Source organism: Kiritimatiellia bacterium, assembly GCA_018001225.1.
In the GTDB taxonomy this organism is placed as follows: domain Bacteria; phylum Verrucomicrobiota; class Kiritimatiellia; order CAIQIC01; family JAGNIJ01; genus JAGNIJ01.
This window is the reverse complement of record JAGNIJ010000026.1, coordinates 1-56,846: the sequence shown is the minus strand read 5'-3', so window position 1 is coordinate 56,846 and position 56,846 is coordinate 1. Positions and strand designations below refer to the sequence as shown.

The following is a 56,846-nucleotide window of genomic DNA, read 5'->3' as shown; positions in this document are numbered from 1 at the left end:
CGATCCGGCGGGCGGCCAGCTTGGTTCGCGGCGCAGGGTTCGCTCCCATCAGCGAGCACATCGAGGCGACCCCGCCGGAGAACACCTACCTGGATTCCATGGTGGGGACCAACGGCCAGGTGTTCTTCTACCGGATTGACGTGGAATAATCCGGTTGCACGCGGACCCCAAGAGAGGCCCCGAGGGGCCTCTCTTCTTTCCACTGCGCGGTCGAAACGCGGGTTACTCGACGATTTCGCCGGCACGAACGGTGTAGCACTGCCCGAAGTTGTCGTCCCAATACTCCTCGCCGGTGTCCTGATCCATGTAGCGGACCTTCAACGTGACCGGGAGCGTCGGCTTGGCGACGCGGCTCTGGACGCGATGTTCAAACAGGTAGAGCCGCGCCAGTTCGCTCCCGCAGCCACCGCTGATGTCCAGGTTGCCGTAGACCAGGTCGGCGTCAGTGGACGTCCGCCAGTCATTCGTCGTCAGGCGGACCCCGGTGACGTGCCGGCGCGAGGTCGCCTGCACCACGAAAGCCCCGCAGACATACTGATCAAAAAGGGCCAGGCGCGACGGGACCCGGGCGCGCTCCACGAGGACCGCTTCACTGCGGGCGTTGATGAACCCTACATAGCCGCCCACGGCGCCGGCCGTCCCGTCCCCGTGCGGCTCCACGTAGTAGTGCGCGCCGTCATTGTTGTCCTGGTACACCCGGGTCACGAGCAGACCGTTGATCTTGCCGGTCCACGTCGCCCGGATGAAGAAACGCAAGGGGGCGCGCGGAATGCGGACGTCGTACATGGAATGTGTGCCGTGATGGCCCCACCGCGACATGGTCGCCGTGGCCCAGGGCAGGGAGGGGCTGGTCTCGTAGTGTACGGCCACTTTCCACGTCCCCCCGGCATGGCGGGAGGTTTTCACATGCGCGCGGAGGTGCGTGTACAGGGGGTCCCCCACGGCGCCCTCCAGGCTGCTGACGTCATAGGGTGTCGCGTAAACCAGCCGGACGGTGGACGCTGCCGACGCCGATGTCGCACCGGCGACCATCACGGCTAGAATTAGTGTTTTCAGCAACCGGTTCATCGTGTTCTCCTGTTTACTAGTTCCCTGTCCCGCGGTGTGGTCGTGGCATGCCGCCGGCTTGTCTCGTGGAATCGAAAAATAGCAGGATGAGATAAAGCATGCGGAAAGGCCGACGCTTACCGTGAAAGCGCGTGGGACGGCATGTAATATGCTGTGGAAAGGCATGCCTATGCGAATCAAGCGTTGCACATTCTGGATGGCGGCCGCCGCCACGCTCTTTCGGGCGCTGGCGGTCTGGGGGCAGGCTGACCTGGAGATCACCAACTTCGGGGTCGTGAGTTCAGGACTGGTCCGGCTAGACGGCCGGGCGCCGGTCGGCGAACGGTGCATCGTCCAGTACACCGCGGACCCGCGCCAGCCGTTCGCGGACATCGCCGACAGCACCCGGACGGCCCGCGTGGATGGCGCCGTCGGCTGGACCGTGGACGCGGGCGCGATGCCGCGCGCGTTCTTCCGGATGAGGCGATCGAGGAGCCTGCTCACCTGGGCGGACCTGGAGGCCGGGTTCGCCGGAACTTTCGGCGTTCCCCTGGCGGAATCGGGCGACTACCGGTTCAGTTATTCCTCCGGCGTGCATGCCCAGTTGACCAACGGCAACCTGCTGGTCGTCGGCCACCCGTACTATGACCGTCAGGCCCAGGTGCAACTGCCGGCCATTCTCGACGGGCGCGAGGGGACGCTCGTCGGCGGATGGACCGACATCACGGGCGGACTGGTGCCCGACGGTTGGGGGGGCGGCGAATTGGGCGATCTTCAGGTGGGGGGGCTGCTGCCGCTCGAAGGGCGGATTCGCTTCACCAAGTACCAGTGGTACAACGCCGCGTCCGTGGACTGGCAGACGCAGGGCTATTACGAGGGCGTGGTGGGCGGGAGCGGGACGGCTTCCGGCCTGTGGAGCGTCAGCAACGAGTACGCGCATCATTCCTGCGTGGGAGGCTACTTGAGCGAGGCGCCGCAGGCCCTGCGGGATGCGGGCTATGCCTACCTTTCCGGCCTGGAGGGCATCTCGTCGGGCGGCGCGCTGGGCCGCTGGGGCCCGAACCTGTTCGCGATCAATTCCGCGGTCACGAACGGACGGGTTCGGGCCGCGACGCTGATCTACCATCCGGACGAGGCGCGCCAGGGGCCGACCGTGCGCTGCTCGAACGCGACGAGCGCCTGGTGGGTGGCCAACCGCCCGGCCAACGAGACCTGGTGGGTCGGGAACAAGGCCACCGACATGAAGTGGATCGAGACGGAAACCCGCCATGGCGTGCTCTGTTTCGTGTACCGGGGGCTCGGCCAGACCTGGTACGGCCTGGGCAACGCCGGGCCGGGCTATCCCGATCCGTACTGGCAAGGAAACTCCTACCACGCCGAGGGCTACGCGCTGCAGGCATTTATCTATGACCCGGACGAGGTGATGGAGGTCTACCGCGGCGAGCGCGACCCCTGGAACCTGGTCCCCGCCGAAGCCGTGCTGCTGACCGAGCGCCTGCCGGGTTCGGCAACGGAAACGCACTATAGCTTTTTCACCGGCCTGCCGATTGCCGAGGTCAAGGCCAGCGTGCGAGGGAACCGGCTCGTCCTTTTGCAGGCGGACACCCATTACATCAACGAGTGGGAAAGCACGCCCAAGGGGTACGTGCTTTCTCTGCCGTGAAGACGGCGGGCGCCGGCGAGCGGCGCCCCTACGAGAAGTTTCCAATCATTGGAAAAAACGGCGCGAATTTTTCCAAACATCGGAAAACCATGCTACTCTGTGCGTCGTGCATGCCGAGGGATCATTCCATGCCTCGCGCTATTCGCGGGGCCACGAGCTGGCGAACAGCCTGACGCACGGGATCAGCGCGGCGCTGGCCGTGGCGGGGCTGGCGGTGCTGGTGTCGTTCGCGGCGCTCCGGGGCAACGCGTGGCACGTGACGAGCTGCAGCGTCTACGGGGCGACGCTGATCCTTCTTTTCCTGGCCTCGACGCTCTACCACAGCTTCTCGAATCCCCGGGTGAAGCGCGTCTTCCGGGTGCTGGACCACGCCTCGATCTACCTGCTGATCGCGGGCTCGTACACGCCGTTCATGCTGGTCAACCTGCGCGGACCGTGGGGCTGGAGCCTGTTCGGCGTGGTCTGGGGCCTGGCGCTGGTTGGCATCATCCTGAAGCTCTTTTTCACCGGCCGGTTCCACTACGCCTCCACGGCGATTTACGTGGCGATGGGGTGGATGATCGTGATCGCCATCCGCCCGCTGGCCCGCGCTTTGCCGTCCGGCGGCATGATCCTGCTGGCTTCCGGCGGGCTGCTCTATACCGGCGGGGCGGTGCTGTACCTGTTCAAGCGCATCCCGTACCACCACGCCATCTGGCACTTGTTCGTGCTCGCCGCCTCGATGGCGCAGTACTTCGCTGTGATGTTTTACGTTGTGCCCCGGTAGCCAGCCCTCTATCCTGTGGGCCGTAGCGCGTAGGGGAACCCGTGAAGACCCGGAAGTTCAACGACGAGGTGCTGTACCCGGCCGAGCGGCCGGTGGTGCTGGACCGCGCCTTCGTGGAGGATCTCAAGCGGCAGGCGGACCTCAACCCGCGCCGCCGGATCCGGATCTGCGCGCACGAGGATCCCGGCGAGCCGATCCACGAGATGCTTATTGTGCACGCGCACATGACCTACGTGCGGCCGCACAAGCACCTGACGCGGATCGAATCGTTCCACGTCATCGAGGGCGAGGCGGACATGGTGATGTTCGACGAGCGGGGCGGGACCGCGCGGGTGATCCGGATGGGGCCGTATGGGTCGGGCCTGCCGTTTTACTATCGCCTGGCGGAGCCGGTCTATCACACCCTGTTGATCTACACGCCGCACCTGGTTTTCAAGGAAGTCACCAACGGCCCGTTCAACCGGTGCGACACGGCGTTTCCGGCCTGGGCGCCGGAGGATGGGCAGGGGGCTGCGGTCGAGGACTACCTGAAGGATCTGCAGGAGCGCGTGCGCCGGGAGACGAGGTAACCCATGGAAACAACGGAGAAGAAGGACAAGATCGACGTCACGGTCATGGTGACCTGTTTCAACGAGCGGGACCTCGTGACCCAGGCCCTGGACACGATCCGCACGACCATGGCGCTGTTCCCGCACACGTACGAGGTGCTGATCTACGACGACGCCTCGAAGGATGACTCCGTCCAGGTCATCCGCGACTACATCGAGAAGAACGGGCTTCAGGGCCAGTTCGAGCTGGTGGCCAACGAGAAGAACCAGGGCATCGGGGTGAACTACTTCCGCGGCGCGGAGAAGGGGCGGGGCGACTACTACCTGATCGTCCACGGCGACAACGCCGTGCCGAAGGACCAGATCAAGCACGTCATGAAGCTGCTGGGCCTGGCGGACATCATCGTGCCGTACTACGGGACGCGGCTGTTCAGCCGGAAATTCAACTGCGACCACCGGAACTTCGCGCGGCGGTTTCTCTCCGTCTGCTTCGCGAAGCTCGTCCGGCTGTTGAGCGGGCACGAACTGCGCTACTTTAACGGGCTGGTCCTGCACCGCACGGCCAACGTGGTGAAGTATCGCGTGCCGACCTACGGCCTGGGGTACCAGGCGGAACTGCTCTGCCGCGTGCTGAACAACCCCGAGGTGACGTACCTGGAAGTCAAGATTCACAACTTCGACCGCGCCTCGGGCCCGACGTCCGCGTTCAAGCCCAAGAACATCGCCTCGGTACTGGGCTCGCTGCTCCGGATTTTCAAGGGGCGGTTCGTGTAATCGCGCCGGGTCATGAAAGAGAGCGAATCCCCGTTCTGGCGCCGCGAGGAGGTTTTCGCCCTGCTGCTGACGGTGCTGTACGCCTGGCTGGTGCTGGGGACGATCCGGGTCCACGAGCCGTGGCGCGACGAGGCACAGACGTGGCTGATCAACCGGGACGCCTCATTGGTCGAGATGGGGTCCCAGTTGAATTACCAGGGACACCCCGGCTTGTGGTACCTGATGATCCGGCCGCTGGCACGGCTGGGATTGCCGTATTCCACCATGGGGCTTCTGCACGGCGTGATCGCCATCGCCAGCGCGTTCCTGGTCCTGCGCTTCGCGCCGTTCCCCCGGCTCACGCGCGGCCTTCTGGTCTTTTCCTTCTGGATGGTCTGGATGTACGCGATCGAAAGCCGTATCTATGCCGCGGGCCTTCTCCTGCTGTTCCTGATTGCGTGGCGGTATCCCGAACGGCATGCCCGGCCCTGGCTGCACGGCGCGCTGATCGCCCTGATGTTCAGCAGCAATCTTTTCATGGTGCCCCTGGCGGGGGCGCTGTCCGCGGCCTTCGCCTGGGAAACATGGCGCGGGCGCCGGGGGGACGCCGGGCACGTGCTGGCGCTGGCGCTCATGGCCGCGGGCGCACTGGCGCTGGCGTGGCAGTTCGACTGGTTCCGCGCGCCGGCGGACAACCTGCATGCCGGTTCGCTGGCGTGGGCCAGCCAACCGGCCGAGATCCTGACGGGCATCCTGACCGCGTTTTTCCCTGGAGGGCAGGCTTTCCGAGCCATACTGACCCCGGTTGCCCTGGCGATTGTGCTGCTGCTTTTCTTTGCGCTGTTGACCCGGCCGATGGGCTTGTGGCTGGCGGCCGTACACCTGGTCGGGATGTGCCTCCTGATCTGGCGGACCACCGCGGCTTCGCGGCATGCCGGCCTGTTTATCCTGGGATGGGTGTTTGTCCTGTGGGTGGCGGAATCGTACGAGGAGGCCAGGCGCTGGCGCATTCCGCGCCTGCCGGATTTCAAGCGCCGTTCGAAACTTTTTCTTTGGGCCCTGAATGCGGGCCTGGCGTTCTCCCTGTGGCAGGCGTGGAAGATGCACGCCATGGACCGGACGTATGACTTTTCCGGGACGCGGCGCATGGCGGAATACATCATCCGGGAGGGCCTGGCCGGGTATCCGATCGCGGTCCATCGTTACGGGAACTTGAGTTCCATCGCGCCCTACTTCCCGGGAAAGAAATTCTGGTACATCGGGATCGGCGAGTGGGCGACCTACGTGCGGCAGGACACCCGGCATGTCAAGGCCCACGCCATGACCCATGAGGAGGCCCTGCAAATGCTGTCGCGGCAGGACATCGCGCAAACCCCGCTGTTGTTGCTGACCGATCTCCCTTTCCGATTTCCCCCGCCCAATATCCGGCCGGTCTTCCGGGTGTACGAAACGGTCCGGGGGTCGGATGAGATTTGCTTTCTTTATTTGTGGGAACCCGAATCCCGATGAGTCGCGACGCACTTCACCGGTCATGGCGGAGCGAAAAGCTCTTCGCCCTTCTTTTGACGGGGCTATTTGCCGTGCTGTTGTTCGGCACCCTGCGCCAGCACGAGCCGTGGCGGGACGAGGCGCAGACGTGGCTGATCGGGCGGGACGCGTCGCTGCGCGAGACGTTTGAGCTGCTGCGGTACCAGGCCCACCCGGCGCTGTGGTACCTGATGGTCCGGCCGCTGGTCCGGCTGGACCTGCCGTATTCGAGCATGGGCCTGCTGCACGGCCTGATCGCCGTCGCCAACGCGTTCCTTGTGCTCCGCTTCGCGCCGCTGCCGCGGCTGACGCGGGCGCTGCTGGTGTTTTCGTTCTGGATGTTCTGGATGTACGCGGTCGAGAGCCGGGTCTACGCGATCGGGATCCTGCTGCTGTTCCTGATCGCGTGGCGCTATCCCGAGCGGCACGCCCGGCCGTGGTTGCACGGCGCGCTGGTCGCGCTGCTGTTCAACAGCAACCTGCACATGTTCTTCCTCGCCGCCGCGCTGGCCGCGGCGTTCGCCTGGGAAACCCTGCGCGGGCGGAGATGGGACCGGGGCCACGTTCTCTCCCTGGGGCTGATGGCGGCAGGCGCGCTGGCCCTGGCGTGGCAGTTCGATTGGTTCCGCCCGCCGGCGGACAACATGCACGGGGGGGCCTACGCATGGAACAGTAATTCGGCGGTGATCCTGCGGGGAATCGCCACGGCTATTTTCCCAGGCGCGGGAGACACCTACGCGTATTGGATCCCGCCGGCGCTGGCCCTGCTGTTGCTTTGCTTCTATGCCCTGCTGACCCGGCCGGCGCCTTTGGGGATCCTGCTCGTTCACGTGACGGGCATGAGCCTGCTCCTGTGGTGGACCACCGCGCAGTTGCGGCATAGCGGCTTATTCCTGCTGGGGGCCGTCTTCGCCATGTGGATCTCGCGGGACCACGGGGATTCATTCGTCCCGCGTTTTCTGCCCGAATTCGGACGCCGGTGGACGTGGGCTGTCGTGGCGCTGAATGTAGGCCTTATTCTTTCGCTGCATGAAGGATGGAAAATGCACGTCATGGACCGGAGTATGGAGTATTCCGGGACGCGGCGGATGGCCGAGTACATCCGGCTCGAGGGCCTGGCCGCCCATCCGGTGGCCGCGCATCGCTATGCCCACTTGAGCGCCATCGCCGCGTATTTCCCCGGAAAGAAGTTCTGGTACATTGGGATCGGCGAGTGGGCGACGTACGTGCGCCAGGATCGCCGCCATCAGCGCGCCCATGCCCTGTCCCATGACGAAGCCCTCCGGATACTGGCGGAGCAGGATCTTGCACGAGAGCCGCTGTTGCTGCTGACGGATGTCCCTTTTGCGGTCCTTCCTCCCGGGTTTCGCGCACTCCATAAAGTGGACGACCGGGTATGGCGCGCGGATGAAGTTTGCTACCTGTATTTCCGGGAGCCGACGCCGCGCGGGGAGGGGCCGTGAGAGGGTGGGGATCGCTCTCCCGCCTTTGGGGAAAGGAGACCGTCTTTGCGCTGGCCCTGACGGCGCTGTTTGCCTGGCTGGTGCTGGGGACGATCCGCGCCCACGAGCCATGGCGGGACGAGGCGCAGACGTGGCTGATCGGGCGGGACGCGTCGCTGCGCGAGACGTTTGAGCTGCTGCGGTACCAGGCCCACCCGGCGCTGTGGTACCTGATGGTCCGGCCGCTGGTCCGGCTGGACCTGCCGTATTCGAGCATGGGCCTGCTGCACGGCCTGATCGCCGTCGCCAACGCGTTCCTTGTGCTCCGCTTCGCGCCGCTGCCGCGGCTGACGCGGGCGCTGCTGGTGTTTTCGTTCTGGATGTTCTGGATGTACGCGGTCGAGAGCCGGGTCTACGCGATCGGGATCCTGCTGCTGTTCCTGATCGCGTGGCGCTATCCCGAGCGGCACGCCCGGCCGTGGTTGCACGGCGCGCTGGTCGCGCTGCTGTTCAACAGCAACCTGCACATGTTCTTCCTCGCCGCCGCGCTGGCCGCGGCGTTCGCCTGGGAAACCCTGCGCGGGCGGAGATGGGACCGGGGCCACGTTCTCTCCCTGGGGCTGATGGCGGCAGGCGCGCTGGCCCTGGCGTGGCAGTTCGATTGGTTCCGCCCGCCGGCGGACAACATGCACGGGGGGGCCTTCATGTGGAGCAACCCGCCGACCGTGATGCTGCGGGGGCTGACCTCGGCGCTGTTGCCGGGCGTGCAGAACGTCTACGAATATTTCCTGCCGCCCGCGCTGGCGGTATGGCTGTTCCTTTTCTGGACGTTGTCGACCCGGCCCCGGTCCCTGTTTTACTTCACCGCGCACGCCGTCGGGATGTGCCTTCTGCTCTGGCTTACCAGCGCGCTCTCGCGCCACTACGGGTTGTTTCTCCTGGGCGGGGTCTTCGCTCTCTGGACCGCGCAGGAGGAGGCCGAGTGGGCCCGGTTCCCGTGCCGCACGGATTTCGGACGACGCCGGCATATCCTGCTGTGGTCGCTGAACCTGTGCCTGGTCTTTTCGCTCCACAGCAGTTGGAAGCTGCACGTCATGGATCGCGCGAACGATTTTTCCGGGACCCGGCGCATGGCGGATATGATCAGTCAGGAGGGGCTGGCGGGCTACCCGGTGGCGGCGCATCGGTATGCCCACGTGAGTTCCATCGCGCCCTATTTCCCGGGCAAGAAATTCTGGTACATCGGGATCGGCGAGTGGGTGACCTACGTGCGGCAGGACGCCCTGCATCGGCGCGCGAACGATTTGTCCCACGAGGAAGCGGTCGGCCTGCTGGAGCAGCAAGTCCCCGCCGGCCACCCCCTGCTGTTGCTGACCGACAAGCCGCTGAAAAACGTCCCCCCCGGATACCGGCCCGTCTTCAAGGTGGACGACACGGTCCGCGGGACGGACGAGCTGTGCTATTTGTACTTTCGGGATCGGGAACCCTGAACCCGGCCCCGCGGCCCGGCGGATTCATAGGCGCTCGCTCTGGGTCTTGGATCGGAACAGCCACGAGGAGGCTCCCATGATGACCGCGATGATCGCGCCCCGCGCCCGGTCGTGCCAGCGGCCCTCGCGCTTCTCGATGAACCGGTTCTGTTCGAGATCCGCGAGGCGGCGGGTGATCATGTCGTCCAGCGAGTAATCCTGCTGCACGTCGGCGGGATGCGCGGTGTGCCGGGGCGCCTTCAGCATCATCACGAGAAACCGCAGCGTCACCGAGCGCTCCACGTGGTAGAAGAACTCGACGAACAGGAAGAACAGGAGCAGGTGGAGCAGGTAGGCGTGAAACAAACCGAGGCCGAACCAGCCGTCGCCGACGGACAGCGCGTCCGCGGGCAAGGGGAGCCAGCGGTAGACGGCGAACACGAAGGGGAGGCTCGCGAGCCAGGCGGCCAGCATCGCGTAGAACCGGTTGCGCGCCGGGCGTACGTGCATGGCCGCCAGGTGGAGGACCATCCAGGCCAGCGAAACCACGATAGCCGTCAGCAGGCCGCGGGTGAACATCAGCCGCCCATCCCGAGGTTGAGGATTTTCTTGCCGACCCACGCGATCCGCGCCGCCCAGACGCCCTTGGGCGTCAGGCGGCAGTCGCCGGAGGCCGGGTCCACGGCGATGTACCCGGTTTCCGCGAGGCGCGGCAGGCGCCAGGCGTAGATCTTGTCCGCCCCGTCGGGCGTTTGGAACTTGGCGATGATCTCTTCCGTGGAAAGCCCCTTTTTCCCGGAGCGGAGGATCTCGAGCAGCAGGCAGGTGGAGAACCCGCCGTTGACCCCGAAGAAGAAGTCCATAACGTTATGCATGTTCAACCCGAACACCACGAACCCGAAGGCCGCGTCCAGCTTCCAGGGGACCCGGCTCCAGGACTCGGGCAGGACCCAGACGTGGTCCGGCGTGGCGAAGTAGGCGAGGAAGTAGAGCGGCGTCCAGGCGGCGAACAGGGAAAAGAAGAGCTTGGAGTAGCGCTCCACGCGGACGAGGTGCGCGGTGATCCATACCGAGACCACGTACCCGGCCAGCACGAACGCTGAAATCAACAATCCTTTCATCCTGTTTCCCGCCGTCCCGCCCCGGCGGACGGACAGACTGTAGCAGCCTCTCGCCGCGCGCACAAGGTGGACAAACCCGCGGGGCCCGTGTACTATCCGCGCCCGTCACGAAGTGGGAATCCAAGCATGGCCCAAGGCGACATCCAAGCAACCGAGTGCTGCCTGTGCGCGCGCCCCGCCGTGCGGGAACTCGCGGATTTCGGCCCGCAACCGATCTGCAACCGCTACCTGGCCAGCCCCGACGGCGGGGAATTCAAGCATCCCATGGTCCTCGGGCAATGCGGCGCGTGCGGCCTGCTCCAGTTGCTGAACCCTGTGCCGGCCGAGGAGATCGTGCCGCCGTATGACTGGATCGTGTACAACGAACCCGAGGGCCACCTGGACCGCCTGGCGGACATCCTGTCCGGGCTCCCGGGGCTGCTCAAGCGGGGCGTGATCGCGGGGGTGAGTTACAAGGACGACTCGCTCCTCCGGCGGCTGCGCGAGCGCGGGCACCGCTACACGTGGCGGCTCGACGCCCACCGCGACCTGGCCATGGAGAGCACGGGGGCCAGCGTGGAACTGCTCCAGGGCCGCATTTCGCCGGCCGGTGCGATCCACATCACCCACGGCCGCGGCCGCTCGGACATGGTGATCGGGCGCCAGGTCCTCGAGCACTCGCACCGCATGCGCGATTTCCTGGCCGGCCTGAAGTGCCTTCTTTACCCCGGCGGGTTCGTCGTGGTCGAGGTACCGGACTGCACCCGCGCCCTCGACAACGTCGACGCGGCCATCCTCTGGGAGGAGCATATCGTCTACTTCACGCCCGAGACCTTCAAGCGCAACCTGGCCATCGCGGGCTTCAAGCTGGTGCACTACGAATGCTTCCCGTACCCGTTCGAGAACTCGCTGGTCGCCGTCGTCCAGGTGGACGAACGCCCCGGGGGCGAGGACGCGTTTCCGGACCCCGCCACGCTGGAGCAGGAGCGGGCGAAGGCCCGCCGGTTCGTCGACGGGCTGAACGGGCAGAAGCGGAAGATTCGCGAGCTTTTCGGCCGGTATCGTGCGGGCGGCGGGAAGATCGCCCTGTTCGGGGCCGGGCACCTCGCGTGCACGTACATCAACATCCTGGACCTCGCGGATGTCATTGATTTTGTCGTGGACGATCATCCGAAGAAGAAAGGGCTTTTCATGCCGGGGTCGCGGCTGCCGATCCGGGGCTCGGAGGCGCTGCTTTCGGAGGACGTGAAATTGTGCCTCATGAGCTTGAGCCCGGAGGCGGAGGACAAGGTCATCGCCCGGAACCGGGCGTTTACGGAGCGCGGCGGGACCTTCTCGTCCATCAATCCGTCGAGCCGGCACGCGCTGAAAATCTGAACCATGGGCGCATCGCATCCAGTTGTGCTGGTCGTCGGGGCCTCGGGATTCGTCGGCGGGCACGCCCTGCGCCACCTGCGGGGCCTGGGCTGGAAGGTCGTCGGCACGCGCATGCGCGGGCGGGACGACGGCCTGCAGGGTTTCGACATCGTCCGGGACCGCCTGTCGGACCGGGTGGACGAGATCATGGGCGGCGCCGGCCGGCCTACGCACGTGGTCAATTGCGCGGCCATGGCGCAGCCGGACCGCTGCTTCCTCGATCGGGAGTTGAGCTACCAGATCAACGTGATCGGCACCATCCGGCTGATCGAGGACGCCTTCGCGATGGGCGCCCGGCCGATCTGCATGACCTCGGGATTCGCCTATGACGGCGTCTCGGGCTATTACGCGGACGACGAGCCCCACGCCCCGATCAACGAGTACGGACGCCACAAGGCGGAGGTCGAGGAATACTGCGCCGCCCATCGTCCCGAAACGCTCCACTACCGCCTGGACAAGGTGATCGGCGATGATCCCGCCGAGTACCAGATGTTCACCGAGTGGTACCAGTGGCATCTCCAGGGCAAGCCGATCATGTGCATTGCCAACCAGTTGTTTTCCCCGACCAACGTGCGGGACGTCGCCCGCGCCATCCAGGCCGGCTGCGAGCTGGGGTTGACCGGCGTCTACAACATCGCGAACCCGGAGTACTTCACGCGCGAGGAACTGGCCCGGCAGTTCTTCCGGATGCTCGGCCAGCGGGCCCGGATCGTGTGCAAGACCCAGGAGGAGCTGAAGTTCATCGACCTGCGGCCGGAAAAGACCTATCTCGACTCCACCCGTTTCCAGAAGGCGGCGAATTTCCGCTTCACCTCCGTGCGGGAGAGCATCCTGGCCTTCATGCAACGCCTCCCCCCGGTCTCATGACGCCATCGAACGGAGCCGCCATGACCGGCTCGATGGTCCGCCGGCGGCGGGGTCGCTTGACTCGCGTGCGGCCGGCTGATATCCAGAATGGAAACGGTGCGCACGAGGAAAGACCTGGCGCACGCGCCGGCGCCTGAAATGAAATGGCTCGAAAAATCGTCATAGCCGCGTGTGCCCTGGCCCTGGCCGTCCCGGGGCGGGCCCTCGCTTTCTCCAACCGCCGCACCCCCGTGGTCGAGGCGGTGGAAAGGGCCATGCCCGGGGTGGTGAACATCGGCACCGAGCAGCTCGTAACCGTCCGCCACACGGACCCCTTCCGGCGTTTCCGCGGGGACCTGTTCGACCAGTTCTACCAGGAGTTCTTCACGGGTCCGGCCACCCCGCGCGTGCGGCACTCCCTGGGCTCGGGCGTCATCATCGACCCGACCGGCTTCATCCTGACCAATTTTCACGTGGTGGAGCGGGCCTCGCGCATCCGGGTGACCCTGGCGGACGAAAGCACCTACGACGCCGTGTTCCTGGCGGGCGACGAGGTCAGCGACCTGGCCCTCCTGAAGATCGAGCCGGTCCGGCCCCTGGCCCCCGTCGAGTTCGCGCGGGAAGACGACCTGATGCTCGGCGAGACGGTCATCGCGCTCGGCAACCCGTTCGGCCTCGCGCAAACCGTCACCGTCGGCGTCCTCTCGGCCAAGAACCGCGAGGCGCGCTACAAGGGCGAGGTGCTCTACCGCGACATCCTCCAGACGGACGCCGCCGTGAACCCGGGGAGTTCGGGCGGGCCGCTGCTCAACGCCGACGGCGAGATGATCGGCATCAACGTCGCCATCTACCAGGAGGCGCAGAACATCGGGTTTGCCGTGCCCGTGCGCCGCGTGCGGGATCTGCTCGCGCGCTGGCTCGCCCCGCGGCTCCAGGGCAAGCGGTGGTTGGGATTCGAGGCCGACCAGACGAACGGCGCGCTGCGCGTGGTGCCCCCCGGGGCCCTGCCGGAACTGCCCGTTGACGAGCGCCTGCGCGCGGGAGATCTCATCCGGTCCGTCGCCGGTGAGCCGGTGCGCGACCTGTACGATTTTCACAAGGCCCTCCTGCCGTACGGCGTCGGCTCGACCGTCGACGTGGGCCTCGAGCGCGACGGGCGGGCGGAGACCGTGGCCGTGACCGTCGCCGCGCTGCCCAAGCCGGCCGGCGGGAAGCTGGCGCATCGCCGGTTGGGCCTGGACCTGGTCGAGCGGCCGTTCGGGCCGGAAAAGGGGCGCGCCCCGTTCGGGAACGGCGTAGCGATTTCGGAGATCGTGCCGGAGGGCGCCGCGCAGAAGGCCGGCCTTCGGCCCGGGCTGTACGTGGCCCGCATCAACGAGGCGCAGATCAACTCGCTGGAGGACGTCGGCCTGGCCCTCGAGTTCGTGCGCCCGGGCGACGCGACCCTCCTGACGGTGGTCCACCTGGAGGAAAGCGGCCCGTACCTGATCGCCCAGAGCTCCCAGGTCCGGATGAACGCGGAGTAAGCCATGATCCGGGTGTCGCATCTCACCAAGCGTTTCGCGGGCTGCATCGCGGTGGACGACGTCTCGTTCCGCATCGAGCGCGGCGAGGTCGTGGGCTTCCTGGGCGAAAACGGAGCGGGCAAGACAACGACCCTGCGCATCCTGTCCTGTTTCTTCCCGGCCACCGCGGGCTCGGTCGAGGTCGCGGGCTTCGACGTGTTCCGCGATTCCCTGGAAGTCCGCCGGCGGATCGGTTACCTGCCGGAAAACGCTCCGCTCTACGCCGAGATGCGCGTGGATGAGTACCTTCGGTTCCGTGCGCGGCTCAAGGGCGTGCCGCCCTCCGCCTGCCGGCGCCGCGTGCAGGACGTCAAGGAGCGCTGCGGCCTGAAGGACGCCGGGCGGCGCCTCATCGGGCAGCTCTCGCGCGGCTACCGGCAGCGCGTGGGCCTGGCCGACTGCCTGGTGCACGAGCCCGAGCTGCTGATCCTCGACGAGCCCACGCTGGGCCTGGATCCCGCGCAGGTGATCCAGGTGCGCGAGCTGATCAAGGACCTCGCCAAGCGGCATACGATCCTGCTCTCCACCCACGTTCTCTCCGAGGTCGAGGCGACCTGCCGGCGCGTGCTGATCATAAACCGGGGCCGGATCGTGGCCTCCGACTCGCCGGACCGGTTGCGGGAGCGGCTGCAGGCCGGCGCCCGCGTGGTGGTGGAAATGGCCGGCCCGCCGGACGAGGTGCAAGGCGCCCTGCAGGCGCTGCCCGACGTGCGCGGGGTCCGGCTCGACCTGGAGGACGGCGCGTGGCGGCGCTACCTGGTCGAGGGCGCGCACGGGACGGACGTGCGGCCGTCGGTGTTCGAACTGGCCGCGCGGAACCGCTGGCCGTTGCGCGAGCTCCGGCAGGACCGGAACACCCTGGAAGAGGTATTCGTCAGCCTGACCGGCACGGCGTCGGGGGAGGGCCGGTCGTGAAAACCTTCCTGACCCTCTGGCGAAAGGAGTTGGCGGCCTATTTCTTTTCCCCGCTGGCCTACGTCGTCATGATCTTCTTCCTGCTCGTGTTCGGGTTCAGCTTCTGGCTGCTGGTCCACGCCCTGGTCGAGGGGCCGGGCGGGACCTCGGTGATGCAGGAGCTGTTCGGTTCGCTCTTTTTCTGGATCGTTCTGCTGATCACAACCCCGGTGCTCACCATGCGGCTCTTCACGGAAGAGAAAACCGCGGGGACGCTCGAGACGCTCATGACGGCCCCGGTCTCGGATGCCGCGGTCGTCCTGGCCAAGTACTTCGGCGCCCTCGGCTTCTACCTGATCCTGTGGGTCCCGACGGCCGCCTACGCCGTGATCCTTCATGTCTTCAGCCCGCTGGCGGCCTCGGTGGACCTGGGCCCGATGATGGGCGGGTACCTCGGCGCGATGCTGGTCGGCGCGTTGTACCTGGCCGTGGGCGTGCTGTGCTCCGCGCTGGCCTCCAGCCAGATCATGGCGGCGATCGCGTGCTTCGCCGCGATCGGCCTCTCGTTCTTCGTCGGCTTCTTCGCCTACCTGGCGCGCACCGAGGCGGCGCGCGATGCGTTCGGCTACATCTCCTCCGTCTCGCACATGCTGGATTTTGCGCGGGGTGTCGTGGATACGCGGCCGATCGTACTGTACGCGACGCTCACGGCGCTGGTGCTGTTCGCGGCGGTCCGAACCCTTGAATCGAGGCGGTGGAAATAGATGGACACGCCCGCTACAACGCCGTCCGGGAGGACGTCGCCGGTATCACAGGGCGCTTTCCGCCGCGCGGTGCTGCGGCTCAATACCGCGCTGGCGCTGGCGCTCGCGGCCGTCCTGGTCCTGATGCTCAACTACCTGTCCTTCCGCCATTACGCCCGGGCGGATTGGAGCCGGTCGCGCTTCTACACGCTCTCCGAGAAGACCCGGAGCCTGCTGGGCGGGCTGACCGGCACCGTCGAGGTCGTCGTCTTCCTCCAGCCGGGCCAGGAGGTGTTCGAGGACGTGGTGCACCTGCTGACCGAGTACGAGGTGGCCTCGCCGTGGATTCGCGTCGAGCGGGTGGACCCCGACCGCGACCTGGCCCGGACCGAGGAGCTGATGCGGCGGTACGAGGTCAAGGAGGCCAACGTCATCGTCTTCGACCACGGCGGCCGGCGCAAGTACGTACGCACGGCCGAACTGGCCGATTACGACTACGATGCGGTCATGGGCGGGGAGCGCCCGCGCCGCCGGGCCTTCAAGGGGGAACAGGCCTTTTCGTCCGCGATCTACAGCATCAGCCAGGCCCGCCAGCCGGTCGTGTATTTCCTTCAGGGCCACGGCGAACGGGAGATCGACAGCTACGAGCGCGGCGTAGGCTATTCGAGCATCGCCGAACTCGTCCGCCGCGACCATGCCGAGGTCAAACCCCTCGTTCTCGGGCAGGTCCCGGCCATTCCCGAGGACGCCTCGGCCGTGGTGATCGCCGGACCGCAGAAGGCCCTGTCCCCGGCGGAACTGGACGTGCTGCGCGATTACCTGGAGCGGCAGGGCCGCCTGCTGTTGCTGCTGGACGCGGCGACCGTGACGGGGTTGGAACCCCTCTGCGAGAAATGGGGCGTACGGCTCGTCAGCGATGTCGTGCTGGACGCCACCCGGACGCTGACGGGCCGCGAACTGTTCATCACCGAGTACGAGCCCCATCCCATCACCCGGCCGCTGGGCGGATTGAGCACCGTCTTGTATCTGCCGCGGTCGGTCGAACCGCTCGACGGGGAGCCGGCGGGGGATCCGGCCGACCGGCCGTCCGTGGAACCGCTCGCCGCGTGCACGGAGTCCGGTTGGGCCGAGACGGACAGCGGCCAGAACCCGATGCGCTACGATCCCGAACGGGACCGGCCCGGGCCGGTGTCCGTGGCCGTGGCGGTGGAGAGGGGGCCCGTGCCCGGGATCGATGTCCAGATCCGCCCCACGCGCCTGGTCGTGATCGGCGATTCGGACTTCGCGGCCAACGGGGCGATGACCGGTGCGAACGAAGACTTTTTCCTCGGCGCCCTCAACTGGCTGCTCGAGCGCGGCGAATTGATGGCGATCGCCGCCAAGCCCGTCGAGGAGAGCCGGCTCTATATGACCCAGCGCCAGTTGCGCGGCTTGTTCTGGTTGGTTGTCGGGGTCATCCCCGCGATGCCCGCCGTGCTCGGCGTGCTGGCCTGGTGGCGGCGGAGGGCCTGACCGATGAAGTTCCGCACCACCTGGATCCTCCTGCTGGCCGTCCTCCTCGTGGGGACGCTCATCTACCGCTTCGAGCGCGAGTCCCGCTCCACGCGGGAGCGGGTCGAGGCCGCCCGCCGCGCCCTGGAATTCCGGGCCGAGGACATCTCGTTCATGGAACTCCAGTCCAGCAATCTCCTGGTCGAGTGCGTTCGGGAGGGCGGGCGGTGGATGCTGGCCCGGCCGTTCCGGGCGCGGGCCGATGCCGGAGCCGTGGAGCATATTCTCTATGGATTGCAGGGCCTGCGGCGGGGCGAGGTCATCACCGCCCGGGACCAGAAGAGCCGGGGAACGGGCGCGGCTGAATACGGCCTCGATCCCTTCCGCCATCGCCTGGTGCTGGGCAATGCCTACCACCGGCGGGCGATCCGGATCGGCCGCGAGGCGCCGCTGGGCGATGCCGTCTATATACAGGAAGAGGGCCGGGCGGACATCGTCGCGGTGGGCCGCGGGTTGCTGGATCTTCTGCCGGCGTCGGTTTCCGTGCTGCGCGACCGGGCCTTGCTGCCCGGCGCGCCGGAGCGGGTGCAGCGGCTGGAAATCCGGCGCGGCAGCGTCTTCATTCAGATCGCCCGCGGCGAACGCGGCCGCTGGGTCATCCAGCAGCCGGTGTCCGCCCGCGCGGCCCCGGCGGCGGTCCAGCGCTTCCTGGAACAGCTGTTCCTGTTGCGGGCGGCCGATTTTCTGCCGGACGGAACCCGGGAAGCGGCGGCCTACGGCTTCGACGAGCCCACGCTCCGGGTCGGCGTGACGCTGGACGGCGGGGGCGGGGAGGCGTCCGTCCTGGTGGGCGATCCGGTGGACCGCGGCGGCGCCCGGTTCTACACGTTGAGCCGGCCGGACGAATCGGCCGGCATGGTGGAGGCCGCCCAGCTGGACCCGCTGAAGGTCACCCTCGATGATCTGCGCGACCGGAAGCTGACCACGATGGAGGCCCGGGATATCCGCCGCGTGGTCATCGAAAGCGGGGAGCGCCGGCTGGAACTCCGGCAGGAACAGGGGGCGTGGCGGCTGACCGAACCCCGGCGCTGGAAAGCGGACGAGGAGCGCGTCCGGGAATTCCTCTCCGTGTGGACCGCGCCCGTCATCCGAAAGTTCCTGCCGCCGTCCGCCGGGGCGGCCGTGTCGCCGGCCCTGACCGTCCGGCTGGGCCGGCAGGCGGATCCCGCGGCCACGAAGGCGGGTCCGGCCGCCGCGGCGGAAGAGGACGAGACTGTTCTGAAAATCGGCCCCGAGGCCGCGGAAACCGGGTACCGGCAGGTCCTGGCCGAGCCGGATGGCGGAGCGGGCGAGATCCCTGAAAGCCTTCTGCTCTATGTCTCCGATGACCCGTTCTTCTACCGGGACCGCGAAGTGCTTCGCGTCAAAGCGGAGGACGTGGCGCGGATCGCGGTCAACCGGGCCGGCCGAACGCAGGCGGTTCGGCGGGGCTCCGCCGGCGAGTTCGAATCGGCGTCCGGGGAGGGAACGGTGGATGGCGAAGCCGTGCGGGATCTGCTGGCCGTGCTGCGCGAACTGCGGGCCGAACGTTTTGTCGGGGAACCGGAAGCCGCCCAGGCTGAATTCGGCTTCGGCGATTCCGCGGACCGGTTGGAACTGGGCCTGCAAGGGTCCGAGGGCCTGGGTCATGTGCTTTATTTCGGCGCCGCCGCGGGAACCTCGAACCGCTATGTGAAGATCCAGGGGCAGGAAGGAATCTTCGAACTGGGGTGGCGGGATTGCGATTTCCTGCTGCCTTCCTTGATCGTGCCGGCCTTGCCGCCCGGGGATGCCGACCATGGAACTGACGCCGCGCCCTGATCGGCCCGCACGCCCGAAACGGGCCGGGTTTGTTTCCCGGGGGGCGCGTTTCCTTTTTCGATGCCTGGCCGTTCTCTTCGGAACCGGCGTCCTGCTGGCCGCCGGCCTGTTGCTCTACCTGGGCGCGGCCGGCTTCCCCTCATGGCTGGTGGACCGCGCCCTGCGGCAATTGGAGGAACAGGGCATTCACGCGCGGGTGCGAAGGGCCCGCTTGAGCGTCAAGGACGGCGTCGTGCTCAAGGGGTTCCGACTCTACGACTCGCCGGAAGCGGCGAATCCGGTAGCCGAAGCGGACCGCGTGGCGCTGGGGCTGAATGTCCTGGAATGGCTTTCCCTCCGGCATGGCGTCGTGGGACTGCGCATCCGCGGCGCGCGGCTGCAATTGCACCTGCAGTCGAGCGGCCCCGACCGCCGGACCGAAGGGGCCGCTCTGGATAACGTGCGGACGACGATTCAGATCCGGCCCGGCCTCGTGGAGGTCCAGGGCTTTTCCGCCGAGGGATGGGGCATGCGCATTCAGGCGGCCGGCACGATCCGCCGGCGCATGCCCGAAAAGGAAACCGGGCGATCCGGTGCCGACCTGCTCCGGGAGTGCCCCCCCTGGCTGCTCAAGGTCATGGAGCAGGCCCGCGAGCTTCGGTTCAGCCAGCCTCCCAGGGTCCGTCTGGATTTCGCCATCGAACTCGATGATCCCGCGCGCTCCCGGGCCACCCTCCGGCTGGAGGCGCGCCGGACGCAAACGCCGGTCGGGGTCTTCGACCGCTGCAGCCTGGAGGCCGGCTTGGCCGGCGCGCGGGCCGAGGTGAAATCGCTCGTCCTGAAACAGGCGGATACGAGGGTGAGCCTGTCCGGTTTCCTGTCCCTGGCCAACACCCAGGCGGAGTTCCGGCTTTTCAGCGACGTGTCGCTGCACCAGTGGGCCGCGATTCTGCCGCGGGCCTGGCGGTCCCGGTTGAGCGACATGGGCTACGAACTCAAGGGCCGGGCTTCCCTGGAACTGTGGGGTGGGCCGGCCCCGCTCGCTGAAATGAAGCGTCATCTCGGCGGCTGGCTGTCCATCGAGCAGGCGGAATGCGGAGGCGTGTGGGTCGAAAAGGCCTTTCTCTCGGGCAGCCGGTCGGGCGACCTGGTCACGATCGAGAAACTCGACGGCGTCATGGGCAAGGGCGCGCGGCGCGGTTCGCTGAAGGCCGCGGCCACGTACAACGCCGTCTCTCGCGCCTTTCACGGTGAACTCAAGGGCGCCTTCCATCCGCACCTGTTCAAGCCGCTGCTCGCAGACTCTCAAATGCAAATCCTGAACTGGTTCGAGTTCGGCGACGCCCCGCCGGACGTCGAGCTCGAATTCTCCGGCGCGGCGGACGATCTGCGGCAATTTGCCTTCCGGGGAAAGGTGGCCGCCACCTCGCTGGTCTACCGCGGGGTCGACCTCGACGCCGCCTCTGCCGGGTTGACCTTGCGGGGTGGGGTCATGCGGCTGGACCCGCTGAAGGTCGTACGTCCCGAAGGCGGGGCGGGCGGGTGGCTGGAACTGGACTTCAACCGCCAGACCGCTTCCTTCGAGATCGACAGCTCGGCCGCGCCACACGCCGTGGCGCGTATGATCGGGCCCGGGCCCGGCCGATTCCTGGAGTCCTACCGCTTCGAAGGCCCCGCTCACATCACGGCCAGCGGCACGGTCAGCTACGCCGGCTTCTCGCCCGTGGATGTCGAGGCCTGGGTCACGGGACAGCGCTTTGGGCTGGGCTGGGCCCTCTCGGACGAGATCGCGTTCCGCGTGCGCGCCCTGCACCGGCGGCTGGAGATCACGGATATCAAGGCGCAAGCGTACGGCGGCGTGCTGACCGGCCGCATGGCCTTTTATCCCCTGAACGACCCGCTCCATCTCCGGTACGACGCGGTGGGCCGGATCGAGACCGTCCGCTTCGACCGTCTCATCGCCGCCCTCGCCCGCGTGGAGGAGAAGCCGTACGAAGGGCTCTTCTCCGCGGATTTCCGGCTCGAGGGCCGGGTCGGGACGGGCTGCGGCCGGACGGCGCTGGGCGAGGGGACCCTCCGCATAGAGGACGGCGCGCTGTTCGCAATTCCATTGATGGGCGGCCTGTCGGAGTGGCTGGCGCGCATCTACCCCGGGTTGGGATTCGCCACCCAGACGGATTTCCACACGACCTACGTGCTCAAGGACGGCGCGTTTCGCACGGAGGAGGCGATGCTGGAGGGCACGGTGTTGAGCCTGAAGGGAAAGGGCGAATACCACCTGGATCAGCGGATCGACATGACCGTCCAGGTGCAGCCCCTGCGCGAGGGGATCGTGGCGGAGGCCTTGCGCCTGGCCGCCTCGCCGCTGACGAAACTTCTCGAATTCAAGTTGGCGGGAACGTTGAGCGAGCCCAAGTGGCGCCCGCTCAATCTGCCCAAGGAACTTTTCCTGATCTTCGATTGAGCCGCGCGGCGGGCGGCAGAATACCCATGACAAAGCCGCGGGCTGCCGCTATTGTTCCCCCCGTTTTCCGCCGGGAGTCATTATGATGGACTGGATACAGGGCCGTGTCCCGTTGTCCCAGGTCGCTTGCGCCCTCGCGCTCGTGATCATGGCGATCAACGCGCTCTGCCTGTTGTGGCCGCCGGCCGTACGCCGGGCGGTCGCCGCGTTCCCCCGCAGCCGGGGCCCCGCCTGGCTGCTGACCGCCCTGGACCTGGCGTGGGTCGCCGTCATTGTCCTCCACGCGGAACTGGGCCGCTTCGATTGGCTCAAGCCGTACATTTACGCCGCGGCGCCGGTGGCCTTCTTTCTCATCGTCATCTTCATGGACGAACTCCTCGCGCCCCGCGCGCTGGGCGGCCTGCTGCTGCTGCTGGCCAACCCGGTTATCCGGGCGGCGCGCTGGCACGAGTCCGATTGGCGCTGGGTCGTCATGGTCCTGGCGTATGCCTGGGCCGTGGCCGGGATCGTACTGGTCTTGAGCCCGTTCTACTTCCGTCGGGTCGCGGAATGGGCTAACCGCACGGACGGCCGGTGCCGATTCCTGGGCGCCCTTCGTTTCGGCCTGGGGCTCCTCCTCCTCGCACTGGCACTGGCCGTGTACTGACCGGTCATGACCCGGCCGGCTCGATTTATGGTGTTGCGGGGCGGGGCGATCGGGGACTTCCTCCTGACCCTGCCCGTGCTGCAGGCCCTCCGCGCCCGCTGGCCGGACGCCTGGATTGAGGTGATCGGTTATCCCCACGTGGCGGGCCTGGCCCTCGCCGGCGGCCTGGTGAATCGCGTGGAATCCCTGGAGCGGGCCGGCATGGCCCGGTTCTTCTCCGCGATCCCCGAGTTCCCGGCGGAACAGATCGCCTACCTGCGCTCCTTCGATTTCGTGATCTCCTACCTGTACGATCCCACCGGCCTGGTCCGGGAGAATCTCAAGCGGGCCGGCGCGCGGGTCATTCTCTATCGTTCGCCGATCGTGGAGAGCGGGCACGCCATCGAGCACCTGATGAAACCGCTCGAGAGCCTGGCCCTCTATGCGGAGGGCGAGCGGCCCGTCCTGGACTGGCCGGCGGAAGAGCGGGCGGCCGGCCGCCGGTGGCTGTCCGAACAGGGCCTGCGCGAACCGGTCCTGGCCGTTCATCCCGGCAGCGGCAGCCCGAAGAAAAACTGGCCCGCCGATCGCTTCGTGGAACTGGCCCGCCGCGCGTCGGCCGATGCCGGATGCAGCTTCTTCTATCTCCTCGGGGAGGCCGACCGCGGGATCGCCGGGGCGCTGGCCGGCATGGACCCCGAACGCCCCGTCCTGAAGGAGGCTTCCCTGCGCCAGGTCGCTTCCGCCCTGTCCGCCTGCCGCCTGTACGTCGGGAACGACTCCGGCATCACGCACCTGGCCGCCGCGCTCGGTATTCCGACCGTCGCCCTCTTCGGCCCGTCCGACGCCGCCCGCTGGGGCCCGCGCGGCCCGCGCGTGCGCGTGATCCGCGCCCCCGGCTCCGAACTCCATGAAGTGCGCGTCGAGTCCGTGCTCCAGGTTGTCCGGGAACTGCTGGCCTGACGGTTCCGGAGCCGCGCCGTTCAGGCCCACGTCACCGCCACCCGCCCTCGGACGGAATTGATCAGCCATACGGCCTCCGCCCGCGCCAGGTCGTCCTTGCGCAATACCCGCTCTTCCAGCTGGCCCGATTCCAGCAGCTCCGCCCGCAGCGTTCCCGGCAGCAGGCCGCAGGCGACGGGCGGCGTGCATTCCCGCCCGCCGATGACCGCCGACACGTTGGCCAGGCAGGATTCCGTGACCTCCCCGCGTTCGTTCCAGAGGATGACGTCCCGGCAGTCCGGGTGCGCCGCCCGGTGCCGGTCGTAGACTTCCCGCCGGGTGGTCTTGTGGTACAGGAAGGGATCGCGGCTGTTCACCGGCTCGTTCGCCAGCGCGACACGCCACGGCGCGGCGGCAGGAATCAACGGCTGGGCCTCGATCTCGACTTCCCCGCGGGCCTGGAGCAACAGCCGCGCCCGCCAGGTCCCCGCGCGCCGGTCCGCCGCGAATTGGGCCAACCGTGTCCTAAGAAAGGACTCGTCCAGCGGAATGTCGAAATAGGCCGCGGATTGACGCAATCGCCGAAGATGCCTTTCCAGCAGGTAATATCCGCCGTTTTCGATCCGCAGGGTTTCCAGGAGCGAGAAGGTGCGCGGAGATTCGTTCAGGAACGCCGTCTTCAACAAGCATTCGCCGTATTCACCCTCGGCGGTCGAGTCCCACGTGACGCCGCCACCGGTATGGAACACCGCTGCGCCGGCCTCGCGATCCACGACGACCGTGCGGATAGGGAGGTTGAATTGCGCGGTGCCGTCCGGCTGCAAAAGCCCGATGGCGCCGGTATAGAGCCCGCGCGGATGCGGTTCGAGTTCGCGGATGATCTGCATCGTGCGCACCTTCGGCGCGCCGGTGACCGAGGCGCCGGGAAAGAGCGCGCGGAGAACGTCCGCCAGCCGGGTCCCGGGCCGCACCCGCGCTTCGATCGAGGAGGTCATCTGGAAAAGGGTGGGGTACCGCTCGACCTCGAAGAGCCGGGTGGTTCTCACCGAGCCGACCTGCGCGATCCGCCCGAGGTCGTTCCGGACCATGTCGGTGATCATCAGATTCTCGGCTTGTTCCTTCTGGCTCTCCGCCAGCGTCCGGGCCCGCGTCTCGTCGTCCTCGAACCACAAGCCGCGAGGCGCCGTGCCCTTCATCGGCCGGCACACGATCCGCCCGGCGCTCCAGTCGAAAAACAGTTCCGGCGAAAAGCTCAAGACCTGGAAGCGGCCGGTGTCCACAAAGACGCTCCAGGGCGCGGCCTGGGCCGGCCCTTGGCGCTCGAACCATGCGGCGCCGTCGCCGCGGAAGTCCGCGTGCAATGGAAAGGTGTAATTGACCTGGTACGTGTCGCCGGCGGCGATGTACTCGCGGATTCGGCGGATGGCGGATTCATAACTTTCGCGGGATATCGAAGGGTGCCAGGCTCTCGGGGCCGCGCCCGCGGCCGCCGGGCGTACATCGCGGGTTTCGCCGAACACCGCCATCCAGGCCAGCGGAAAGGCGCCCGGCTCGCGCGTGACCAGCGCGGCATCGAAGGCGGAGGCCGACTCGTAACTCAACAGCAGGGCCACCCACTTCCCCCCGCGCGCGGAGGCCTCGGCGCGGCGGACCAGCGGAAGCACGTCCGGCAGCTTGTCGGCCGAATGCACCTCGCGGGGATCGGCCAGGTGGATGTCCCATCCGCCCGCACGGGAAAAGGAATGAAACCGGGCTTCGATCATGCCGTGATGGCTTCGACGAGCGAGCGGGCGAGGTCGGCTGCCGCCTCGCGCCCGATGTTCAGCGGGGGCATCAGATAGACGACCGTTCCCAGGGGCCGGGACAGGATGCGGCGGGCCAGCAGGCGGTCGCGAACGGTCCGGGCCGCGGCGGCGGAGTCCAGTTCCACCGCCGCGATCGCGCCCAGTACCCGGACCTCCAGCACGCCGCGCCGCGTCTTCAAGGGTTCCAGCACGGTCCGGAAGACTTCCTCAAGGGCCGCGGCTTTCTCCCAGATTCCCTCTTCCTCGTAGACCCGCAGGGCCTCCAGGGCGGCCGCGACGGCGATCGGATTTCCGCAGAACGTGTGGCCGTGATAGAAGGAACGATCCTCGGGCGCGTCAGAAAACGTCCGGTAGATTTCGTCCTTCACGATCGTCGCGCTGATCGGGAGGGTGCCGGCCGACAGGGCCTTGCCGACGCAGACGAGGTCCGGGTCGACCCCCGCGTGCTCGAACGCGAACATCCGGCCCGTGCGCCCGAACCCCGTCGCGATTTCGTCGGCGATCAGCAGGACGTCGTGCTTCCGGCAAAGATCGGACAGCCGGCGGAGATAGGCGGGGGAGTACAGCCGCATGCCCGCCGCTCCCTGGCAGAGCGGTTCGACAATCAGGGCGGTGAGCTCGTGGCTGTGACGCTTGAAGACTTCGGCCGTTTCCTCGAAGCAGATGTCCTCTTCGACGCTATTCGAGGGGTAAAACGCGGGGACGGACACCTCGAACGCGGGAAACAGCACCGATTGAAACGGCTTGTGAAAACCCTCGAGATAGCCCACCGACACGGCGCCCAGCGTGTCCCCGTGGTAGGCCTCCTCCAGGTAGGCAAAGCGGTCCCGGCCCGGCTGCCCGGTGTTGGTCCGGTATTGCAGCGCGATCTTCAGCGCGGCCTCGACCGCGCTGGCGCCGTCGGACGCAAACAGGACGTGGCGGTCCGGCGTCGGCATGAGATCGGCCAGCCGCCGCGCCAGTTCCTCCGCCCGGGGGTGGGACAGGTTGCCGAGGATGCTGTGCTGCAGCTCGCCCGCCTGCCGCCGGATGGCCTCGACGATCCGGGGGTGCCCGTGGCCCAGCGCGCCACACCACCACGACGCGATGGCATCCACGTACCGGTGCCCTTCGGCATCGAAGAGATGAAGGCCTTCGCCCCGCACGATCTCCGGCAACCCCGCCTCCACGGCGGAATGCCTCGTATACGGATGCCAGAGACGGCGCGGTTCAACCCCGTTGCGCATGGGTGCCCTTCTCGCAGGTCCTAGTGGCTACGGCCGCACAATCCGCAGGGACCGGTTGGTCGTCGCCGGGATCGTGAAGGTGCTGTAATGGCCGGTGGCGACGGTGGCGGGCAGCAGGGTGTTCCAGGATGAGGCCCCGGGCCGGGAGGCGGTCTCGACGTTGTAGGTGCGGCCGGAGATCGTCATCACGTCCAGGTTCCAGTTGGCGGCCGCAGGGTCGGGCGGCGACACGATCTCCGGCTGGCCGAACTGGAGGAATTCGTCCGTCCGCAGGGCGCGCGCGGTGAATCGCATTTCGTCGAGGAGTTGGTCGGGGTTTGAACTGTTCCCCCCGTTGTGAGACTCGCCGATGCGCGCGTGACTGGCGGCGTAGAACTCGTAGTCGCCCGAGGCCGTGCCGTCGAGGGGCCAGTGGTCCGTCGGGCGGTAGTCCACGTAGGCGGTCATCCAGGCCCCCGTCTTCACGAGGGCGAAGTGGTGCCAGCGGCCGTCGGCGGGCATGGCGCCCTGCAACGGAAGGTACTGGTTGGCCGTGGTCGTCTGCTGGGCGTCGCGCAGGTACAGGGAGAAGTGCTGGGTGGTGCGCAGCCAGACCAGGTTGACCTGCGCATTGGTGGTATTGAAGCCCGTGAGGGTCGCCCAGTCGAGAATCTGCAGGTTGCCCGGCGTGCCCACGGCCCCGGGCCGGGCCGCGAGGATGGCCTCCAGGGTCCATTCGGTCATCTTGGTCGTGTTGGTCCACGGCAGGAGCTCGGTCAGCCGGAAGCTGGCCCGCCCCAGGTCGTTGGCCCTCTCCTGGACGCCGTCCAGCAAGGGAGTGGAGGCGGCAACCGCTTCATTCCAGCCACCGTCAATTCTCGAGGCCCGGAAGAACCCGGCGTGGTCGCCGGCGACGTTCGTGGGCGTCTCGTACCGGAACCAGGCCACCGTGCCGGGCGTGGGCTTGTCTATCCGAACATGGTCGACGAACAACTGCGCTCCGGGATAGGCATCCTGCATCCGCCAAAACGCACAGTGGACCACCTGGGTCAGGGAGGGGGCGTCCGTGCCGGCCCAGGGCACGATGGTCATCCCGTCGTACTGCACGCAATGGTCGTTGTTGGACATGTTGTACAGGTACACGACCTCCGCGTACCGGCCCGTGACGTACGAGGCGCCCGTGTCGATCTCATCCACGATGATCGTACCGTCGCTGGTGTCCGTCCCGATCCACATATCCGCGAAATCCCGTCCCTGCATGAAGCTGAAATCCTGCCGCGCGTGCTCCTTGTACAGCATGAACGAGGTCCGCAGGACGGGATGATTGTCGCCCTCGTAGTCATAGCGGGCGTCCAGGTTCGTGTACGCGGCCAGCGTGCATTGCTTGCCCGCGGCCGGCGGGGCGAACAGGAGGCCGTTCGGGCTGGAGGCGGGATGCACATTGGAGACTTGCGCGGGCTGCGTGTTGGTGAAGACGGGCAGCACGTTGGTTGCGCCCCAGCCCGGGTAGGCCGAGACCGGGCCCAGCAGGTAACGGTCCAGCGTCTCGTACATGTAATCCTGCGCCGCGCCGTCGGCACACAGCGCGATGGACAGCAACCCAATGAGCTTTTTCATGGCCTTCTCCTTGATGGAACGATAGCAGAACCCGCCCGACGGCGTCAAAGATTGCGACTTTACCGGATTCCGCTATTCTTCGCGCTTTCGGGATATGAGCGCATCCTTCCAGGAGAGGATCCGCGCCGCCCTGCCGGCGGCCGCGGGTTCGTTGAGCGGGCTGCTGCTCTTCGCGGCGTTCCCCCCGCTGGAATGGCGGAACGCGGCGTGGGTGGCCCTCGTCCCGCTCCTGCTGACGGCCCGCTTCCTTCCGCCGCGCCGCGCGGTGAAGATGGGATTCCTGGCCGGCGCGGTCTTCTGGCTGGGGTCGATCAGCTGGCTGACGCGCGTGACGGGGATCGGCTGGATCATTCTGTCGTTGTACAGCGCGCTCTGGTTCGTCCCGCCGGTCCTGCTCTTTTCCGCCTGGACGGCGCGCCGGGGCGCCGCGTCGGGCCTGGCCAACCTGGCGCTCATGGCGCTGGTCACCACCGCCTGGACCGGCGCCGAGTATCTCCGTTCCACGCTCTTCACCGGCTGGCCCTGGAACCCCCTGGGTGTCTCGCAATATGCCAACCTGCCGCTGATCCAGGTCGCGCGCGGGGGCGGGGTCTACGCCGTCTCCGCGCTCGTGGTCTGGGCCAACGCCGCCCTCGCCCTGACGATCCTGCGCTACCTCGAGGTCCGCGGCCGCTGGGGCCGCCGCCCGCACCCCGAGCTGATGATGGGCTTCCTGGCCGTCGCCCTCGCGGTGGCGTACGGCTGGCGGAGCCTGCGCGCGGATCGCGCGGAAGGCCTGCCGCTGCGCGTCGCCGTGGTCCAGCCCAACATCCCCCAGGACGAGAAGTGGACCGCCGCCAAGTTCGATATGATCTACGGGCGCCTGCGGACCCTGACCGAGCAGGCCCTGCGCGTCGGCGGGTCGGACCTCGTGGTCTGGCCCGAGACCGCGGTCCCCGACGACATCCGCGACAGCGAGGCCAGCTATGGCCTCGCGGTCGAGATGGTCACCAACGGGACGCCGCTGCTCGTCGGCTCGATGGACACGGAATGGCTCGACGAGGGGCCGCGCTATTACAACAGCTCCTTCCTCTTCGACACCAACGGCATCATCGTCAAGGGCTACGACAAGCGGCATCTCGTGATCTTCGGCGAGTACGTGCCGCTGCAGCCGTTCCTGCCGTTTGTCCAGGCGCTCACGCCGATCCAGGCCAGCTTCTCGCCCGGCCACACGAGCACGGTGTTCCGGCTGGACCGGCCGGATATCCCGTTCTCCGTGCTGATCTGCTTCGAAGACACCGTCGCCCCGCTGGCCGCCGAATCCGTCCGCCACGGCGCCCGCGTCCTGTTCAACCAGACCAACGACGCCTGGTTCGATCCCGGCTGGGCGCCGAAACAGCACATGATCCAGTGCGTCTTCCGCTGCGTGGAGAACGCCGTGCCGGCCGTCCGCTGTGCCAACACGGGGATTTCCTGCTTCATCGACCGCCGCGGCCGCGTCCACGACGTGCTCGACGACGGGAACGGATTCACCCGCGTCATGGGAATGCGTTCGGCCGAAGTCCGCGTGCCGGCGGAGGACATGCCCCTGACGTTCTACACCCGCCACGGCGACCGCTTCGCCCAGTCCTGTGCGGGAATCGGCGTGTTGTCGCTGTTTTTTTCTTTACGGCGCGGCCGGGATGAGACAAAGAGAAGAGAATAGTACATAGCGAATAGTGAATGGTTTTTCCGAACACCGAACACCTCCCCATGCTCTACGAACTCCAGCAACAATGGCAAGCCCTCCAGAAGCGTTTCGAGGAGATGCGGGGGTATCTTTGACGTCGAAACCCGCCGCCGGACGCTAGCCGAACTGGAAGCCCTCGCCGCCGCGCCCGAGTTCTGGAACGACCAGGCCAAGGCCCGGGACATCATCGCCCGGACCAACGCCGTGCGCGGCGTACTCGATCCCTACGACACCGCCGCCCGCGACATCGAGGACACCGGCGTGCTTCTGGAACTGGCCGAACAGGAGAAGGACCCGGCCCAGCAGGAATCCGTCCTGCGCGAAATCGAGGGGCACCTCAAGCGGGTCGAGGCGGACTTTTCCGCGCTTGAAATCCGGCTGCTGTTGAGTCAGCGCTTCGACGCCAACAACGCCTACTTGAGCCTCCACGCCGGCGCCGGCGGGACCGAGTCCTGCGACTGGACCAGCATCCTCTTCCGCATGTACCGCCGCTACTGCGAGGACCACGGCTTCGAGGTCGAGATCATGGACTCGCTCTCGGGGGAGGAGGCCGGACTCAAGAGCATCACTTTCCTCGTGCGCGGCCCCTATGCCTACGGCTACTTCCGCGCCGAGCGCGGCGTCCACCGCCTCGTTCGCATCAGCCCCTTCGATGCGAACAAACGCCGCCACACGTCCTTCGCCTCACTCGACGTCGTCGCCGAGGTAGATGACTCCATCAAGATCGAGATCGACGACAAGGACTTGCGCGTGGACACCTACCGTTCCGGCGGGGCCGGTGGCCAGCACGTGAACAAGACCGATTCCGCCGTGCGGCTCGTCCACCTGCCCACCGGCATCGTCGCGGCCTGCCAGGCCGAGCGATCGCAGCACAAGAACCGCGACCGCGCCATGAAGATGCTGATGGCCAAGCTCTACGAGTACGAGGCGGACAAGAAACGCAAGGAGATGGAGAAATTCTACGGCGAGAAGGGCGAGATCGCCTGGGGCCGGCAGATCCGGTCCTACGTGCTCCAGCCGTACACCATGGTCAAGGACCATCGCACCGACGTCGAGACCGGCAACGCCGACGCCGTGCTCGACGGCGACCTCGATCGGTTCATCCAGGCCTATCTCCGCCAGAACCCGGGGACAGCCTCCGAATCGTAACGGCGCCTGTTCATGCGATAAGCCCTCCTGCAAGAAGCCATGAATGCATGTCATCCCGAGCGCAGCGAAGGATCTCCTGATCCCTGCGGGTGGAGGGAAAGGGGATTCCTCGCTGGCGTTCGGAATGACAGAATGGCCAGGGACGTGCAGCGCTGTTATCCTGAACTCCCGAACCCTGAATCCTGAACCCTGTGAACATCCTCTCCGAAATCCTCGCCCACAAGCGGATAGAAGTGGCCGCCTGGAAACAGGACCGGCCCATCGAAATGCTTCGCGCCGCGCCGGCCGCCCCCCCGCCGCCGTTCGCCGTCGCCCTTCGCGCCGCGCCGATCGGCCTGATCGCCGAGGCCAAGCGCCGGTCGCCCTCCGCGGGCGCGATCCGCGAGCCCTTCGAGCCCGCCGCCATCGCGGCCTCCTACGCCCGGGCCGGCGCGCAGGCGATGTCCGTGCTGATGGACCGCAAGTACTTCGCCGGCGGCGAGGAGGCGTTCCTCGCCGTCCGCGCGGCGGTGCCGCTGCCTCTTCTTTATAAGGAGTTTGTCGTGGACCCCTGGCAGGTCTGGCATGCCCGGGCGATCGGCGCGTCCGCCGTCCTCCTGATCGCCGCCGCGCTGGACGACCGGGAACTGTCGGTCCTGTTCGCGGAATGCCGGGCGGCCGGGCTGGAAGTCCTGCTCGAGGTCCATGACGAAGCCGAGATGCGGCGGGCGGCCGCGAGCGGCGCGGAGTGCATCGGGGTCAACAACCGCGACCTGCGCACGTTCACGGTGGACCTCGGAACCACCGAACGCTTGAAGACACTCGCGCCGGCAAGGTGTACACTGGTCAGCGAGAGCGGGATCCGTACCGCGGCGGACGTCCTGCTCCTGAAGGGCGCGGGCGTTCACGCGGTGCTGGTGGGCGAACAGCTTTTACGTCAGCCGGACGTGGAGCGGGCGGTTCGTGAACTGATGGGGCAGGCTTGGGAGGGCGCATCATGAAAACAGTCGGTATTCTGTCGGGGCTCGTGGCGTTCGTGCTGTGCGCGGCGGCGGGGCTGTGGATCCTGACCAAGGTGGGGTTCGATCACGGTGACGACGTGATGTCCACCGGCATCGGGCTCTACTTCATCGGCAAGGCCTTCTTCGTCGGGCCCATGCTGATCCTTACGGCCCTCAAGCACTAGGACTTGTGCCGGTATTGGTAAAAATCTGCGGCCTGGCCAACGGGGCCGACGTGCAGGCGGTCGCGGCGCTGCGGCCCGACGCGCTGGGCTTCGTCTTCTGGTCCGGCTCGAAGCGGTGCGTCCGGCCCGCCGACGTGGCCGCCTGGACCCGCGAGCTGCCGCCGGGACTTTTGAAGGTCGGCGTGTTCGTCAATGCCCCGCCGGAGGAGTTGGAAGCGGCGGTCCGGGAGGCCGGCCTGGATGTCGTCCAGTACGGGTTTTTCCAATCATTGGAAAAAAAGCCGGAGATTTTTCCAAACATTGGAAAAATAATCCGCGAATTTTCCAAACATTGGAAAACCCTGCATCTCGACCGCGAGGCGCCGGGCCCCGGCGAGGCCGCCTTCGTTGACGCGTTCCTGGTGGACAGTTATAGTGCCGATTCGCCCGGGGGCACCGGGCGGGTGGGGGACTGGGCCGCGGCGCGGGCGTTCGTGGAGCGCTGCGGGAAACCCGTCGTGCTGGCCGGGGGCCTGACGCCGGAGAACGTGGCGGAGGCGATCCGGACGGTCCGGCCCTGGGGCGTGGATGTCAGCTCGGGCGTCGAGCTCTCGCCCGGCCGCAAGGATCTGAAAAAAGCGGAAGAATTCATTCGGGCATGCCGCGAAAACGCATAGACACGGAGCCGGACGCGCACGGCCACTTCGGGCCGTACGGCGGGATGTTCGTCCCCGAAACGCTGATGGCCCCGCTCCAGGAACTCGAGCGCGAGTTTCGCGCGGCGCGGCGCGACCCGTCCTTCCGCCGCGATCTGGCGTATTACCTGCGCGAGTACGTCGGCCGCCCGACACCGCTGTACTTCGCCGAGCGCATGACCCGCGAGCTGGGCGGCCCGAAGATTTACCTCAAGCGCGAGGACCTCTGCCACACCGGCGCCCACAAGATCAACAACGGCGTCGGCCAGTGCCTGCTCGCCCGGCGGATGGGCAAGAAGCGCGTGATCGCGGAGACGGGCGCCGGCCAGCACGGCGTCGCCACCGCCACCTGCGCCGCGCTCTTCGGCATGCAGTGCGTCGTGTACATGGGCAAGGTGGACATGGAGCGCCAGGCCCTCAACGTCTTCCGCATGCGCAGCCTCGGGGCCGAGGTCGTGCCCGTGACCGCCGGCCAGCAGACGCTGAAGGAGGCCATCAGCGAGGCCATGCGCGACTGGGTGACGAACGTGCGCACGACCCACTACGTCCTGGGCACGGCCTACGGGGCGCATCCCTATCCCGTGATGGTCCGGACGTTCCAGAGCGTCATCGGGCGCGAGGCGCGGCGCCAGATCCTCCGGCAGGAGGGCCGGCTGCCGTCCGCGCTGGTGGCCTGCGTCGGCGGCGGCAGCAACGCGATCGGCCTGTTCTATCCTTTTCTCCAGGACCGCGGCGTGGAACTGATCGGCGTCGAGGCCGGCGGGCTCGGCATCCGCAGCGGGCAACACGCGGCGCGGTTCGCCGACGGCCGCGTCGGCGTCCTGCAGGGCACGCGCACGTGGGTGCTGCAGGACCGCGAGGGGCAGATCCGCCTGACCCACTCGGTCAGCGCGGGCCTGGACTACGCCGCCGTCGGCCCGGAACACGCGCTGCTGCGGGATTTGAAACGCGCGGAGTACAGCCACGTGACGGACCGCGAGGCCGTGGACGCCTTCTACGCCCTGGCCCGCTGGGAGGGGATCCTGGGCGCGCTGGAGTCGGTCCATGCCGTCGCCTGGCTGATCAAGAACGCGCGCCGCTGGAAGAAAAAGGACTTGGTCCTTGTCAATCTGTCCGGGCGCGGCGATAAAGACGTGCAGCAGGTCTCCGCGTGGAGCGCGAATCACGGCGGACCGACGGCATGAGCATTCAGAGCATGACAGGGCATGGGCGGGGGCAGGCGGCCCGCGGAGGGATCGGCGCGGAAGTGGAGGTCAGTTCCGTCAACCGCAAGCAGTTGGATTGCTCCGTCAGCCTGCCCCCGGTCCTGGGCTCGCTGGCCCCGCGGATCGAGGAGGAGCTTCGGAAGGCCCTTTCGCGGGGTCGCGTCAGCGTGGCCGTCAGCGCGCAGTGGTCCGCCGCCCTGCGGCGCCGGAACCTGCGCGTGGACGAGGACCTGGCCTCGGCCTGCGTCCAGGCGCTGCGCAGGACAGCGCGCCGGGTCGGCCTCCGCGGGGATTTCAGTCCCGACCTGTTGCTCCAGCTCCCGGAGGTCGTGCGGTTCGAGCCGCCCGCGCGCGAGGCGGACCGGGCCTGGCCGGTCGTCCGCGCGGCGCTGGTGCGCGCGCTCGCCGAACTGGCGCGCATGCGCGGGCGGGAAGGGACCGCGCTCCGCCGCGACATCGAGAAGCGCCTCCGGTTCATGGACGCGGACCTGTCCGCGATCCGGGAGCGGGCGCCCGAGGTGCTCCGGCAGTATCGCGCGAAACTGGCGGCGAGGCTTCGCGAGACCGGCTTCGAGAAGGAGGCGGCGGACGAACGGGTGCTCCGCGAACTGGCGCTCTTCGCGGACCGGGCGGACATCGCCGAAGAACTCACGCGGCTGGCGAGCCACATCGGGCAGGCCCGCCGGATGCTCCGGGCCGGCGGGGCCGTGGGCCGTTCGCTGGACTTCCTCGCCCAGGAGATGCTGCGCGAGGCCACCACCATTGGATCGAAGGCCAACGATGCCGCCATCGCGCGGCGCGTGGTGAATGTGAAAGCGGAACTGGAACGCCTACGAGAACAGGTGCAAAACATAGAATGATCACGCTGCCCCGACATCCCCAGGTCTTCATCGTGTCCGCGCCCTCGGGCGCCGGGAAAACGACGCTCTGCGACAAGCTCTACGCCGAGTTCCCGTCCTTCTTCTACACCATCACCAGCACGACCCGCGCCCCGCGGGAGGGCGAGGTGGACGGGAAGAACTACTACTTCCTGACGCAGGAGCAGTTCCAGCGGAAGCTGGCGGAGGGCGAATTCCTGGAGCATGCCATCGTCCACGGCAACCTGTACGGCTCGCCTAAAACACCTGTAGTCAAGGCGTTAAGCGAGGGCCGGGATGTCCTCATGAACCTGGATGTCCAGGGCGCGGCGGCCGTCCGGGAATACGCCCGGCGGGCCCCCGCGGGCGACCCGATGCGCATCGAGGTGGTGGATATCTTCGTCGTGCCGCCGTCCCTGGAGGTGCTCCGGAACCGGCTCACCAAGCGCGGCAAGGACACGGACGAGACCATCGCGCGCCGGCTGAAGCAGGCCGAGAACGAGATCGCGCGGTGGACGGAATACAAGTACATGGTGGTCAACGACGACCTCGCGGAGGCCTACGACAACCTGCGCGCGATCATCCTGGCCGAGCATCACCTGATCCGCGGGGGAAAGTAGGCGGCCATGAGCAAGCGCGTCGTGCTGGGCGTCACCGGGTCCATCGCCGCGTACAAGGCGGCGGAACTGGTCCGCCGGTTTACCGCGAAGTCGTGGGACGTCTGGGTCATGATGACCGAGGCGGCGACGAAATACGTCGGGCCGCTGACGTTCCACGCGCTCACGGGGCATCCCGTCGCCGCGGGCAAGTGCGAAGGGATGCCGGCGTCGGTTTTCGAGCATCTCGACCTCGCCTCCTGCGACGCGCTGGTCATCGCGCCCTGCACCGCCAACGTGATCGCGAAACTGGCGCACGGCCTGGCGGACGACATCGTCACCGCGACCGCGCTCGCCTGCACGGCGCCGCTCGTCGTGGCGCCGGCGATGAACGAAAAGATGTGGAACCACCCGGCCACGCAGGCCAACCTGGCCGCGCTTCGGCAGCGCGGGGTGCGTGTGATCGACGTCGGGCACGGTGAACTGGCGTGCGGCATCGTCGGCGCGGGCCGGCTCGCGGACCTCGATCTGATCGTCGCGGAAGTGTCGCGCGCGCTGGGCGCATGAACATCCTGGTGACAGCCGGTCCGACCCGCGAGCCCATCGATCCCGTCCGATTCATCAGCAACCGTTCTTCCGGTAAAATGGGCTACGCCATCGCGGCTGCAGCCGTGAAACGCGGGCACAAGGTGGTCCTGGTCTCCGGCCCCGTATTGTTGCAACCTCCTTCCAATGAGAAAGTAATGCATGTCATCACCGCGGAGCAGATGCGCCGGGCCGTGCGACGGAAGATCCGTTGGTGTGACGCATTGATCATGGCTGCGGCCGTGGCGGACTGGAGACCCACGGCGGCGGCGAAGAAGAAAATTAAAAAAGGGAAGCGCCGCTCGTTGCGCTTGGAACTCACGCCCACAATCGACATCCTGCGCGACGTGCGCCCGCTGAAGGGGCGGCGCCTGTACGTCGGCTTCGCCGCGGAGACCGGCGCGCCGCAGAAGGAAGCGGCAAGGAAGCTGAACGAGAAAGGGCTCGACCTCATCGTGGCCAACGACGTGTCCGGCAGAACCGCGGGCTTCGAGACCGACACCAACCGCGTGATCCTCCTCGCGGCGGACGGCACGCGCGAGGCGTGGCCGCTGATGAGCAAGGCGCGCGTGGGGATGAAACTCGTGCGGCGGATCGAGCGGTCCATGCGCGATCGTCGAGCGACGCCGGCCGCGCGAGGACGGTCGATCGGAAAAAAAAGTTCACGATAAGCGTTGACGATCGGCGCAGGTCGATCTATTTTTATTTCGATGCAAAGCGATGAGGGCATTCTGTCCTTTTGTAATACGGTGAGTGACGCCGTGACCGATGGCCTATCGATCGCGGCGTCGCGTGGTCAGGGAGAACAAGCAGCCCGTCTTGTCTTGAGTCGGCGCTCTCATGCGGAGGAGAGCCCGAGGAAAGTCCGGCGCTGATGGAGAATGAAATCGAGGCGGGTTCATCCCGCTGAAATCAAAAAGACTCCCGGGCGTCGGATGACAACAAACCCCGGACGGTAACGACCGGGGATGAAGGGGGGGAGATAGCAATGGCAGCCAAGAAGAAAGCGGCGAAGAAACCCGCCAAGAAGAAAGCGGCGAAGAAGTAAGGTCTTCTTCCGACTACCGGCTTCTCACCAAGCCGGCAGTGCATAAGAATTAGTACCTGAAATGGCGGTTTCTGTCATTGAAAAAATGGCAGAACCGCCATTTTTTTGTATTTTTTGGATGTTTACCTTGACAATGCTATATGTTGTGGGGCAGTGTCTCAAGAGACCCTATGGAGGGGGTGTGCCGGGATGGGTTCAGCATCATGAGATGTCCGAAATGCGGCCAGTTGGAAGACAAGGTGATCGACAGCCGGTCCGTTCGTAATGGCGATGTGATCCGTCGGCGCCGCGTCTGCCTGGGTTGCCAGCATCGCTTCACCACCTACGAAGAGGTGGTGAAGGCCCACTTGCGAGTCATCAAGCGCGACGGTCGGCACGAGGATTTTGATCGGCGCAAGTTGATCAGCGGCATGACCCGTGCGTGCGAGAAGCGGCCGATCAGCAGCCAGCAGGTCGAGGTGCTGGTGGACGGCATCGTCAGTGAACTCGAGAGCGAGTACGAGCGGGAAGTGCCCAGCACGGTCATCGGCAAGAAGGTCATGGACCGCCTGGAGAAGCTCGACGAGGTGGCCTACGTGCGGTTCGCCTCGGTCTACCGCCGCTTCCGGGACGTGAACCAGTTCTTGAGCGAAGTGGAAGGATTGATCGGGCGGCAATGATCTGGAACCACTCCATGGCCGGCGCGGAGGAGTTGGAAGCCGATCTCCGCCGGGAGATCGGCCGCGCCGGGCCGATCGCGCCGGAGATGGCGGAGGAAGTGGCGCGTGTCGTGGCCCTGTTCTGGCGGGAGCGATATGCCCGCCAGTGGATTCCCTCGGACTACGTCGGGCACATGATCGGGTCCGTCTTGTGCGGCCTGCATGGCCGGGCGGCGCCGCCGCTGCGATCCCTGGGAGTATGGAGGCGTCTGGTCTCGGGGCTCTACCGGAGTTCGGATTGGGCGGGCGGCGAGCCGGTCTGGATTCTCGACCTGGGCCGCATCGCGGGCCTGCCGGGAGACCGGCTGGAACTGGTCTGGCAGCCCCTGTTGCGCCGGCTCCTGGAGGACATGGCCGAACTCTGGGATTCGACGGACGGCCTCGGGGTGGTGGCGGTCCGCGGCGGCTCGCCCGCGGGGCTGAAGGGCCGGACGCTGATCCGGTGGCGGAACGAACTGCGCGGGTTCGGCGACTCGGTGCTGGCCCGTCTTCGCCGGCAACGGAACTGGCGGGTCCTGCCGCGCCTCATGTGGATGGACGACGCCACCGGGTGCCCCGAGGGTTGACATCCGCACGTTTTCTGCTATTCCTACGCCCTGCCAAACGCAAAAAGGTCCGCGGGGACCGGTGAAAAAAGGACTGCGGGTATGTCACTTCATTCAAGTTGGAAGACCGGCGGCAAGATCGCGGCCAAGCGAAACGTCCTGAAGCGCTTTGAGCGCGTCGAAACGCTCAAGAAGGCGGGGAAGTGGAAGGACGGCGATCGCGCCTACGGCCTGCCCAAGACCAAGGGGCATTGACCGGGCCCTCCGCGGGTTTTCGCGGCCTCACGCCAGGTGCTGCACCAGGAAGTGTTCCCGGATGTAGTCCGTTGCGGATTCCAGGCTCGGCAGGATCTTTGTGCAGAACCGCACCATCCACGGGCTGCAATCCTTGAATGTGTACGGCGAGAAGGCCACGACGAATTTCCCCAGGTTCTGCGAGGCGAAGAACACCTCCATCGAGGTGCCGACGGAGGACTTGCTGTAGTTCACGAGCAGGATGTCGGCGTCGCGGATGTCCTGCAGGTCGAACTCGACGATCTCGTTGGCGCTGTCCACCTCGCGATCCTTGAAGTTGCGCCGCATGGGATCGAGCAGGATGAAATCCTGGCCCATCCGTTTCTTGGCCTCCTCGCGCCAGGCGCGTGCGACGCCCTCGTGCTCGTCCATGATCGGCCCGCAGAGATAAATTTTCTTTTTCATGATGATGTTCCTCGGGGCGCGAAAATACCCGCCCCGGCAGATCGGCGCAATGGAAAAGAACGGCGGGCCGCGCCGCGCGGTTTTTTGTTGCGCTCGGGCCTGAAAACGGCGAAAACACAGCGCGAACGGGCGGCCGGACTCGGCCGCAAACCCCCTAGCGAAGGATGGGCATCGTGCGCTGGTCCAGACAATTGATCCCGACGTTGAGGGAAGTCCCGCAGGAGGCGGAGATCCCCAGCCATCAACTCATGCTGCGGGCGGGGCTGATCCGCAAGCTGGGCGCGGGCCTGTACACCTTCCTGCCGCTCGGCCTGCGCGCCCTGCGCAAGGTCGAGCGCATCGTCCGCGAGGAGATGAACGGCGCGGGCGCCCTGGAGATCCTCATGCCGGCGCTTCACCCCCGGGAAATCTGGGAGCAGACCGGACGCTACGAGGTGCTCAAGGACGTGATGTTCAAGGTCAAGGACCGCCAGGGGCGGGGCCTGGTCCTCGGGCCGACGCACGAGGAAATCGTCACCGACCTCGTGGCCCACGAAGTCAGCTCCTACCGCCAGTTGCCCGTCAACCTCTACCAGATCCAGACCAAGTTCCGGGATGAGATCCGGCCGCGCTTCGGGCTGATGCGCGCCAAGGAATTCATCATGAAGGACGGCTACAGCTTCGACGCCGACCCGGAGGGCGCCGAAAGGAGCTACCGGGCGATGTACGAGGCCTACCGGCGGATCTTCAAGCGCTGCGGCCTGCGGACCAAGATCGTCGAAGCCGACACCGGCGCCATGGGCGGCAGTTCCTCTCACGAGTTCATGGTCCTGGCGGACGCGGGCGAGGACGGGCTGGTCGAGTGCGACGCCTGCTCCTACGCGGCGAACCTGGAGCGCGCGGAGAGCGTCTTGCGGGAGATCCCGGTTTTCGACGGGGCCGACCGGCCGGTCGAGAAGGTGTCCACCCCCGGGCTACGTACCGTGGAGGAGGTGGCCGGCTTCTTCCGGTCGCCGCCCGCGCGCCTGATCAAGACCCTGATTTACGTGGCGGACGGAAAGCCCGTCGCCGCGCTCGTGCCCGGCAACCGCGACGTGAACGAGATCAAGCTGCGGCGGGCCCTCGGCGCGAAGACGCTGGAGCTGGCCGACGCGGCGACGATCGAGCGGACCACCGGCGCGCCGGTGGGTTTCGCCGGGCCGGTCGGGCTCTCCCTCCCGCGGGTCGCCGACCTCAAGCTGCGCGGGTACCGCGGGGCGGTCACCGGCGCGAACGAAGCGGACGCCCACCTCCGGAACGTGGATATCGAGCGCGACGCGGGGGTGAAGGAGTTTGCCGACATCAGTTTCGCGATCGAGGGCGACGGCTGCCCGCGCTGCGCGGGGACGCTGCGGGCCAAGCGCGGCGTCGAGGTCGGGCACGTCTTCAAGCTCGGCACCAAGTACAGCGAACAGCTCGGGGCGATGTATCTCGGCGAGGACGGCCAGAAGAAGCCCTGCGTGATGGGCTGCTACGGCATCGGCGTGACACGGACGCTGCAGGCGGTGATCGAGCAGAGCCACGACGAGCAGGGGATCGTCTGGCCCGCGTCGATCGCGCCGGCGGAGGTCGAGGTGCTGCTGATCAACGAGCAGCACGCACCCAGCGTCCAGGCGGCCGAGCAATTGGTCTCTTGCTTGAAAGGCATCGGACTGGAAGTACTATATGATGAAAGGCCGGAGCGGCCCGGCGTGAAGTTCAAGGATGCGGACCTGCTGGGGCTGCCGCTGCGGATCAACGTGGGAGAACGAGGGCTTGCCAAGGGCGCGTTCGAGGTGCGGGTGCGTTGTACCGGCGAAACCCTGATGGTCCCGGTCGAGTCCGCCGCGGAGACCGTGTGCGCCAAGCTCGCGGAACTGCGTCGCGCGTGCGACCCGGGAACGGCCTGACCGAAAGAGGGCGGATATGGCAAGACGTTATCATGTGCAGGGATCGAAGCAGTTCCTGATCTGGGCCATTATTCTACTTGCCATAGGGCTCTGGTGCGTCCGGGACGGGTGGTTCCCCTCGGCGGCGACGCAGGCCGCCAAGTCCGCCCAGGAACTGGCCAATTTTGTCCTGTTCAACAAGAGCCTCGCCATCCTCATGCTGATCGGCGCGGCCATCTGCGGCTATATCCATACCGTGGTCCGATAGGCCTTCGCTTTGCCCTTGACCCTGCGGCCCGCGGGTCTATTATCCTATGATTGTGAGGCAGATAGCCGGGTGAAACGCCCGGCCGGGCCGGACAACCCGGCAGGGTGAAGGAGCGCAGCAACTATGACAAAGCGAGAACTGGTGGTGCGGATTGCCGATGAGACGGGGCTCATCCAGCAGGATGTGTTTGCCGTGATCCAGAAAACCCTCGACTACATCATCGAGGCGCTGAAGAAGGGCGACACGGTGGAGTTCAGGAACTTCGGCGTGTTCGAGGTCCGGGAGCGCAAGTCGCGCATCGGCCGTAACCCCAATCGCCCGACCCAGGTGGTGACGATCCCGGCGCGCAAGGTGGTCAAGTTCAAGCCGGGCCGCATCATGAAACAGCTGATCACCGGGGTTTGAAGACCGCGCCTGAAAGTTCATGACCGTCCCGTCGTTTCAACCCCTGCAAGGCATGTCTGACCTTGCTTCCCCCGATATCCATCTCTGGCAGGAAGTAGAGGAGACCGCCCGCCGCCTCCTGGCCCTGTACCAGGTCGGGGAGGTCCGCACCCCGATCCTGGAGCCCACCGGGCTTTTTGTACGGTCGCTGGGGGAAGGCACCGACGTGGTCCAGAAGGAGATGTACACCTTCGAGGATCGCGGCGGGCGCCAGGTCAGCCTTCGGCCGGAAGGCACGGCGGGCGTCATCCGCTACCTGGCGGGACTGGGGCCCGAAGCCGCGGGCGCCCGGCTGTACTACCTGGGGCCGATGTTCCGCGCCGAGCGGCCGCAGGCCGGGCGCCGCCGCCAGTTCCACCAGTTGGGCGTCGAGCTGATCGGCCCGCCGGGCCCCGCGCAGGATGTCGAGGCCATCGCCCTCCAGCAGCACCTGCTGAACGCCTGGGGACTCAAGGGCGCCCGGATCGAGATCAACAGCCGCGGGCAGCCGGCCGAGCAGGCCGCCGTGACCGAGGGGCTGCGCCGGGCCCTCGAGCCGCACGAGTCCGCCCTGTGCGAGGACTGCCGTCGCCGGCTCCGGACCAACGTGCTGCGCGTGCTCGACTGCAAGCAGGAAGGGTGCCGGGCCATCGCGGACCGGCTGCCGCCGGTGACGGATTTCATGGGCGCGGAATCGAGGGCCTACCTCGAGGAAGTGCGGCGCCTGCTGGGGTTGCTGGAATTGCCGGCCGTGATCAATCCGCGCCTGGTGCGCGGGCTGGACTACTACCAGCACACGATCTGGGAGGTCAAGCACCCCGCCCTGGGCGCGCAGGACGCGCTGGCGGGCGGCGGGCGTTACCGGATCGAATGGGAAGGCGCCGCGATCGAGGGCGTCGGGTTCGCCGCGGGCCTGGAACGGATCGTCACCGCCGTGGCGCAGGACCGGTCCGGCGCGCCGTCGTCCCGGCGCGGCGTCCCGGTGGCGTGGATCGTGTCGCAGGGACCCGGCGCGCTGGAGCAGAACCTGGTGCTGGCACAGACTCTCCGGGCCCGGGGCATCGCCTGCGGCCTCGCCCTGGACGGGCGGAGCGTCAAGGCGCAGATGCGCGCCGCCAACCGGAGCGGGGCCGCCTATGCCGTCATCCGCGGCGAATTGGAATTGCAGAAAGGCCTGGTCGTTTTGAAAAGCATGAAAGACGGGGCGCAGGAGGAGCTGGAATTGCCCGCCCTGGTGGAGCGGCTGATCCTGGCGTCCCGGGCGGAAGGAACTTCGATATGATGCGTTCGCATACCTGCGGGGAGTTGAGAAAGGAGCACATCGGGCAGCGGGTCCGGTTGTGCGGCTGGGTGGACACCGTCCGGGATCACGGCGGCGTGATCTTCATCGACCTGCGCGACCGCTACGGCGTGACCCAGGTAATCTTCGACCCGCGCGATTCGCAGGAAGCCTGGGACCGGGCGCAGGGGACGCGCGGCGAGTACGTCATCCGCATCGAGGGCGCGGTCGAACCGCGTCCGGCGGACATGGCCAACCCGAAGCTGGCCACGGGCGAGATCGAGGTACGCTCGAACACCATCGCGGTCCTTAACCGCAGCGCCACGCCGCCCTTCCCGCTGGACGACGACGAGGCCGCGAAGGTGGCCGAGGACCTGCGGATGGCCTACCGCTACCTTGACCTGCGCCGCCCGCAGATGCAGCGGAACCTGCGGTCCCGCCACGAGATGGTGCAGGCCATCCGGGTGTACCTCGACCGCGCCGGGTTCATGGACATCGAGACCCCGATGATGACCAAGAGCACGCCGGAGGGCGCGCGCGACTACCTCGTGCCCAGCCGCATCCTCCCGGGCACGTTCTACGCGCTGCCCCAGTCGCCGCAGCAGTACAAGCAGCTGCTCATGCTCGCGGGGTTCGACCGCTACTACCAGGTGGCCCGCTGCTTCCGGGACGAGGACCTGCGCGCGGACCGCCAGCCGGAGTTCACGCAGATCGACATGGAACTCTCCTTCGTCACGCCCGAGGACCTTTACGGGATCATCGACGGCCTGCTGGCCGTCATCATGAAGGCGGCGGGCCACGGAGACCTCGCCCTGCCGCTGCCGCGCATGTCGTACGACGACGCGATGAATCGCTTCGGCAGCGACAAGCCGGACGTGCGGTTCGGCATGGAGATGACGGACGTCTCCGACGTGTTCGCGGGCACGCAGCTCAAGGTCTTCGCCAACGTCCTGGGGAAGGGCGGGGTGGTCAAGGCCCTGAACGCGAAGGGGCAGGGGCACACCTCGCTGTCGGTCATGGACGACTGGACGGCGATGGCCAAGGACGCGGGGCTGGGCGGCCTGGCGTACATCCGCGTCTCGCCCGAGGGCGAGTGGAAGTCGCCGATCGCGAAGTTTCTCTCCGAGTCCGAGAGGGAGGGCCTGACGAAGAAACTCGGCATCGAGCCGGGCGACCTGGTGATGTTCGGAGCGGACAAGCTGGCGACGGTCAACACGGCGCTCGGGCGTATCCGGCTGATCGCCGGCGAGGCGGCGGGGCTGATCGATCCGAAGAAGTTCGCCTTCATGTGGGTCACCGATTTCCCGCTGTTTGAAAGAAATGACCAGGGCGAGTTGCAGGCCATGCACCATCCGTTCACGGCGCCGCACGTCCAGGATCTCCCGTTCCTGGAAAGCGATCCGCTGAAAGTCCGGGCGCAGGCCTACGACATCGTGCTGAACGGCGTCGAGCTGGGCGGCGGAAGCATCCGTATACACGACCCGGAACTGCAGGCGAAGATGTTCGGAATACTGGGCATCCCGCCGGCGGAGATCGAGGACCGGTTCGGACACCTGATTCGCGCGTTCAGCTACGGCGCGCCGCCGCACGGCGGCATCGCGCTGGGGCTCGACCGCCTGGTCATGCTGATGGTCGGGGGCGAATCCATCCGGGACGTCATCGCGTTCCCGAAGACCCAGAAGGCGATGGACCTGATGATGAACGCCCCCGCGAAGGTCGACGCGAAGCAACTGCGGGACGTGCACATCCGGCTGGACCTGCCGGCCGGGAATCCCCCTGCCGTCGCGGCCTCAAGCTGATTCGCGCACGACGAGGTGGGGTTTGATGACCCGCACCTCGCCCTTCTCCCCGTTCTTCAGGAGGTCCACGGCGGCCTCGATTTTTTCCTGCAGGCCCTGGCGCACCGTGGTGAGGGGGGGAGAGACCATCCGGGCGAAGGGCAGGTCGTCGTAGCCGACCACGGCGATATCGTCCGGCACCTTCGCGCCGGCCTCCTGCAGGCCGCGGACGAGGCCCGCGGCCATGATGTCCGCCGCGACGATCACGCCGTCGGGCTTCAGTTCCAGCACCCGGCGGGCGGCGCGCCGGCCGCCCTCGAAAGAGGTCCACTCCTCGACCAGGAGAAGGCGGATCCCGGACTGGTCGCAGACCCGCGTGGCGCCCTCGAAGCGGACGGCGGGAATATTCGAGGGGAAGTCCCGCACGGCCCCGCCCACGAAGGCCAGGTGCTTGCGGCCCCGGGTGATCAGGAAATCGGCGGACATGCCGCCGCCCTTCAGTTCGTCCGTCTGAACGCGCATGTGCGTGCGGTGGTGGACGAAAGAGTCGAACAGCACGAGGCGGGCATCGCGCCGCTCGAGCACCGTGGGCATGTCCTTGCCGATCACGCCGAGCAGGATCGCCCCGTCCAGGTTGCGCTCGAGGAGGAAGTTGACGTAGGCCTCCTCCCGGCCGGCGTAGACGCAAAGCGTGCTGCCGGAGGATTGCAGTTCGCGCTCCAGGCGGAACAGGAACTCACCGTAAAAGGGGTTCACCTCCTGTTCACGCTCGGTGGAGTGCGGATCGAAGACCCCGATGATGATGGCCCCGACCAGGCCGGAGCGCTGGCTGGAGAGGGCCGCGGCCGTCAGGTTCTTGACGTAGCCCATTTTTTCGACGACCCGCTGTACGCGTTCCGCGGTCGCGGGGGAGACCTCCGACATGCGTCCCTTGAGCACGTTGGAAACCGTGGCGATGGACACTCCCGCGCGCAAGGCCACGTCATGGATTGTGATGGGACGCGGCTTTCTCGATAGCAGCGGCATAAACGCAACCTGTTCAAACTTAAACGATTATATTGACCACCTTAAACAGTATAGCACAAGCGGTTCTCTCTGTCATGCGAGATGAAATATTTCTCCCCGCCCCCGGGACGAAATACAACACGGAGGCGACATCATGAATATGGGCAAGAGAGGAGAGCATCCATGACAACAAAAGCAAGGACGCGGATTCTGATTCTGGGCATCGTATTGTGGATGACGGGAGGCCGGATACCGCCGGCCGCCGCGGCCAATCCCTGGGCCTTCGGCGCGCAGCGGACCGCGGTGTTCCTGCTCGACTACGCGAGCGACGGGGCGCAGGCGTCGGCCGAGGAATGGCGCTCCGCCTTCTTCGATGCCGATAACTCCTGGGCGGCGTTTATCCGGGAGGCCTCCTGCGGGCAGGCCGACCTGGTCGGCGACGTGTTCGGCTGGTACAGTTTTCCCGCCGAGGAGCTGCGGGAGGGGGTCTGGCCGGACCTGGACCGCGTGTTCGCGGCGGCGCAGGCCGACGTGCCGGATTTCCGGGCGTATAACAAGATTGTCTTCGTGCTCCACGGCGTGCAGGGTCATGCCGCCGGCGTCTCCACCTTCGGCCCCATCGCCATCACGACTCCCGATGGCCAGGTGGCGGCCACCCGCTGCATCATCTGGGATCGCCTGTATCCCTGGACGATAGACGGCACGCGGAATTCCACCGTGACCCATGAACTGATGCATTCGTTCGGCGTTCGGGGACATGCCAACACGCTCGATTGCGGAGCCGCGTTTGTCGGCACGGACCTCAACATCACGCGGCAGTATGCCGGAGGAGATCCTTTTGACATCATGGGCGGGCGCTGGTGGGCAGCCCATCCCAACGCGGCCTTCAAGAGGGAAATCGGTTGGCTGTCGGAGAACGAGGAGATTGTCGCCGATCGGTCCGGCACCCACGTCCTGTACCCGCAGGAAAGAGGCGGACCGGAGACCAAACTTATCACGATCCCCCTGGTCCAACCCATCCCCGTCGTGGCCGATGCGGTGGCCATCAGCCGGTATTACCTGGAATACCGGTTCGCGGCCGGATTCGATGAAAGGCTGCAGGCCCTTCGGGAAGGCCACTTCAATGCGCCGTGGCCGGTGGATACCGGCGGGATCCTGATCCGGGGCGGCATGCTCACCGATGGCGCGCTCGGTACAACCTGGCTGCTCGATGCCGCGCCGGAATCCCTGCCCGAGGAGTACGGCGCCGGCGGCGATTTCGTGGACGCCTTCCTGCTGCCCGGCCGGTCGGTGCTCGATCCCTACAACGGCGTCCGCATCACCTGCGGCGCGCCGCGGGAGGACGGCGGCATCGGGGTCGAGGTGAAGCACCTGGCGGACCTGGAAATCACGTCCGCGGTGATCACGCCCATCCCGGGCCGCACGTCCAGTCGCGCGCGGCTCACGATCCGCAACCGGCTGCCCTGGAACCGGCCGGTCCTGGCCGCGGGCCAGCGGTACGTCTACATCGCCTACGAGGGCCTGGTCCGGGACGCCGCGACGGGCGGGTACACCCGTCCGCGGGTCAAGCCGTCGTGGAACACGGTCATGGCCATCATGGGCACGGCGCTGACCGATTTGCTGGAACGCGGCGAGGCCACGGTGACCCTGTCCATACCCAATCCGGTCAACGGCAGCTTCAACGCCATGGTTTTCATGGTGGATCCGCAGGCCGGCGACTACCAAGGGAATGCGGGTCGGGTCGACGAGACCGACGACACGAACAACCGGATCGTCGTCAACCTGTAGCCGGGGCCGGCTCGGCGGGGGCCCGGTCTTCGCCGAAGACGCCCATGGCGCGGAACTTGTCGTATCGCTGCTGGAGCAGCTGGTCCACGGGCCGCTGCTCCAGGTCCTCGATGTTCCGGAGCAGGGCGTCCTTCAGCGTGGCCGCCATGGCGGCGGGGTCGGCGTGCGCGCCGCCCGGTGGCTCGGGCAGCACCTCGTCCACCAGCCCGGCCTTGAGCAGGTCCGGCGCCGTGAGCTTCAGCGCCTCGGCCGCCCGGCTGGCGTGGGCCCGGTTCTTCCAGAGGATCGCCGCGCAACCCTCCGGCGAGATGACCGAGTAATAGCTGTATTCCAGGATCAGCACGCGGTCGCCCACGCCGATGCCCAGCGCCCCGCCGCTGCCGCCCTCGCCGATGACCGTGACGACGATCGGCACGGGCAGCCGGAACATCTCGCGCAGGTTGACGGCGATGGCCTCGGCGATATGGCGCTCCTCGGACTCGATGCCCGGGTAGGCGCCCGGGGTGTCGATCAGCGTCACGATGGGCGTCCCGAACTTGGCGGCCAGCTTCATGAGGCGCAGCGCCTTGCGGTAACCCTCGGGATACGCGCAGCCGAAATTGCGCTCGAGGTTGCTCTTGGTGTCGCGGCCCTTCTGGGTGCCGATGAACATGACGCGGCGGTCGCCCAGCCACGCGAAGCCGCCGATGATGGCGCGGTCGTCCGCGTGAACCCGGTCGCCGTGCAGCTCGGTGAAATCCGCGGTCATCGCGGCCAGGTAGTCCAGCATGTACGGCCGCTGCGGATGCCGCGCGACCAGCACCTTGTCCCACGCGCCGAGGTTCTGGTACACCTCGCGGCGCATCTCGGTGATCTTGTTCTGCATGCGCTCGACCTCGAGCGACACGTCGATGTTCTGGGCCTGGCTGAAAGCGCGGAGGTCCTCGAGCTTCTTCTCCAGGTCCAGGATCGGCTTCTCGAAGGGCAGGATATAAGGGGGCACGGATGTTCCTCCGCGATGCGTTATTCCACGATGCGGACCGGGGTGCCTTCCGGCACCAGGTTGAACAGTTCCTCGACTTCCGCGTTGAGCAGCCGGATGCAGCCGGCGCTGGCCTGTTTGCCGATCGTGTCGGGCTCCCACGTGCCGTGGATGCCGTAGCCCGGGATGTCCAGGGACAGCCAGTGCGTCCCCAGCACGTTCTCGGGATCGCCGAACGGGATCGGCTTGCCGTCGGGCCGCCACCACGTCGGCTGCGCGATTTTCTCCTTGATGACGAAATCGCCCACCGGCGTCTTGCCGAACTCGCCCGTGCCCACGCGGTAGCGCTTGAAGAACCGGTCGTTCATCCGGACCACCAGGTCGTTGCGGGTCTTGCTGACCTCGATGGTGAACCGGCCCTTGAAGATACGGAACCGGTCGCCGGCCCGGATCACGTCGCCCGGGATCCGGTTGCCGCGGCGGATCACCTCGACGGTGGTCCCGAATTTCTTCCGTAGCTTGTCCAACGAATCGCCCGAAACGACGACGTACTCCTCCTTTTCCGGCATCATGCGCGGGCTCATCAGGAGTTCGATATTGACCTCGCCGAGCAGGGCTTCCGCCCCCGTCCGCGCGACCTCGTTGGAGGACTGGTCCAGTGTCTGCCAGGCCGTGTCGCGGGCCTCGACCAGTTTGTCCGCGGCGCGCAGATCCCGGGCCCGGGCCAGCAGCCCCAGGCCGGGATCCATCGCGGGCGCGGCGGGGAGGGGGACGGACTTTACCGGGGCCGGCCCGGCTTCCGGGGCTGCCGCTTCCACGGTCTCGGGCGCGGGAACCGGCTCCGGCTCCTCGCGCCGGGGCCGCCGCCAGAACCACCAGGCCGCCAGGAGCGCCACCAGCAGGAGAATCAACGCCACCAGGCAGCCCCGGGTCGACCGTTGGGGCCGGAGGTACAGGTCCTTCATAGGAGCGCCTCGAGATCGCGGATGACCAGGCTCAAGGACGGATACCGGTCATCCGGCTGCTTGGCCAAGCACTTCAGCACCAGGGATTCCATGGCCGCCGGCACCTCGGGGTTGTACTGGCGCGGGCGGGTGGGGGGGGTGTTCGGATCGATCTGCGCGGCGCGGACCTGCTCGATCTTGTCGCCCTCGAAAGGCTTGTGGTAGGTCAGCATCTCGTAGAAGGTCACGCCGAGGCTGTAGATGTCCGACCGCTCGTCCACGACGTGGCGGGTCAACGCCTCGGGCGCGATGTACGACGGCGTGCCGGGCAGTTCCTTCACGCGGATCGGCCGGCGCTTGCGCTTCATGGCCAGGTCGAAGTCGATGATGACGATGTGGCCGTCCGGCCGGACCAGGATGTTTTCCGGCTTCCAGTCGAGGTGGAGGAAGCCTTGCGAGTGGATGTAGAAGAGGGCGGCCGCCATCTGGCGCATGAGGGAGAGGACGTTCTGGGTGAGAAGGGGATCGCGGTAGAGGATCAGGTCGCGCAGGGTACGCGACTCGACGAATTCCAGGGTCATGTAGGGGATGCGCCCCTCGTAGCCGGTCTTGAGCACCTTGACGATATGCGGGTGGTTCAGCTTGGCCAGCACCTTGGCCCCGTGGAAGAACCGCTTGCGGAAACGCCACTTGCGGGCCCAGTTCTCCAGCAGGTAGCGCAGCACGACACGGTTTTGGGAGCTGTCCAGCGCCACGAACAGGCGCGTCATCCCGCCGCCGGCCAGGTTGCGGACAATGGCATATCCGGCAAATTCCCGTGTGTTCATCGCGCGTAGTTTACCGGAGCCGCCGCGGAAAAAAAGGCAAAAAATGGGCCTTGCGGACCCCGGCTCGAACACGCTGTAATGCTTTCCGGCGAATCCCCATGAGCCGGATGTGGCATAAAGCGGCGGCGTGTTGGCTGGACATGCTCTACCCGCGCGGGTGCGCGGGTTGCGGAGGCCCGGCCGCGGACGGGGAGGGCTATCTCTGCTGGAACTGCCTCGCGGCCGTCCCGTTCGTGCGGCTGCCGTTTTGCGCGCGGTGCGGGGATCCCATCGAGGGCCGGGTGGACCACGCCTATACCTGCTACACCTGCACGGCCGAGCCCATCCACTTCGAACGCGCCCGCTCGGCCGTGCGCTACCGGGGCGTCGCACAGCAACTCCTGCGCGCCTTCAAGTACGACGCGGCCCTCTGGCTGCAGCCCGACCTGGACCGCCTGCTGCACGGCTGCGTCGAGTCGCAGTTCACCGACCTGGAGGCGGATGCCGTCGTCGACGTGCCGCTGTACCCCGCGAAGGAGCGTGAGCGCGGCTTCAACCAGGCGCAGCTCCTGGGCGCCGCGCTCGCCCGGAATCTGCGCAAACCCTTCCTGCACGGCTGCCTCCGGCGCGCCCGGCCCACGCCGACCCAAACTCATTTGACAGCCCCCCAGCGGGCCGCTAACGTTAAGGGCGCTTTCGAGGTCCGCAAGCCGCAATGGATAGAAGGGCTGCGGCTGCTGCTGGTCGACGACGTGATGACCACGGGAGCGACGGTGAACGAATGCGCCCGGGTGCTCAAGGTGTGCGGCGCATCGAGGGTGTACGTGGCCACGCTGGCCCGCGGGTGAGTCGGGAAACCGGAGACGCCCATGGCTTTTTTAAGGAAGAGAAACTATTCCACGGTCAAGGTCCGTAAACGGGACATGCCCGACGGGCTCTGGCTGAAATGCCCCTCCTGCAACGAGATCATCTTCAAGCAGGAACTGGAAGCCGCCTTGAGCGTCTGCCCGAAATGCGAGCATCATTTCCAGGTCGGTCGCCGCCAGAGACTCGAACTGCTCGTCGAGCCCGGCTCGTTCGAGGAGTGGGACGACCACCTCCACAGCGTGGACGCGCTGGGCTTCACCGGCACCGCGCCGTACCTCGAGAAGCTCGAGGAGAACCGGAAAAAGACCGGCTTCCGCGACGCGATGATGTGCGGCCGCGCGCGGATGGGCGCCCACCGGGTCGCGATCGGCGTGATGGATTTCAGTTTCCTCGGCGCCAGCATGGGCTCCGTGGTCGGGGAAAAGGTGACCCGTCTCGTCGAGCGCGCCACGCGCGAGCGGCTGCCCGCGCTCATCAGTTGCGCCTCGGGCGGCGCCCGCATGTACGAGGGCATGTTGAGCCTCATGCAGATGGCCAAGACCAGCGGCGCCCTCGCCCGGCACGCGGACGCGGGACTGCCGTACATCAGCCTCCTGACCCATCCGACCACGGCCGGCGTCATGGCCAGCTACGCCACCCTCGGCGACGTCATCGTCGCCGAGCCCGGCGCCCTCATCGGCTTTGCCGGCCCGCGCGTGATCAAGGAGACCACCCAGCAGGACCTCCCCGAAGGTTTCCAGCGGGCGGAGTTTCTCCTGAAGCACGGGCTTATCGATCTGATCGTGCCCCGCAAGGAACTCAAGGCCACCCTCGTGCGCCTGCTGGATTTCATGATGGGCCGCCCGGCCGCGGCGCCGCTGGCTCCGTCCCCGGCGCCCGAGCCGGAACCGGCGGCGCCGACCGAGGCCTAGGATCCGCGATCGGCGCGGCGGGAAGATCATGAAGACGGACGCGCCAACGGCCCCTTTCCTGGAACGGCTCTACCGCCGCACGGCCCACGGCATCAAGATGGGCTTGGAGACGATGGACGCCCTTGCCGCGCGCCTCGATCGTCCCGAGCGGACCTTTGCCTGCGTTCACGTGGCCGGCACCAACGGCAAGGGCTCCGTGTGCGCCGTCGTCGAGCGCGCCCTGCGCGCGGCCGGCTTCGTCACCGGCCTCTACACCTCGCCGCACCTCGTGCGGTTCCACGAGCGGATCCGGGTCGGGGGCCGGCCCGTATCCGACGAGGAACTCGCCGGCCTGATCGAGGCCGTGGACGCTGCCGACCGGGCCGGCGTTGCCGCGGGCGGACGCGAGGCCACCTTCTTCGAATTCGCGACGGCCATGGCCTTCGAACACTTCCGGCGGAGCGGGGTGCAGATCGCCGTGCTGGAGACCGGGCTCGGCGGCCGGCTCGACGCGACCAACATCGTCCGCCCGCTCGTCTGCGTGATCACCCGGATCGGGATCGAGCACACGGAGTATCTCGGGTCCACCCTGGAACAGATCGCCGGCGAGAAGGCGGGGATCATCAAGCCGGGCGTCCCGGTCGTCGCCGGCGCGATGCCCGACCAGGCCCGCGCGGTCGTGCGGTCCGTCGCCCGGGAGCGCGGGGCGCCCTGGATTCCCGTCGAGGAGACGGTGAACGTGCGTTCACCTCGCGCCACGCTGGACGGCCAGAGCATCCAGGTCGAAACCGCGGAGGCCGTGTACGGGCCGCTCATTTTGCCCCTGCTTGGGGCGCACCAACTGGAAAACGCGGCCACGGCCGTGGCGGCCCTGGAGGGCCTGGGCGGCCTGTCCTCCTTTTCCTGCGGCGAGGACGCGATCCGGTGCGGTCTCGAGCGGGTCTGGTGGCCGGCGCGGTTCCAGGTCCTGTCGAAGAATCCGCCGGTCATCCTGGACGTGGCGCACAATCCCGACGCGGCGCGAGGGCTGGCCGACACGCTCAAACGCGTGCTGCGCCGGAAGGAGGTCGGACTGGTCACCGGGCTGCTGGCCGACAAGGACCTCGCGGGGTTCATCCGGCCGCTGGCGTCCTGCGTGAAAAAATGCTGGGCGGTGCCGCTCCGCAGCGAACGCGCCCTCCCGCTGGACCGGCTCGTCTCCGGCCTCCGGGCCGCCGGCCTGGAGGCGGAGGGCCTCCCGCTGCGCGAGGCGCTCCGGCAGTCGAAGGAATGGGCCATCCAGCGGGACGGAGCCGTCTGCATCGCCGGCTCGTTGTTCCTGGCCGGCGAGGTCTTCGAGGCGATGGGCCTTCACGACCTGGAGCCCCTGCGCCGCGAGGCGGAAAGGGAGGAGCCATGAAGGCAATCGAATTCATCGCGCGGGGCGTCCTGGCGGCGGGCGGCAAGGTGCTGGTCTGCCGGAACCGGAAGAAGGGCAACTGCTACCTGCCCGGAGGGCACATCGAGTGGAACGAAAGCGCGCCCGCCGCGTTGGCCCGCGAGATGCAGGAGGAGACCGGCCTCGCGTGCCGCGTCGGGCGGTTCCTCGGGGCCATCGAGCACACTTTCCTCCACAAGGGCGAGCGCGTGTGCGAGATCAACCTGGTCTTCGAGTTGCGGCTGCCCGGCCGCCGCCCGGGCGCGCCCGTGCCCTCGACGGAGGAGAAGCTGGAATTCTTCTGGTGGCCGATCCGCCGCCTCGGCGACCTTGCGGTCGAGCCGGCGCCCCTGCGCATATGCCTCGGGGCCTGGCTGAAGAAGCCCGGCGCGGCCCCGTGGGCCAGCACCTACCCGCGCTGATCCGGCGGCGATCCTACACCTGGGCCAGGAGCACGACGTAGTTCTTGCCGTGCTTCTTCGCGCACTTCGGGCAGGTGGTGTAGTAGAAGTACAGCTTCCGGAGTTCCCGGCCCTTGTCTTTCACGTGCTGCTGCATCTCCCGGATCCAGGTTCCCATGTTCCGGTAGGGCCCCTCGAAGACCTTCGAGAGAAACGTCCCCGAGATCCGGGCCATCCGCGCGCCCGGCACGTCCCTCGTCGCCTCGAGATACACGTCCGCGCCCCACAGGGAGTTCTCATCGGACAGGACGAGCATCGGGTCCGGCCTGGCGCCGGCGGCCTCGAGCGCGGCGACGCCGCGCGTCATCACCGCGCCGAAGTTCAGCGGGATGTGCAGGAAGCTCCTCACGCGGTCCCGCACGAAAAGCCGATCCCGCCACTCGAGCTCCTTGTCCTTCCACGGCCCGGGATCGAACTCCGGGCAGCACGCGTCCTTACGTTCCGTGGTCATCGCCGGTCCTCCTGGTTACGGTTGTTCGAGCCCGTCCAACGCATACAGCGCCCTGGCGCACTCGGGGCACAGGCCGTGCGTGCACTGCGTCCCGGAATGCACCTTCAGGTACATTTCAATCTGGTTCCAGTACCCCTTGTCGTCGCGCACCTTCTTGCACTGCGCGCAGATGGGCAGGAACCCCGACAGCGTTTTCACCTCGCGCGAGAAGTACAGGATGATGGCATGGATCAACGAGGTGAACAGCGCGGCGGAGCCGAGGAAAAACACGTTCATCATCAGGTCGCGGAACGTGAAGGGCAGGAGGGAGAGCAGCCCGAAATGGAGCAGGAGGACGATCGCCGTCATGGCGGTGTAGTAGCGGGTCTCGATCCGGAAGAACACGGAGGACACGATGATGCACAGGACCACGCCCGAGTAATAGGACGATGCGAACCCGTCGCCGGTGGCGTAGCACATGACGCTGATGCTCCAGGCCGCGGCGATGAAGATCAGCGTCATCACGACGTGCTCCTTCAGCCGTCGCGTGACGGCGAGCAGGAGGAGAAAGACGCCCATCGTGCTAAGCCGGATCTGGAGTATCAGCCCCGTGTGCTCGGGGTACATGATGACATCGAGCAGGAAGAAGAGGGGATAAAACGTGAACGCGATCGTGAAGGCGAAAATGAAGGAAATGCGTTTGGACAGGATGTCTATACTCATGATATCCCCCGCGACCAACGGTGTCTGAACCCCGGCGCTGTCCGAGGCGCTCTCTCCTGTTGGCGGGCACTCTTGTCCGTCGCCGCGGGAATGTCAAGAAATAGACGCCGGGCGTTGACTCGATGCGGGGCGTCCACTAGAGTCCGGTCCATGAAACTCCGAAACGCTCTCCTCCCGATCCTGCTCCTGTGTTCCGCCGGCTGCGGGCATCGCGAACCGGCCGAGGTCCTGACAACGGCGGAACTGATCCGGCGGTGGGGCGATCCGCTCCAGGCGGCGCGCCTCGACGTGCCCGACACGACGCTGCTTTCCTCCGTGGACCCGAGCGGCAAGAACGACGACTACAACCATCCGCTGCGCAAGGGCCCGAAGGGCTGGGTCGTGCTGGCGGACCTCGAGGGGCCGGGCTACCTGTCGCGGTTCTGGTTCACCGGCGCGGACAACGGCCAGCACCGGCTTCGCCTCTACTTCGATGGGGAGCGCGAGCCCTCCGTGGATACGACGCTCGAAGGCTTCTGCGGCGGCACGGATCCCTGGCGCCACCCGCTGGCGGCCTACGAAAACTACTGCTGGTTCAACCTGGTGCCCGTCCCGTTCCGGAAGCGGTTGGTGGTCATGGTCCAGGAAGGCGGCTTCAAGCCGGGCGGCTGGCCGCGCCTGTTCTACCAGATCAATTACTCGCGCCTTCCCGAAGGGATGACGACGGAGGAATTTCGCGGCGTGTATTCCAAAGAGGCCCTTGCGGAAATCCAAAAAATCCGCGACGCCTGGGCCGCCGGCGGCCGGGCGCCGGTGCCGGAGGGTTGCACGGCGGCCGAATCCACGCGCACGCTGCAGCCCGGCGAGTCGGCGGACCTGCTGGACGTGACCGGCCCCGCCGTGATCCGGGAGTTGAGCCTCACGCCGGACTACGGGCCGATCGCGGACCCGGTGGCGCGCGAGGGCCTCGGCCGCGAGCTGGTGCTGAAGGTGCTCTGGAACGATGCCGGGGCCGCCGCGGTCGAAACGCCGCTCGGCGATTTCTTCGGGCAGGTCTGGCGGCGGGTCCGGTATCACTCGATGTTCTTCGGCCTGACGAACGACACGTTCGTCTCGCGGTTCCCGATGCCCTTTGAGAAGCGCGCGCGCGTGCGGGTGGAAAATCAATCGGACCGCCCGGTCACCGTGTCGGCCCGCGCCGAGGTGCAGGCGCTGCCCGCGTGGGAGCCGGGGTGGGGGTACCTGCACGCGCACTGGTCGAAGAGCACGGCGCGCGACGTCGGCCGGCCGCATCCCATCCTGGACACGGAGGGCGCGGGCAAGTACGTCGGCTGCATCCTCGCCGTCTTGAGCGAGGACCGGAGCTGGTGGATCCTCGAGGGCGACGAGGAGATGTATATCGACGGCGCCGCGGCCCCGCGCTGGCGGGGCACCGGCCTGGAGGATTACTTCAACGGCGGCTGGTACTACCAGAACGTCATCGCGCGGCCCGTGCACGGGCTCCCGTTCAAGGCCTTTTTCCGCACCGTCCAATACAAGCTGCACCTGCTGGACGCGCCGAGGTTCGAGCGCGCGTTCCGTATGCATTTCGAGCGCGGCCCCGATCACGCGAGCCGCGGCGCGATGGAGAGCGTCGCCTGGTACTACCTCGCCGAGCCGCGCCCCGCGGGCTCGGTGCTGGGCCCGGCGGCCGACCGCCGCCCGCCCCGCGATCCCCTGGCCGAGGGCACGGTCATGACCGAGCTGCTCAACTTCGAGCGGTTCGGCGACTACCGCGGCGCGCGGGAATACATCGACGCCTTCCTCCAGCTGTATCCGAAGTTCCCGCGCGCCGCCCTCCTCAAGCTGCGGCAGCTCGCCTACCGGGAGCGGCTGGAAGGGATCGAGGCCGTGCGCCCGGAATACGAGAAGTTCATCGCCGGCGAGACGGATGCGGACGCCCTCGAGCAGGCGAAACTGCTGCTCTGGTTCCACGAGAGCCCGGACCACGCGCTGTTGAGCCTCTACAGCACCGCGCCCGCGCGCGCGCTGCTGGACGGGCAGGACGCGGTCTCGGCGGGCCGGCCCGAGCGGGCGATGGTCCAGGGTGTGACGCTCGGCCCGGGCCGGCATGCGCTGGCCCTGCACACGCTCTGGAGCCCGTATCCCAGCTGGCTGCAGGCGGCCCTGCGCATGCACCCCGGGCTCCTGGTCCCGCCGCCCGAGTGGAAATACCTCTTCCCGCCGGCGGGGGGCTGGGGGGGGG

General features: G+C 67.2%; 53 protein-coding genes and 1 pseudogene (1 of these 54 running past the window's edge). 41 read left to right on the top strand and 13 right to left on the bottom strand.

Annotated elements, in window-relative coordinates:
• On the top strand, positions 1-149 hold part of the coding region annotated (locus KA248_10085) for a hypothetical protein (protein ID MBP7830253.1) (this coding region is incomplete at its 5' end). Its footprint begins 5,551 nt before the window's first position; 149 of 5,700 annotated nt are visible.
• 73 nt (positions 150-222) lie between these two features.
• Here the strand turns inward: KA248_10085 and KA248_10080 are convergent.
• Positions 223-1,068 (bottom strand): hypothetical protein, encoded by an 846-nt coding sequence (locus KA248_10080; GenBank protein MBP7830252.1) that lies wholly within the window; start codon positions 1,066-1,068, stop codon positions 223-225.
• Between the two features lie 163 nt (positions 1,069-1,231).
• Here KA248_10080 and KA248_10075 point away from each other — a divergent pair, with 163 nt between their 5' ends.
• From KA248_10075 to KA248_10045, 7 genes are all read left to right on the top strand, one after another.
• Entirely contained in the window at positions 1,232-2,710 is a 1,479-nt protein-coding gene (locus tag KA248_10075) for a hypothetical protein (GenBank protein ID MBP7830251.1), read from the top strand.
• A 106-nt stretch (positions 2,711-2,816) separates the two neighbouring features.
• On the top strand, positions 2,817-3,476 hold the full coding sequence (locus KA248_10070; protein MBP7830250.1) for a hemolysin III family protein: 660 nt from the start codon (positions 2,817-2,819) through the stop codon (positions 3,474-3,476).
• A 41-nt stretch (positions 3,477-3,517) separates the two neighbouring features.
• Positions 3,518-4,045, top strand: coding sequence for a WbuC family cupin fold metalloprotein (locus tag KA248_10065; GenBank protein ID MBP7830249.1), 528 nt, complete (start codon positions 3,518-3,520; stop codon positions 4,043-4,045).
• Between the two features lie 3 nt (positions 4,046-4,048).
• Positions 4,049-4,798 carry a glycosyltransferase gene (locus tag KA248_10060; GenBank protein MBP7830248.1) on the top strand — a complete coding sequence of 250 codons (750 nt, stop codon included), beginning with the start codon at positions 4,049-4,051 and terminating at the stop codon, positions 4,796-4,798.
• Positions 4,799-4,810: 12 nt separating this feature from the next.
• Positions 4,811-6,286 (top strand): hypothetical protein, encoded by a 1,476-nt coding sequence (locus KA248_10055; GenBank protein MBP7830247.1) that lies wholly within the window; start codon positions 4,811-4,813, stop codon positions 6,284-6,286.
• A complete protein-coding gene (locus KA248_10050; GenBank protein ID MBP7830246.1) occupies positions 6,283-7,767 on the top strand; it encodes a hypothetical protein in 1,485 nt (494 codons plus the stop codon). The genes KA248_10055 and KA248_10050 overlap by 4 nt, the downstream gene beginning before the upstream one ends.
• Positions 7,764-9,236 carry a hypothetical protein gene (locus KA248_10045; GenBank protein ID MBP7830245.1) on the top strand — a complete coding sequence of 491 codons (1,473 nt, stop codon included), beginning with the start codon at positions 7,764-7,766 and terminating at the stop codon, positions 9,234-9,236. The genes KA248_10050 and KA248_10045 overlap by 4 nt, the downstream gene beginning before the upstream one ends.
• 24 nt (positions 9,237-9,260) lie before the next feature.
• On the opposite strand, the gene KA248_10040 is transcribed toward KA248_10045, so the two are convergent.
• Together KA248_10040 and KA248_10035 are read right to left on the bottom strand one after the other, a co-directional pair.
• On the bottom strand, positions 9,261-9,794 hold the full coding sequence (locus tag KA248_10040; protein MBP7830244.1) for a hypothetical protein: 534 nt from the start codon (positions 9,792-9,794) through the stop codon (positions 9,261-9,263).
• Positions 9,794-10,336 (bottom strand): hypothetical protein, encoded by a 543-nt coding sequence (locus tag KA248_10035; protein MBP7830243.1) that lies wholly within the window; start codon positions 10,334-10,336, stop codon positions 9,794-9,796. The genes KA248_10040 and KA248_10035 overlap by 1 nt, the downstream gene beginning before the upstream one ends.
• 126 nt (positions 10,337-10,462) lie before the next feature.
• Here KA248_10035 and KA248_10030 point away from each other — a divergent pair, with 126 nt between their 5' ends.
• The 10 genes from KA248_10030 (at position 10,463) to KA248_09985 (ending at position 23,161) form a co-directional block, all read left to right on the top strand.
• The gene (locus KA248_10030) at positions 10,463-11,692 is read left to right on the top strand and encodes a methyltransferase domain-containing protein (GenBank protein ID MBP7830242.1); all 1,230 of its coding nucleotides are present in this window, start codon (positions 10,463-10,465) and stop codon (positions 11,690-11,692) included.
• 3 nt (positions 11,693-11,695) lie between these two features.
• On the top strand, positions 11,696-12,598 hold the full coding sequence (locus tag KA248_10025; GenBank protein ID MBP7830241.1) for a sugar nucleotide-binding protein: 903 nt from the start codon (positions 11,696-11,698) through the stop codon (positions 12,596-12,598).
• Between the two features lie 143 nt (positions 12,599-12,741).
• Entirely contained in the window at positions 12,742-14,103 is a 1,362-nt protein-coding gene (locus KA248_10020) for a trypsin-like peptidase domain-containing protein (protein ID MBP7830240.1), read from the top strand.
• 3 nt (positions 14,104-14,106) lie between these two features.
• On the top strand, positions 14,107-15,057 hold the full coding sequence (locus KA248_10015) for an ATP-binding cassette domain-containing protein (GenBank protein ID MBP7830239.1): 951 nt from the start codon (positions 14,107-14,109) through the stop codon (positions 15,055-15,057).
• Positions 15,054-15,800 (top strand): ABC transporter permease, encoded by a 747-nt coding sequence (locus tag KA248_10010; GenBank protein ID MBP7830238.1) that lies wholly within the window; start codon positions 15,054-15,056, stop codon positions 15,798-15,800. The genes KA248_10015 and KA248_10010 overlap by 4 nt, the downstream gene beginning before the upstream one ends.
• The gene (locus KA248_10005) at positions 15,801-17,291 is read left to right on the top strand and encodes a GldG family protein (GenBank protein ID MBP7830237.1); all 1,491 of its coding nucleotides are present in this window, start codon (positions 15,801-15,803) and stop codon (positions 17,289-17,291) included.
• Positions 17,292-17,294: 3 nt separating this feature from the next.
• Positions 17,295-19,130, top strand: coding sequence for a DUF4340 domain-containing protein (locus tag KA248_10000; GenBank protein MBP7830236.1), 1,836 nt, complete (start codon positions 17,295-17,297; stop codon positions 19,128-19,130).
• Positions 19,108-21,573 carry a hypothetical protein gene (locus KA248_09995; GenBank protein ID MBP7830235.1) on the top strand — a complete coding sequence of 822 codons (2,466 nt, stop codon included), beginning with the start codon at positions 19,108-19,110 and terminating at the stop codon, positions 21,571-21,573. The genes KA248_10000 and KA248_09995 overlap by 23 nt, the downstream gene beginning before the upstream one ends.
• An 82-nt stretch (positions 21,574-21,655) precedes the next feature.
• The gene (locus tag KA248_09990; protein ID MBP7830234.1) at positions 21,656-22,219 is read left to right on the top strand and encodes a hypothetical protein; all 564 of its coding nucleotides are present in this window, start codon (positions 21,656-21,658) and stop codon (positions 22,217-22,219) included.
• A gap of 27 nt (positions 22,220-22,246) precedes the next feature.
• A complete protein-coding gene (locus KA248_09985; GenBank protein ID MBP7830233.1) occupies positions 22,247-23,161 on the top strand; it encodes a glycosyltransferase family 9 protein in 915 nt (304 codons plus the stop codon).
• A 20-nt stretch (positions 23,162-23,181) separates the two neighbouring features.
• On the opposite strand, the gene pabB is transcribed toward KA248_09985, so the two are convergent.
• From pabB to KA248_09970, 3 genes are read right to left on the bottom strand one after another with little or no spacing between them, the layout of a single operon-like run.
• Positions 23,182-24,903 (bottom strand): aminodeoxychorismate synthase component I, encoded by a 1,722-nt coding sequence (gene pabB, locus KA248_09980; protein ID MBP7830232.1) that lies wholly within the window; start codon positions 24,901-24,903, stop codon positions 23,182-23,184.
• Positions 24,900-26,171 carry an adenosylmethionine--8-amino-7-oxononanoate transaminase gene (gene bioA / locus KA248_09975; protein ID MBP7830231.1) on the bottom strand — a complete coding sequence of 424 codons (1,272 nt, stop codon included), beginning with the start codon at positions 26,169-26,171 and terminating at the stop codon, positions 24,900-24,902. The genes pabB and bioA overlap by 4 nt, the downstream gene beginning before the upstream one ends.
• 27 nt (positions 26,172-26,198) lie before the next feature.
• Positions 26,199-27,767 (bottom strand): hypothetical protein, encoded by a 1,569-nt coding sequence (locus KA248_09970; GenBank protein ID MBP7830230.1) that lies wholly within the window; start codon positions 27,765-27,767, stop codon positions 26,199-26,201.
• A 94-nt stretch (positions 27,768-27,861) separates the two neighbouring features.
• Here KA248_09970 and lnt point away from each other — a divergent pair, with 94 nt between their 5' ends.
• From lnt to KA248_09910, 12 genes and pseudogenes are all read left to right on the top strand, one after another.
• A complete protein-coding gene (lnt, locus tag KA248_09965; GenBank protein ID MBP7830229.1) occupies positions 27,862-29,451 on the top strand; it encodes an apolipoprotein N-acyltransferase in 1,590 nt (529 codons plus the stop codon).
• A gap of 3 nt (positions 29,452-29,454) precedes the next feature.
• Positions 29,455-30,624: a peptide chain release factor 2 gene (gene prfB / locus KA248_09960; GenBank protein MBP7830228.1), complete on the top strand. Its 1,170-nt coding sequence runs from the start codon at positions 29,455-29,457 to the stop codon at positions 30,622-30,624.
• 191 nt (positions 30,625-30,815) lie between these two features.
• Positions 30,816-31,604, top strand: a complete 789-nt coding sequence (trpC, locus tag KA248_09955) for an indole-3-glycerol phosphate synthase TrpC (protein ID MBP7830227.1) — start codon at positions 30,816-30,818, stop codon at positions 31,602-31,604.
• Entirely contained in the window at positions 31,601-31,789 is a 189-nt protein-coding gene (locus tag KA248_09950; GenBank protein MBP7830226.1) for a hypothetical protein, read from the top strand. Before trpC ends, KA248_09950 begins: the two co-directional genes overlap by 4 nt.
• A gap of 5 nt (positions 31,790-31,794) precedes the next feature.
• Entirely contained in the window at positions 31,795-32,445 is a 651-nt protein-coding gene (locus KA248_09945) for a phosphoribosylanthranilate isomerase (GenBank protein MBP7830225.1), read from the top strand.
• Positions 32,427-33,647, top strand: a complete 1,221-nt coding sequence (gene trpB / locus KA248_09940; GenBank protein MBP7830224.1) for a tryptophan synthase subunit beta — start codon at positions 32,427-32,429, stop codon at positions 33,645-33,647. The genes KA248_09945 and trpB overlap by 19 nt, the downstream gene beginning before the upstream one ends.
• Positions 33,644-34,528 (top strand): YicC family protein, encoded by an 885-nt coding sequence (locus tag KA248_09935; protein MBP7830223.1) that lies wholly within the window; start codon positions 33,644-33,646, stop codon positions 34,526-34,528. The genes trpB and KA248_09935 overlap by 4 nt, the downstream gene beginning before the upstream one ends.
• Positions 34,525-35,145, top strand: coding sequence for a guanylate kinase (gmk, locus tag KA248_09930; GenBank protein ID MBP7830222.1), 621 nt, complete (start codon positions 34,525-34,527; stop codon positions 35,143-35,145). Before KA248_09935 ends, gmk begins: the two co-directional genes overlap by 4 nt.
• A 6-nt stretch (positions 35,146-35,151) precedes the next feature.
• Positions 35,152-36,377, top strand: a pseudogene (coaBC, locus tag KA248_09925) (bifunctional phosphopantothenoylcysteine decarboxylase/phosphopantothenate--cysteine ligase CoaBC).
• Positions 36,378-36,957: 580 nt separating this feature from the next.
• Positions 36,958-37,413 carry a transcriptional repressor NrdR gene (gene nrdR, locus KA248_09920; protein ID MBP7830221.1) on the top strand — a complete coding sequence of 152 codons (456 nt, stop codon included), beginning with the start codon at positions 36,958-36,960 and terminating at the stop codon, positions 37,411-37,413.
• Complete coding sequence (locus KA248_09915) at positions 37,410-38,018, top strand: hypothetical protein (protein MBP7830220.1); 609 nt, start codon at positions 37,410-37,412, stop codon at positions 38,016-38,018. The genes nrdR and KA248_09915 overlap by 4 nt, the downstream gene beginning before the upstream one ends.
• 81 nt (positions 38,019-38,099) lie before the next feature.
• On the top strand, positions 38,100-38,252 hold the full coding sequence (locus KA248_09910; GenBank protein ID MBP7830219.1) for a small basic protein: 153 nt from the start codon (positions 38,100-38,102) through the stop codon (positions 38,250-38,252).
• Between the two features lie 27 nt (positions 38,253-38,279).
• Here the strand turns inward: KA248_09910 and KA248_09905 are convergent, their stop codons facing one another.
• Positions 38,280-38,696 (bottom strand): nucleoside 2-deoxyribosyltransferase, encoded by a 417-nt coding sequence (locus KA248_09905; protein ID MBP7830218.1) that lies wholly within the window; start codon positions 38,694-38,696, stop codon positions 38,280-38,282.
• 173 nt (positions 38,697-38,869) lie between these two features.
• Here KA248_09905 and KA248_09900 point away from each other — a divergent pair, with 173 nt between their 5' ends.
• The 5 genes from KA248_09900 (at position 38,870) to aspS (ending at position 44,351) form a co-directional block, all read left to right on the top strand.
• Positions 38,870-40,603, top strand: a complete 1,734-nt coding sequence (locus tag KA248_09900; protein ID MBP7830217.1) for a proline--tRNA ligase — start codon at positions 38,870-38,872, stop codon at positions 40,601-40,603.
• Positions 40,604-40,619: 16 nt separating this feature from the next.
• Positions 40,620-40,850, top strand: a complete 231-nt coding sequence (locus KA248_09895; GenBank protein ID MBP7830216.1) for a hypothetical protein — start codon at positions 40,620-40,622, stop codon at positions 40,848-40,850.
• A 123-nt stretch (positions 40,851-40,973) separates the two neighbouring features.
• The gene (locus KA248_09890) at positions 40,974-41,255 is read left to right on the top strand and encodes an integration host factor subunit beta (GenBank protein MBP7830215.1); all 282 of its coding nucleotides are present in this window, start codon (positions 40,974-40,976) and stop codon (positions 41,253-41,255) included.
• A 19-nt stretch (positions 41,256-41,274) separates the two neighbouring features.
• Positions 41,275-42,555 (top strand): histidine--tRNA ligase, encoded by a 1,281-nt coding sequence (locus KA248_09885; protein MBP7830214.1) that lies wholly within the window; start codon positions 41,275-41,277, stop codon positions 42,553-42,555.
• A complete protein-coding gene (aspS, locus tag KA248_09880) occupies positions 42,552-44,351 on the top strand; it encodes an aspartate--tRNA ligase (protein MBP7830213.1) in 1,800 nt (599 codons plus the stop codon). The genes KA248_09885 and aspS overlap by 4 nt, the downstream gene beginning before the upstream one ends.
• Here the strand turns inward: aspS and KA248_09875 are convergent.
• The gene (locus KA248_09875) at positions 44,343-45,356 is read right to left on the bottom strand and encodes a LacI family DNA-binding transcriptional regulator (protein MBP7830212.1); all 1,014 of its coding nucleotides are present in this window, start codon (positions 45,354-45,356) and stop codon (positions 44,343-44,345) included. The two genes, aspS and KA248_09875, sit on opposite strands and share 9 nt — an antisense overlap.
• 162 nt (positions 45,357-45,518) lie before the next feature.
• Here KA248_09875 and KA248_09870 point away from each other — a divergent pair, with 162 nt between their 5' ends.
• Positions 45,519-47,123 (top strand): hypothetical protein, encoded by a 1,605-nt coding sequence (locus KA248_09870; protein MBP7830211.1) that lies wholly within the window; start codon positions 45,519-45,521, stop codon positions 47,121-47,123.
• Here the strand turns inward: KA248_09870 and KA248_09865 are convergent.
• From KA248_09865 to KA248_09855, 3 genes are read right to left on the bottom strand one after another with little or no spacing between them, the layout of a single operon-like run.
• Positions 47,113-48,105: an acetyl-CoA carboxylase carboxyltransferase subunit alpha gene (locus KA248_09865; GenBank protein MBP7830210.1), complete on the bottom strand. Its 993-nt coding sequence runs from the start codon at positions 48,103-48,105 to the stop codon at positions 47,113-47,115. The genes KA248_09870 and KA248_09865 overlap by 11 nt on opposite strands.
• Before the next feature lie 20 nt (positions 48,106-48,125).
• Positions 48,126-49,049 carry a L,D-transpeptidase family protein gene (locus KA248_09860; GenBank protein ID MBP7830209.1) on the bottom strand — a complete coding sequence of 308 codons (924 nt, stop codon included), beginning with the start codon at positions 49,047-49,049 and terminating at the stop codon, positions 48,126-48,128.
• Positions 49,046-49,855: a serine/threonine protein kinase gene (locus tag KA248_09855; protein ID MBP7830208.1), complete on the bottom strand. Its 810-nt coding sequence runs from the start codon at positions 49,853-49,855 to the stop codon at positions 49,046-49,048. The genes KA248_09860 and KA248_09855 overlap by 4 nt, the downstream gene beginning before the upstream one ends.
• Positions 49,856-49,953: 98 nt before the next feature.
• Here KA248_09855 and KA248_09850 point away from each other — a divergent pair, with 98 nt between their 5' ends.
• From KA248_09850 to KA248_09835, 4 genes are read left to right on the top strand one after another with little or no spacing between them, the layout of a single operon-like run.
• Complete coding sequence (locus KA248_09850) at positions 49,954-50,682, top strand: ComF family protein (GenBank protein MBP7830207.1); 729 nt, start codon at positions 49,954-49,956, stop codon at positions 50,680-50,682.
• A gap of 21 nt (positions 50,683-50,703) precedes the next feature.
• The gene (locus tag KA248_09845; GenBank protein MBP7830206.1) at positions 50,704-51,612 is read left to right on the top strand and encodes an acetyl-CoA carboxylase carboxyltransferase subunit beta; all 909 of its coding nucleotides are present in this window, start codon (positions 50,704-50,706) and stop codon (positions 51,610-51,612) included.
• A gap of 28 nt (positions 51,613-51,640) precedes the next feature.
• Entirely contained in the window at positions 51,641-52,990 is a 1,350-nt protein-coding gene (locus KA248_09840; protein MBP7830205.1) for a bifunctional folylpolyglutamate synthase/dihydrofolate synthase, read from the top strand.
• The gene (locus KA248_09835) at positions 52,987-53,430 is read left to right on the top strand and encodes an NUDIX domain-containing protein (GenBank protein ID MBP7830204.1); all 444 of its coding nucleotides are present in this window, start codon (positions 52,987-52,989) and stop codon (positions 53,428-53,430) included. The genes KA248_09840 and KA248_09835 overlap by 4 nt, the downstream gene beginning before the upstream one ends.
• A 13-nt stretch (positions 53,431-53,443) precedes the next feature.
• Here the strand turns inward: KA248_09835 and KA248_09830 are convergent, their stop codons facing one another.
• Both KA248_09830 and KA248_09825 read right to left on the bottom strand, forming a co-directional pair.
• Entirely contained in the window at positions 53,444-53,920 is a 477-nt protein-coding gene (locus tag KA248_09830; GenBank protein ID MBP7830203.1) for a hypothetical protein, read from the bottom strand.
• 15 nt (positions 53,921-53,935) lie between these two features.
• A complete protein-coding gene (locus KA248_09825; protein ID MBP7830202.1) occupies positions 53,936-54,622 on the bottom strand; it encodes a hypothetical protein in 687 nt (228 codons plus the stop codon).
• 150 nt (positions 54,623-54,772) lie between these two features.
• Here KA248_09825 and KA248_09820 point away from each other — a divergent pair.
• Positions 54,773-56,846: DUF2961 domain-containing protein (locus KA248_09820; GenBank protein ID MBP7830201.1), on the top strand; the 2,074-nt coding region annotated here is incomplete at its 3' end.

What these genes read in the sequence shown, in the direction of transcription:
- KA248_10080 (MBP7830252.1), bottom strand. Translation starts at nt 1,068, where the DNA reads ATGAACCGGTTGCTGAAAACACTAATTCTAGCCGTGATGGTCGCCGGT.
- KA248_10075 (MBP7830251.1), top strand. Translation starts at nt 1,232, where the DNA reads ATGCCTATGCGAATCAAGCGTTGCACATTCTGGATGGCGGCCGCCGCC.
- KA248_10060 (MBP7830248.1), top strand. Translation starts at nt 4,049, where the DNA reads ATGGAAACAACGGAGAAGAAGGACAAGATCGACGTCACGGTCATGGTG.
- KA248_10055 (MBP7830247.1), top strand. Translation starts at nt 4,811, where the DNA reads ATGAAAGAGAGCGAATCCCCGTTCTGGCGCCGCGAGGAGGTTTTCGCC.
- KA248_10050 (MBP7830246.1), top strand. Translation starts at nt 6,283, where the DNA reads ATGAGTCGCGACGCACTTCACCGGTCATGGCGGAGCGAAAAGCTCTTC.
- KA248_10040 (MBP7830244.1), bottom strand. Translation starts at nt 9,794, where the DNA reads ATGTTCACCCGCGGCCTGCTGACGGCTATCGTGGTTTCGCTGGCCTGG.
- KA248_10035 (MBP7830243.1), bottom strand. Translation starts at nt 10,336, where the DNA reads ATGAAAGGATTGTTGATTTCAGCGTTCGTGCTGGCCGGGTACGTGGTC.
- KA248_10030 (MBP7830242.1), top strand. Translation starts at nt 10,463, where the DNA reads ATGGCCCAAGGCGACATCCAAGCAACCGAGTGCTGCCTGTGCGCGCGC.
- KA248_10025 (MBP7830241.1), top strand. Translation starts at nt 11,696, where the DNA reads ATGGGCGCATCGCATCCAGTTGTGCTGGTCGTCGGGGCCTCGGGATTC.
- KA248_10020 (MBP7830240.1), top strand. Translation starts at nt 12,742, where the DNA reads ATGGCTCGAAAAATCGTCATAGCCGCGTGTGCCCTGGCCCTGGCCGTC.
- KA248_10015 (MBP7830239.1), top strand. Translation starts at nt 14,107, where the DNA reads ATGATCCGGGTGTCGCATCTCACCAAGCGTTTCGCGGGCTGCATCGCG.
- KA248_10005 (MBP7830237.1), top strand. Translation starts at nt 15,801, where the DNA reads ATGGACACGCCCGCTACAACGCCGTCCGGGAGGACGTCGCCGGTATCA.
- KA248_10000 (MBP7830236.1), top strand. Translation starts at nt 17,295, where the DNA reads ATGAAGTTCCGCACCACCTGGATCCTCCTGCTGGCCGTCCTCCTCGTG.
- KA248_09995 (MBP7830235.1), top strand. Translation starts at nt 19,108, where the DNA reads ATGGAACTGACGCCGCGCCCTGATCGGCCCGCACGCCCGAAACGGGCC.
- KA248_09990 (MBP7830234.1), top strand. Translation starts at nt 21,656, where the DNA reads ATGATGGACTGGATACAGGGCCGTGTCCCGTTGTCCCAGGTCGCTTGC.
- KA248_09985 (MBP7830233.1), top strand. Translation starts at nt 22,247, where the DNA reads ATGGTGTTGCGGGGCGGGGCGATCGGGGACTTCCTCCTGACCCTGCCC.
- pabB (MBP7830232.1), bottom strand. Translation starts at nt 24,903, where the DNA reads ATGATCGAAGCCCGGTTTCATTCCTTTTCCCGTGCGGGCGGATGGGAC.
- bioA (MBP7830231.1), bottom strand. Translation starts at nt 26,171, where the DNA reads ATGCGCAACGGGGTTGAACCGCGCCGTCTCTGGCATCCGTATACGAGG.
- KA248_09970 (MBP7830230.1), bottom strand. Translation starts at nt 27,767, where the DNA reads ATGAAAAAGCTCATTGGGTTGCTGTCCATCGCGCTGTGTGCCGACGGC.
- lnt (MBP7830229.1), top strand. Translation starts at nt 27,862, where the DNA reads ATGAGCGCATCCTTCCAGGAGAGGATCCGCGCCGCCCTGCCGGCGGCC.
- KA248_09950 (MBP7830226.1), top strand. Translation starts at nt 31,601, where the DNA reads ATGAAAACAGTCGGTATTCTGTCGGGGCTCGTGGCGTTCGTGCTGTGC.
- trpB (MBP7830224.1), top strand. Translation starts at nt 32,427, where the DNA reads ATGCCGCGAAAACGCATAGACACGGAGCCGGACGCGCACGGCCACTTC.
- KA248_09935 (MBP7830223.1), top strand. Translation starts at nt 33,644, where the DNA reads ATGAGCATTCAGAGCATGACAGGGCATGGGCGGGGGCAGGCGGCCCGC.
- gmk (MBP7830222.1), top strand. Translation starts at nt 34,525, where the DNA reads ATGATCACGCTGCCCCGACATCCCCAGGTCTTCATCGTGTCCGCGCCC.
- nrdR (MBP7830221.1), top strand. Translation starts at nt 36,958, where the DNA reads ATGAGATGTCCGAAATGCGGCCAGTTGGAAGACAAGGTGATCGACAGC.
- KA248_09915 (MBP7830220.1), top strand. Translation starts at nt 37,410, where the DNA reads ATGATCTGGAACCACTCCATGGCCGGCGCGGAGGAGTTGGAAGCCGAT.
- KA248_09910 (MBP7830219.1), top strand. Translation starts at nt 38,100, where the DNA reads ATGTCACTTCATTCAAGTTGGAAGACCGGCGGCAAGATCGCGGCCAAG.
- KA248_09905 (MBP7830218.1), bottom strand. Translation starts at nt 38,696, where the DNA reads ATGAAAAAGAAAATTTATCTCTGCGGGCCGATCATGGACGAGCACGAG.
- KA248_09895 (MBP7830216.1), top strand. Translation starts at nt 40,620, where the DNA reads ATGGCAAGACGTTATCATGTGCAGGGATCGAAGCAGTTCCTGATCTGG.
- KA248_09890 (MBP7830215.1), top strand. Translation starts at nt 40,974, where the DNA reads ATGACAAAGCGAGAACTGGTGGTGCGGATTGCCGATGAGACGGGGCTC.
- KA248_09885 (MBP7830214.1), top strand. Translation starts at nt 41,275, where the DNA reads ATGACCGTCCCGTCGTTTCAACCCCTGCAAGGCATGTCTGACCTTGCT.
- aspS (MBP7830213.1), top strand. Translation starts at nt 42,552, where the DNA reads ATGATGCGTTCGCATACCTGCGGGGAGTTGAGAAAGGAGCACATCGGG.
- KA248_09875 (MBP7830212.1), bottom strand. Translation starts at nt 45,356, where the DNA reads ATGCCGCTGCTATCGAGAAAGCCGCGTCCCATCACAATCCATGACGTG.
- KA248_09870 (MBP7830211.1), top strand. Translation starts at nt 45,519, where the DNA reads ATGACAACAAAAGCAAGGACGCGGATTCTGATTCTGGGCATCGTATTG.
- KA248_09860 (MBP7830209.1), bottom strand. Translation starts at nt 49,049, where the DNA reads ATGAAGGACCTGTACCTCCGGCCCCAACGGTCGACCCGGGGCTGCCTG.
- KA248_09855 (MBP7830208.1), bottom strand. Translation starts at nt 49,855, where the DNA reads ATGAACACACGGGAATTTGCCGGATATGCCATTGTCCGCAACCTGGCC.
- KA248_09850 (MBP7830207.1), top strand. Translation starts at nt 49,954, where the DNA reads ATGAGCCGGATGTGGCATAAAGCGGCGGCGTGTTGGCTGGACATGCTC.
- KA248_09845 (MBP7830206.1), top strand. Translation starts at nt 50,704, where the DNA reads ATGGCTTTTTTAAGGAAGAGAAACTATTCCACGGTCAAGGTCCGTAAA.
- KA248_09840 (MBP7830205.1), top strand. Translation starts at nt 51,641, where the DNA reads ATGAAGACGGACGCGCCAACGGCCCCTTTCCTGGAACGGCTCTACCGC.
- KA248_09835 (MBP7830204.1), top strand. Translation starts at nt 52,987, where the DNA reads ATGAAGGCAATCGAATTCATCGCGCGGGGCGTCCTGGCGGCGGGCGGC.
- KA248_09830 (MBP7830203.1), bottom strand. Translation starts at nt 53,920, where the DNA reads ATGACCACGGAACGTAAGGACGCGTGCTGCCCGGAGTTCGATCCCGGG.
- KA248_09825 (MBP7830202.1), bottom strand. Translation starts at nt 54,622, where the DNA reads ATGAGTATAGACATCCTGTCCAAACGCATTTCCTTCATTTTCGCCTTC.